The sequence below is a fragment of the Candidatus Gracilibacteria bacterium genome (assembly GCA_028687475.1).
Lineage (GTDB): Bacteria > Patescibacteriota > Gracilibacteria > BD1-5 > UBA2023 > STC-74.
The window spans coordinates 57,672-115,342 of the sequence record JAQUAB010000004.1 but is presented as its reverse complement, the minus strand read 5'-3'; the positions used below and the strand labels follow the sequence as shown (position 1 = coordinate 115,342).

55 protein-coding genes, 6 tRNA genes and 1 pseudogene (2 of these 62 cut by a window edge) are annotated in these 57,671 nt (G+C 39.6%); 31 read left to right on the top strand and 31 right to left on the bottom strand.

Features of this window, described 5'->3' with window-relative positions; all coding sequences use genetic code 25:
- On the top strand, positions 1–2,707 hold the 3' portion of the coding sequence (locus PHY14_04735) for a hypothetical protein (GenBank protein ID MDD2694202.1). Its footprint begins 1,232 nt before the window's first position; only the last 2,707 of its 3,939 coding nucleotides appear in the window; its start codon lies beyond the left edge, outside the window; the stop codon is at positions 2,705–2,707.
- A 2-nt stretch (positions 2,708–2,709) separates the two neighbouring features.
- On the opposite strand, the gene PHY14_04730 is transcribed toward PHY14_04735, so the two are convergent.
- The 4 genes from PHY14_04730 to PHY14_04715 all read right to left on the bottom strand — a co-directional run bounded on the left by PHY14_04730 (position 2,710) and on the right by PHY14_04715 (position 5,951).
- On the bottom strand, positions 2,710–3,090 hold the full coding sequence (locus PHY14_04730) for a YraN family protein (GenBank protein MDD2694201.1): 381 nt from the start codon (positions 3,088–3,090) through the stop codon (positions 2,710–2,712).
- A 53-nt stretch (positions 3,091–3,143) separates the two neighbouring features.
- Positions 3,144–4,028 carry a UTP--glucose-1-phosphate uridylyltransferase GalU gene (gene galU / locus PHY14_04725; GenBank protein MDD2694200.1) on the bottom strand — a complete coding sequence of 295 codons (885 nt, stop codon included), beginning with the start codon at positions 4,026–4,028 and terminating at the stop codon, positions 3,144–3,146.
- A gap of 35 nt (positions 4,029–4,063) precedes the next feature.
- Complete coding sequence (locus PHY14_04720; GenBank protein ID MDD2694199.1) at positions 4,064–4,705, bottom strand: hypothetical protein; 642 nt, start codon at positions 4,703–4,705, stop codon at positions 4,064–4,066.
- A gap of 82 nt (positions 4,706–4,787) precedes the next feature.
- A complete protein-coding gene (locus PHY14_04715) occupies positions 4,788–5,951 on the bottom strand; it encodes an S-adenosylmethionine:tRNA ribosyltransferase-isomerase (GenBank protein MDD2694198.1) in 1,164 nt (387 codons plus the stop codon).
- 103 nt (positions 5,952–6,054) lie between these two features.
- Between PHY14_04715 and PHY14_04710 the strand changes: the two genes are divergently transcribed.
- Both PHY14_04710 and PHY14_04705 read left to right on the top strand, forming a co-directional pair.
- Positions 6,055–7,473 (top strand): tetratricopeptide repeat protein, encoded by a 1,419-nt coding sequence (locus tag PHY14_04710; GenBank protein MDD2694197.1) that lies wholly within the window; start codon positions 6,055–6,057, stop codon positions 7,471–7,473.
- Positions 7,474–7,490: 17 nt separating this feature from the next.
- Entirely contained in the window at positions 7,491–8,705 is a 1,215-nt protein-coding gene (locus PHY14_04705; protein MDD2694196.1) for an aminotransferase class V-fold PLP-dependent enzyme, read from the top strand.
- Between the two features lie 368 nt (positions 8,706–9,073).
- Here PHY14_04705 and PHY14_04700 read toward each other — a convergent pair whose 3' ends face one another.
- The 4 genes from PHY14_04700 to secG form a co-directional block, all read right to left on the bottom strand.
- Positions 9,074–9,475, bottom strand: a complete 402-nt coding sequence (locus PHY14_04700; GenBank protein MDD2694195.1) for an iron-sulfur cluster assembly scaffold protein — start codon at positions 9,473–9,475, stop codon at positions 9,074–9,076.
- Between the two features lie 93 nt (positions 9,476–9,568).
- Complete coding sequence (locus tag PHY14_04695) at positions 9,569–10,555, bottom strand: hypothetical protein (protein MDD2694194.1); 987 nt, start codon at positions 10,553–10,555, stop codon at positions 9,569–9,571.
- Positions 10,556–10,585: 30 nt separating this feature from the next.
- Positions 10,586–12,766 carry an ABC transporter substrate-binding protein gene (locus PHY14_04690; protein ID MDD2694193.1) on the bottom strand — a complete coding sequence of 727 codons (2,181 nt, stop codon included), beginning with the start codon at positions 12,764–12,766 and terminating at the stop codon, positions 10,586–10,588.
- A gap of 20 nt (positions 12,767–12,786) precedes the next feature.
- The gene (gene secG / locus PHY14_04685) at positions 12,787–12,993 is read right to left on the bottom strand and encodes a preprotein translocase subunit SecG (GenBank protein MDD2694192.1); all 207 of its coding nucleotides are present in this window, start codon (positions 12,991–12,993) and stop codon (positions 12,787–12,789) included.
- Between the two features lie 109 nt (positions 12,994–13,102).
- On the opposite strand from secG, the gene PHY14_04680 reads away from it, so the two are divergent.
- The 8 genes from PHY14_04680 to PHY14_04645 all read left to right on the top strand — a co-directional run bounded on the left by PHY14_04680 (position 13,103) and on the right by PHY14_04645 (position 19,669).
- The gene (locus tag PHY14_04680) at positions 13,103–13,495 is read left to right on the top strand and encodes a hypothetical protein (GenBank protein ID MDD2694191.1); all 393 of its coding nucleotides are present in this window, start codon (positions 13,103–13,105) and stop codon (positions 13,493–13,495) included.
- Positions 13,496–13,511: 16 nt separating this feature from the next.
- On the top strand, positions 13,512–13,850 hold the full coding sequence (locus PHY14_04675; GenBank protein ID MDD2694190.1) for a hypothetical protein: 339 nt from the start codon (positions 13,512–13,514) through the stop codon (positions 13,848–13,850).
- 10 nt (positions 13,851–13,860) lie between these two features.
- Positions 13,861–14,205, top strand: a complete 345-nt coding sequence (locus PHY14_04670; GenBank protein ID MDD2694189.1) for a hypothetical protein — start codon at positions 13,861–13,863, stop codon at positions 14,203–14,205.
- A 5-nt stretch (positions 14,206–14,210) separates the two neighbouring features.
- Positions 14,211–14,630 (top strand): pilin, encoded by a 420-nt coding sequence (locus tag PHY14_04665; protein MDD2694188.1) that lies wholly within the window; start codon positions 14,211–14,213, stop codon positions 14,628–14,630.
- 46 nt (positions 14,631–14,676) lie between these two features.
- Positions 14,677–15,318, top strand: coding sequence for a hypothetical protein (locus tag PHY14_04660; protein ID MDD2694187.1), 642 nt, complete (start codon positions 14,677–14,679; stop codon positions 15,316–15,318).
- A gap of 204 nt (positions 15,319–15,522) precedes the next feature.
- Complete coding sequence (locus PHY14_04655) at positions 15,523–16,752, top strand: hypothetical protein (protein ID MDD2694186.1); 1,230 nt, start codon at positions 15,523–15,525, stop codon at positions 16,750–16,752.
- A 146-nt stretch (positions 16,753–16,898) separates the two neighbouring features.
- On the top strand, positions 16,899–18,764 hold the full coding sequence (locus tag PHY14_04650) for a ribonuclease J (protein ID MDD2694185.1): 1,866 nt from the start codon (positions 16,899–16,901) through the stop codon (positions 18,762–18,764).
- 290 nt (positions 18,765–19,054) lie between these two features.
- A complete protein-coding gene (locus tag PHY14_04645) occupies positions 19,055–19,669 on the top strand; it encodes a hypothetical protein (GenBank protein ID MDD2694184.1) in 615 nt (204 codons plus the stop codon).
- A gap of 98 nt (positions 19,670–19,767) precedes the next feature.
- Here PHY14_04645 and PHY14_04640 read toward each other — a convergent pair whose 3' ends face one another.
- From PHY14_04640 to PHY14_04625, 4 genes are all read right to left on the bottom strand, one after another.
- On the bottom strand, positions 19,768–19,956 hold the full coding sequence (locus PHY14_04640) for a hypothetical protein (protein MDD2694183.1): 189 nt from the start codon (positions 19,954–19,956) through the stop codon (positions 19,768–19,770).
- A 103-nt stretch (positions 19,957–20,059) separates the two neighbouring features.
- Entirely contained in the window at positions 20,060–20,650 is a 591-nt protein-coding gene (locus PHY14_04635; protein MDD2694182.1) for a prepilin-type N-terminal cleavage/methylation domain-containing protein, read from the bottom strand.
- 215 nt (positions 20,651–20,865) lie between these two features.
- Positions 20,866–21,372 (bottom strand): prepilin-type N-terminal cleavage/methylation domain-containing protein, encoded by a 507-nt coding sequence (locus PHY14_04630; GenBank protein ID MDD2694181.1) that lies wholly within the window; start codon positions 21,370–21,372, stop codon positions 20,866–20,868.
- Between the two features lie 319 nt (positions 21,373–21,691).
- A complete protein-coding gene (locus PHY14_04625) occupies positions 21,692–23,383 on the bottom strand; it encodes a tRNA uridine(34) 5-carboxymethylaminomethyl modification radical SAM/GNAT enzyme Elp3 (protein MDD2694180.1) in 1,692 nt (563 codons plus the stop codon).
- 120 nt (positions 23,384–23,503) lie between these two features.
- Between PHY14_04625 and PHY14_04620 the strand changes: the two genes are divergently transcribed.
- The 3 genes from PHY14_04620 (at position 23,504) to PHY14_04610 (ending at position 24,110) form a co-directional block, all read left to right on the top strand.
- Positions 23,504–23,582: transfer RNA gene (locus PHY14_04620), tRNA-Gly, on the top strand.
- Positions 23,583–23,630: 48 nt separating this feature from the next.
- Complete coding sequence (locus PHY14_04615; GenBank protein MDD2694179.1) at positions 23,631–23,969, top strand: hypothetical protein; 339 nt, start codon at positions 23,631–23,633, stop codon at positions 23,967–23,969.
- 63 nt (positions 23,970–24,032) lie between these two features.
- Positions 24,033–24,110, top strand: a tRNA-Arg gene (locus tag PHY14_04610).
- 2,069 nt (positions 24,111–26,179) lie between these two features.
- On the opposite strand, the gene PHY14_04605 is transcribed toward PHY14_04610, so the two are convergent.
- The 7 genes from PHY14_04605 to PHY14_04575 form a co-directional block, all read right to left on the bottom strand.
- A complete protein-coding gene (locus tag PHY14_04605; GenBank protein MDD2694178.1) occupies positions 26,180–26,932 on the bottom strand; it encodes a zinc ribbon domain-containing protein in 753 nt (250 codons plus the stop codon).
- A gap of 229 nt (positions 26,933–27,161) precedes the next feature.
- Complete coding sequence (locus tag PHY14_04600; GenBank protein ID MDD2694177.1) at positions 27,162–28,979, bottom strand: hypothetical protein; 1,818 nt, start codon at positions 28,977–28,979, stop codon at positions 27,162–27,164.
- Between the two features lie 3 nt (positions 28,980–28,982).
- A complete protein-coding gene (locus PHY14_04595; GenBank protein MDD2694176.1) occupies positions 28,983–29,495 on the bottom strand; it encodes a hypothetical protein in 513 nt (170 codons plus the stop codon).
- 610 nt (positions 29,496–30,105) lie between these two features.
- Positions 30,106–31,077 (bottom strand): reverse transcriptase domain-containing protein, encoded by a 972-nt coding sequence (locus tag PHY14_04590; GenBank protein ID MDD2694175.1) that lies wholly within the window; start codon positions 31,075–31,077, stop codon positions 30,106–30,108.
- On the bottom strand, positions 31,061–31,390 hold the full coding sequence (locus PHY14_04585) for a helix-turn-helix transcriptional regulator (GenBank protein MDD2694174.1): 330 nt from the start codon (positions 31,388–31,390) through the stop codon (positions 31,061–31,063). The genes PHY14_04590 and PHY14_04585 overlap by 17 nt, the downstream gene beginning before the upstream one ends.
- A gap of 1,019 nt (positions 31,391–32,409) precedes the next feature.
- Positions 32,410–32,502: transfer RNA gene (locus PHY14_04580), tRNA-Ser, on the bottom strand.
- A 107-nt stretch (positions 32,503–32,609) separates the two neighbouring features.
- The gene (locus PHY14_04575; protein ID MDD2694173.1) at positions 32,610–33,005 is read right to left on the bottom strand and encodes a hypothetical protein; all 396 of its coding nucleotides are present in this window, start codon (positions 33,003–33,005) and stop codon (positions 32,610–32,612) included.
- An 89-nt stretch (positions 33,006–33,094) separates the two neighbouring features.
- Here PHY14_04575 and PHY14_04570 point away from each other — a divergent pair, with 89 nt between their 5' ends.
- From PHY14_04570 to PHY14_04555, 4 genes are all read left to right on the top strand, one after another.
- Entirely contained in the window at positions 33,095–33,694 is a 600-nt protein-coding gene (locus PHY14_04570; protein ID MDD2694172.1) for a phosphatase PAP2 family protein, read from the top strand.
- A 28-nt stretch (positions 33,695–33,722) separates the two neighbouring features.
- Entirely contained in the window at positions 33,723–34,151 is a 429-nt protein-coding gene (locus PHY14_04565) for an NUDIX domain-containing protein (GenBank protein ID MDD2694171.1), read from the top strand.
- Positions 34,141–36,264 (top strand): RNB domain-containing ribonuclease, encoded by a 2,124-nt coding sequence (locus PHY14_04560; GenBank protein MDD2694170.1) that lies wholly within the window; start codon positions 34,141–34,143, stop codon positions 36,262–36,264. The genes PHY14_04565 and PHY14_04560 overlap by 11 nt, the downstream gene beginning before the upstream one ends.
- Positions 36,265–36,339: 75 nt before the next feature.
- Complete coding sequence (locus PHY14_04555) at positions 36,340–36,831, top strand: hypothetical protein (GenBank protein MDD2694169.1); 492 nt, start codon at positions 36,340–36,342, stop codon at positions 36,829–36,831.
- 90 nt (positions 36,832–36,921) lie between these two features.
- Here PHY14_04555 and PHY14_04550 read toward each other — a convergent pair whose 3' ends face one another.
- Positions 36,922–37,161, bottom strand: a complete 240-nt coding sequence (locus PHY14_04550; protein MDD2694168.1) for a DUF167 domain-containing protein — start codon at positions 37,159–37,161, stop codon at positions 36,922–36,924.
- Positions 37,139–38,299 (bottom strand): hypothetical protein, encoded by a 1,161-nt coding sequence (locus tag PHY14_04545; protein MDD2694167.1) that lies wholly within the window; start codon positions 38,297–38,299, stop codon positions 37,139–37,141. Before PHY14_04545 ends, PHY14_04550 begins: the two co-directional genes overlap by 23 nt.
- An 81-nt stretch (positions 38,300–38,380) precedes the next feature.
- Between PHY14_04545 and PHY14_04540 the strand changes: the two genes are divergently transcribed.
- Positions 38,381–39,682 (top strand): radical SAM protein, encoded by a 1,302-nt coding sequence (locus PHY14_04540; GenBank protein MDD2694166.1) that lies wholly within the window; start codon positions 38,381–38,383, stop codon positions 39,680–39,682.
- A gap of 28 nt (positions 39,683–39,710) precedes the next feature.
- Here PHY14_04540 and PHY14_04535 read toward each other — a convergent pair whose 3' ends face one another.
- Genes PHY14_04535 through PHY14_04525 form a run of 3 tightly spaced genes read right to left on the bottom strand, consistent with a single transcriptional unit; the run spans position 39,711 to position 41,585 of the window.
- Entirely contained in the window at positions 39,711–39,923 is a 213-nt protein-coding gene (locus tag PHY14_04535) for a hypothetical protein (protein ID MDD2694165.1), read from the bottom strand.
- A 17-nt stretch (positions 39,924–39,940) separates the two neighbouring features.
- Positions 39,941–40,471 (bottom strand): hypothetical protein, encoded by a 531-nt coding sequence (locus PHY14_04530; GenBank protein ID MDD2694164.1) that lies wholly within the window; start codon positions 40,469–40,471, stop codon positions 39,941–39,943.
- A 10-nt stretch (positions 40,472–40,481) separates the two neighbouring features.
- On the bottom strand, positions 40,482–41,585 hold the full coding sequence (locus PHY14_04525; protein MDD2694163.1) for a polysaccharide pyruvyl transferase family protein: 1,104 nt from the start codon (positions 41,583–41,585) through the stop codon (positions 40,482–40,484).
- Between the two features lie 198 nt (positions 41,586–41,783).
- On the opposite strand from PHY14_04525, the gene PHY14_04520 reads away from it, so the two are divergent.
- Positions 41,784–42,242 (top strand): single-stranded DNA-binding protein, encoded by a 459-nt coding sequence (locus PHY14_04520; protein ID MDD2694162.1) that lies wholly within the window; start codon positions 41,784–41,786, stop codon positions 42,240–42,242.
- A 43-nt stretch (positions 42,243–42,285) separates the two neighbouring features.
- Here the strand turns inward: PHY14_04520 and PHY14_04515 are convergent, their stop codons facing one another.
- A complete protein-coding gene (locus PHY14_04515) occupies positions 42,286–43,011 on the bottom strand; it encodes a hypothetical protein (GenBank protein ID MDD2694161.1) in 726 nt (241 codons plus the stop codon).
- 16 nt (positions 43,012–43,027) lie between these two features.
- Positions 43,028–43,450 (bottom strand): PrgI family protein, encoded by a 423-nt coding sequence (locus tag PHY14_04510; GenBank protein MDD2694160.1) that lies wholly within the window; start codon positions 43,448–43,450, stop codon positions 43,028–43,030.
- Positions 43,451–43,676: 226 nt separating this feature from the next.
- On the opposite strand from PHY14_04510, the gene secF reads away from it, so the two are divergent.
- From secF to PHY14_04485, 5 genes and pseudogenes are all read left to right on the top strand, one after another.
- On the top strand, positions 43,677–44,651 hold the full coding sequence (gene secF / locus PHY14_04505; protein MDD2694159.1) for a protein translocase subunit SecF: 975 nt from the start codon (positions 43,677–43,679) through the stop codon (positions 44,649–44,651).
- Between the two features lie 62 nt (positions 44,652–44,713).
- The gene (locus tag PHY14_04500; protein ID MDD2694158.1) at positions 44,714–45,814 is read left to right on the top strand and encodes an AAA family ATPase; all 1,101 of its coding nucleotides are present in this window, start codon (positions 44,714–44,716) and stop codon (positions 45,812–45,814) included.
- 48 nt (positions 45,815–45,862) lie between these two features.
- Positions 45,863–47,512 (top strand): hypothetical protein, encoded by a 1,650-nt coding sequence (locus PHY14_04495; GenBank protein MDD2694157.1) that lies wholly within the window; start codon positions 45,863–45,865, stop codon positions 47,510–47,512.
- A gap of 85 nt (positions 47,513–47,597) precedes the next feature.
- Positions 47,598–47,738: pseudogene (gene rpmH, locus PHY14_04490) on the top strand (50S ribosomal protein L34).
- Positions 47,739–47,843: 105 nt separating this feature from the next.
- Complete coding sequence (locus tag PHY14_04485; GenBank protein MDD2694156.1) at positions 47,844–48,197, top strand: ribonuclease P protein component; 354 nt, start codon at positions 47,844–47,846, stop codon at positions 48,195–48,197.
- Positions 48,198–48,209: 12 nt separating this feature from the next.
- On the opposite strand, the gene PHY14_04480 is transcribed toward PHY14_04485, so the two are convergent.
- Entirely contained in the window at positions 48,210–49,388 is a 1,179-nt protein-coding gene (locus PHY14_04480; protein ID MDD2694155.1) for a peptidoglycan-binding protein, read from the bottom strand.
- A 368-nt stretch (positions 49,389–49,756) separates the two neighbouring features.
- Between PHY14_04480 and PHY14_04475 the strand changes: the two genes are divergently transcribed.
- The 3 genes from PHY14_04475 (at position 49,757) to PHY14_04465 (ending at position 51,259) form a co-directional block, all read left to right on the top strand.
- Positions 49,757–49,833 (top strand) — tRNA-His (locus PHY14_04475).
- Positions 49,834–49,945: 112 nt separating this feature from the next.
- Positions 49,946–51,070 (top strand): S1 RNA-binding domain-containing protein, encoded by a 1,125-nt coding sequence (locus tag PHY14_04470; protein ID MDD2694154.1) that lies wholly within the window; start codon positions 49,946–49,948, stop codon positions 51,068–51,070.
- A 113-nt stretch (positions 51,071–51,183) separates the two neighbouring features.
- A tRNA-Arg gene (locus tag PHY14_04465) sits at positions 51,184–51,259 on the top strand.
- 73 nt (positions 51,260–51,332) lie between these two features.
- On the opposite strand, the gene PHY14_04460 is transcribed toward PHY14_04465, so the two are convergent.
- Complete coding sequence (locus tag PHY14_04460; protein ID MDD2694153.1) at positions 51,333–51,455, bottom strand: hypothetical protein; 123 nt, start codon at positions 51,453–51,455, stop codon at positions 51,333–51,335.
- 24 nt (positions 51,456–51,479) lie between these two features.
- Here PHY14_04460 and PHY14_04455 point away from each other — a divergent pair.
- A tRNA-Leu gene (locus PHY14_04455) sits at positions 51,480–51,563 on the top strand.
- 53 nt (positions 51,564–51,616) lie between these two features.
- Here the strand turns inward: PHY14_04455 and PHY14_04450 are convergent.
- Positions 51,617–52,681, bottom strand: a complete 1,065-nt coding sequence (locus PHY14_04450) for a GGDEF domain-containing protein (GenBank protein MDD2694152.1) — start codon at positions 52,679–52,681, stop codon at positions 51,617–51,619.
- 287 nt (positions 52,682–52,968) lie between these two features.
- On the opposite strand from PHY14_04450, the gene era reads away from it, so the two are divergent.
- Entirely contained in the window at positions 52,969–53,853 is an 885-nt protein-coding gene (gene era / locus PHY14_04445) for a GTPase Era (GenBank protein ID MDD2694151.1), read from the top strand.
- Positions 53,854–54,458: 605 nt separating this feature from the next.
- Positions 54,459–55,079, top strand: a complete 621-nt coding sequence (locus PHY14_04440; protein MDD2694150.1) for a class I SAM-dependent methyltransferase — start codon at positions 54,459–54,461, stop codon at positions 55,077–55,079.
- Between the two features lie 30 nt (positions 55,080–55,109).
- On the opposite strand, the gene PHY14_04435 is transcribed toward PHY14_04440, so the two are convergent.
- Both PHY14_04435 and PHY14_04430 read right to left on the bottom strand, forming a co-directional pair.
- Entirely contained in the window at positions 55,110–55,673 is a 564-nt protein-coding gene (locus PHY14_04435; GenBank protein ID MDD2694149.1) for an elongation factor P, read from the bottom strand.
- An 87-nt stretch (positions 55,674–55,760) separates the two neighbouring features.
- A protein-coding gene (locus PHY14_04430; GenBank protein ID MDD2694148.1) for a DUF87 domain-containing protein crosses the window boundary here: on the bottom strand, positions 55,761–57,671 show its 3' portion. The gene runs 24 nt beyond the window's last position; only the last 1,911 of its 1,935 coding nucleotides appear in the window; the start codon falls outside the window, past its right edge — the gene reads right to left on this strand; the stop codon is at positions 55,761–55,763.

Below are 57,671 nucleotides of genomic sequence, written 5' to 3'. Positions count from 1 at the left end.
ACCAAAAGGAGAAAGCACACTTTCATATGATCTTTTTGAGAAAAAGCTTGAAACTATGGATGAAATCCAGGTGATGTCTGAGGATGACCTTTTTACTCAAGTTAAAAATGGTTTTTTTATAGATGATCTCTGAAGACAAATTACAGATGTGAGTGACAAAGAGAAAAAAGAAAATGAGATCGGCACACTCGAGAATCTTAAATACGAACTTGATAAAATTGATCCTGAAGGGGTAAATATTCCGATTGCACCAGGAATGACATTTATTGCAAAAGGTGATTCAATAGATGGAAAGAAAAAATGAGCACAGTTTACCTTTAAGATTAATACAATCGATGAAATCAATAAGGAAATTATTCTCAGTAATGGTGAAAAATCTACATTCAGGGATTTTCTAGAAACTATCAAATCAGGAATCGATTTTCATCGTATTTATATACTGAATTCAAATGATGATTTTATTAAGGCTCTTTCCGCTTTTGGTGTAAAATCAAGTGCTAAAATCGATGATCATGAACTCAAAGTAGAGGATGAGATTGAGGAAGATGATGGACATGGACATAAACATAAGAAAAAAAAGGAAGTATCTTACGAATATTTCACTACGGATGATGAGAAGACACATATCCGCCTAAAATGAATTGGTGATGAGTTTGTCACTATCTGGGAATACAATCCGTGATCAGACGTAACTCTTGAGAAAATTCTTGAAGCCAAGAGAAATCGCAAACTCTCAAAATCTCAGGAAAAGTGACAATATGTGTTACGAACAATGACAAGAGAGGATTTTCTTGTTTATCTCAAAGAAAATAAACTCAAGGCAACTACAAAAGATCTCCTTGATCCACATGCTGGATATCATCCACATGATCAGCATATGCATACAGAAATGTTCGGTCTTTTCAAAGGATTATCTATAAATGATATTTCAAAAGGTTTCTCAAATATCATTCATTGATTTGAGCACTATTTTGAGAAAAATTCCAAACTCAATGCTTCTCGTTTTGCCCTGAGGATGGGTCGGAAATTCGGATTTCCAGCTGATATCATGGCTCAACTTCAGGCAGATGAAGTAGCTTCGATGAAGGAAGTAATCGAGAAGATTCAAGATAAACTCTACAATCTGAATGGTCCAGTTGCGCGAAACAAAGCTCTCCATATTGCACAACTCAGTTCATCGAGCCCAGAAGAAGTAGGGGCTGCTATGATATACATGGTAAAAAGCTACGGACATCTCTATGCTGAAGACATCGCGCATGCTCAATGAAGTGAATCATTTCTCAATGGTTTTCTCTACTCTCTTGGTTGGAGATGAGAAGATGCTACAATAATGAAACGGGACGCACGCGCAAAATTTCTTGCAGATCTTGGTTCTGGATCTGATGGTGGAGAACCAACGGAAGAGGAGATTCTCTGGGGGCTCTTTAAGATCATTGATGGGAAAGCAGGACGAAAGCCAGGAGAAAAGGGGTATGATCCGAGGTTTGCTAATGCTGGAGCGGTAGTGAAAGCAATGGGTGGTCCAAGTGGCTGGGAAAAGGCATGGCGTACAGAAGGAATCAAGAATGCGTATGATAAGGGTATACGACAAGGATGAGCTGTGGTGAATGCGGAAGGACGTGTAAATAAGTGACTCTCAGCGTTCAAAACATTTGAACTTAATACGGCTATGGGATTCATGGAAAAGGCGGCTGGGAAAACTCCAGATCCTTCAGTTCAAACAGTGGCAGTGATATGGGCACTTGGAGGATACAGTTGATATTGTTCTACTGAAATGAAACAGAAAGTGAAGGGATATGGTGATTCCCAATGACACACGTTTCATGCATATGCATTTCTCCGCAATCAGGAAGATAATGATATCTATACAAAGGTATTCGTTCAAGCGCTTCGTGATATCAATCCTACTGATGCTGATAAAGCTCAAAATGCTATCAATATCATTCGACAGTGACCAAAAAATGATAAGTCAGAAACAAAGGAAGCTTATGAAAAAGCAATTGATGAGCTTGGAAGAATATGGAAAGATAATTATAACTCTGGGCTTCATTCTCATCTACAAGGAAAATCCCCATGGATAGTAAAGGAAATGAATAAAGGAAATGAACATGTTGAAAGATATGCAAAACGATTTGCTGCTATTCATTTAATGAATTCCAGTGAGACACATCCAAGTGATGATAATGCTTGGTGGCTCCAATATGGATATAATAGTAGTGGTATATTTGGTGATAATAAAGGTAATGCTACCAAGGAGCAGGATGGAAAGAAAGTACTTTCTCTAGATGGTACCCTCAATAAACTTCGGATTGATGGATATGAATTTCAGAAAGATGCTCATGATAGGCTTTGGCCAGTAGTGGTTGGTCAATTCAGCACCCTCAAAGAGGAACCAGATGAAGAACTCAGAAAGGCTCAGTACAAACAATATCGAGCTGATCTTATCAATCACTTTCGTCGTATGAGAATCAGTGCTGGCGGTATAGAAGCAGCAGTAAGTGAAGTAAAACGACGAGAATACTACAAAGATATTGTAAATATGGGACTCGATCCGTACGATTTTTTTGTACATACTCCGATCGAACTCAAAGCGGAAGAGAATTATCAATCATGGTTGCGACACACAAGTTCATGAGGAACTCAGACTGAGTCTGTAATGGATTGGGCAAAACAAACGACTCAGAAAAATCTCTGAAAGCGAAAATAGGATTATACCTCCACCCCTCTCACATGCCACAGACGGTGCCCTTCGGTACCGTCTTTTTTCGGCATGATGCCGATGAAGTCGATACGAATCTGGTCTTCGGGAATTCGATGTTTCGAGATATAGAACATCACACTTCTCAGAAGTGTGTGGCGCTTCATTGGTGTGAATGTATCGAGTGGATGTGCATGGGATTCGTCGAAACGATAGCGCACCTCGACAAATACGGTGATTTCTCCATCCTTCGCGATAATATCAATCTCTCCTCCACGAATCGTGTAGTTCATCTCGACAATCGTATATCATTTCTCTTCGAGATATCGCCTGGCAATCTCTTCACCATTATACCCCGTAGCACGTCGAGATGGTTTTTCTATATTTTCCATAGTCTTGAGATAGAAAAATCCTGTCACAAATGAGGACAGGATTTAGAATTCTTTTATTCTTCAGAAGTCTTTATTCTTTTCTTGAGGAATTCCATAATCTGAGGACCGAGATCTTCGCGAGCAAGAGCATAGTCGATCGTTGCCTTCAGGAATCCGAACTTGTCTCCAGTATCATAGCGATCTCATTCCATCTCGAGTCCATAAATGTCTCGATCCTTTACCATGCGGGCGAAAGCATCGGCGAGACGGATTTCTCCGTCTTTGCTTGCTCCTTCGCTGTTATTTTGCAGGTAGTCGAAAACTTCAGGTGTGATGACATACTTTCCGATAACTCCGAGTCGTGATGTTGTTTCTTCGGGTTTTGGTTTTTCGAGAAATTTCGACACTTGATGAATGAGTCCATCACTGTACTTTGCTTCGACAATTCCATAGGAACTGACACGTTTATCTGCGACTTTTTCGAGTGCTATGATGGGTGCATTTTTGCGTTCGAATGCTTCGATGAGCTGTTCGGCTCCTGATTTTTCTCCACGGATAAGGTCATCACCAAAAAGCACAAGACACGGTTCGTTGCCAACAAGCGCACGAGCACGGAGAAGTGCATCACCATCGCCACGAGGAACAGGTTGTCGGACATAGGCAATTCTGGCAAGATTTGAGATTTTTTCTACTTCCGCGAGTTCCTTTACTTTTCCTTTCTCGACCAGTGTCTTTTCGAGTTCGAATGACATGTCGAAATGATCCTCGATCGAACGTTTTCCACGTCCTGTCACGATGATAATGTCAGTGATACCAGCAGAAACTGCTTCTTCGACGAGATATTGAATCACTGGTTTATCAACGATTGGGAGCATTTCTTTTGGTTGAGCTTTGGTCGCAGGAAGAAAGCGGGTTCAGAAACCCGCTGCTGGAATAATACATTTACGAATTTTTTGCATATTTACAAGAAGTAGACCAAAGATAAAACAAATATTTACTGTGGAAGATTCATCATCATTTCGCGACTCTGAAGATTGGATTTACACATATCTTGAAGAGGAGCATCTTGGATTTTCTGACAATCCGCTATAGTTGTTGCTTGATCTGACATCAATACACTGAGCACGCATTCATCTTTTTTATTCGACATCATGCCTGGCATCATCATATCTCCAGAATTCACTTCACCGCTTGCTGTTACACCGATTTTCTCACAGAGAGAAATATCCTTGGTATTGATTGCCTGAGATCGGTAGACAGATTCGACACACTGTTCCTTATAATTTCCTGAAAGTGTATCACATACTGCTGGATCATTTTTCTCATTGGCAAGAGACATAACTATCGCAAAGCGACATCCCTCTTGCTGATCCGCCGTACTGAGTTCCGAACAGAACTCTACTGATTTTGCTGTTTGTGCCAGTTGCATACCAACACTATTGACACACATATTGACAGACGGTGCCATACAATCAGCGAATTCTTGTGTATCTTTGATTTTGTGTGAAGCAGTATCGAGATCAGTTTTATACTGAGCATTCACGGGCGTTCATGAAGATGTCCCGAGAGTTGTTGAACCAATAGTACACGAAGCGAGTACAAAAAGACAAGAAAGTCCAATAAGGAGAGTTTTCATAAACATGAAAGTAAATAAAATATTATGATCGGAATTATATCGAAACCTCTATACTGAGCAAGAAAAGTGTCTTGCTCTTTTTTTATTTTCATCGTATATATATGCCATCCCCGAAACTAAAAAATCGGTATTTTTCGTGGATTGCATGCCGATAGAGTTTTTCTCTGTTTTCTTTTCCTGCAAAAGCACTGACAAGAACGAGAAGTGATGATTCTGGAAGATGGAAATTCGTGATGAGTTCATCAACCACCTGGAATTGATAACCAGGAGTAATATAGATAGAAGTTGAGAAATTCAAGATTCAAGATTCAAGATTCAAGATAATCGAATCAATCCAATGGTTTGATGGAATAGATGAAGAAAGAGTATCCCAGTATTGAGTAGTCTCAGTATCGAAAATTTCTTTTGCTTCGAGATCCAGAGATTGCCAGAGAGAAGGAAGCGATTCCAGTGTCCGACAGACCGTTGTTCCGACGGCAATGAGTTTTCTACCTTGTTTCTTATAGGATGCGATTTTCTCGAAAAGTACGAGTTCAATCTCGATTGTTTCCTGATGAATCTGATATTCACGAATATCTTCGACATCAATTCCCTTGAATGTCCCAAGACCGACATGGAGCGTCACATACTCTTTGGGAATATGAATTTTCTCGAGCAATTCCTGAGTGAAATGCAACGATGCGGTTGGTGCCGCGACAGAACCATTCTTGTCAGCGAAACTCGTTTGGTAGTCTTTCTCTTTTTCTTTTGTATATTCGATATACGGAGGCAATGGCAGTTCACCATATTTCTCCATCAGATACTCGATAGAGACTCCATGAGCTCGCAATATTCTCCCCGATTCAGAGACAGCGACAACTTCGATTTCTCACTCTGGAAAAAGGATACGGGTTCAAATGCGAAATTTCGCTCCAGGTCGAACGAGCGCTTCGAACGTGTCTCCAGGAAGTTTCTGACAGAAAAGAATTTCTCCATCCGTGATAGTTCCTGAAGTTCCATCTGGTCGCAATATTTCCCTATTATTGAGAGGAATTCGAGCAGGAAGGACGCGTGAATTATTGAAAAAAAGAACGCGATCATTTTCGAGAATCTTCGCCAAATCCAAAAATATTCATTCATGTTCGATATTTCCTGATTTTTTATCGACTACAATAAGTCGAGCGTCATGATGTGGATGCGTTGCTTCCTGAGCGATGAGTTCAGATGGTAGCTCGTAGTGATAGGATTTGAGATCGAAAAGAGACATGATAAAAATTTATTTTGGCGAAGTATACGACAATTGCCTCTATTGACAATCTTTTCTCCGAAATTCTCTTGGGCTTTTAGAGCTTTTTGATATCATCAGACACATGATTCGTGCCTTCATTTTTTGCATATCTGTCTTGTTTCTTTCATGATGTATTTTTTCAGAAAATGGAAATACAGATATTTCGACCACTTCATGAGAAAAAGTTATCCAATCCTACCAGGAATCCCTCGATCCTGATACACGAGTTGAGCTCGCCAAGAAACGAAAAAGCTATATATCCGGTATCCGGAAATGAGACTACTATTCACTGAGAAATAATCCTGATGAAGCCCTCGCATATTATCTTCAGGTTGCAGAAAAACTCCCAAAAGATCAAGTAGTGAGAAAAAAGATTGCACATGTGTATTTCCTCGAGAAAAACTGGAAAGCAGCGTATGAAAACTATGTTCAAGTTCCGATTGCTGAACTCTCATCCGATGAACAAAAAGAAATGTTCCAATCGCTTTTCTTCGATGAGTCTCAGATGGACCGAGTCGGAGAAGTTGTGAGATTTTCGATGGGAACAGGAACACAAGAATATTATCGAGTCATAGATGTGTGTTATACAGGAATTCATAACTGTGTTGTGACGATCAATGAATATAGTGGTAGTTCTTCAGCATTGCACGATCTCCAGACTACGATTTCTGGAGCAACAATAATCAGTCCGGATTTCCAATATCGCAATCTCACCCTCGCCGCGAAACTCTATGAACAAGGAATGTATGGCGCGAGTTCTCGCATTGCTGATGAGATTCTCAGTGTGCGTCCTGATTATATGGAGGCGATGAAGATTCTTGGATTTTCTCAGTATGAGCTCGGGAAGTATCAGGATGCGAAAAAAACACTGCTGGCTTATCTCGAAAAGAATCCGCAAGATCTCGAATCTGTCGTACGAATAGGCGAAGTATATGGTCAACTGGGAGATATAGTTGCATCGAATCTTTCTCTCAATAATGCGATCCTCGGTGGATATACACCAAAAACAGATCTCGAGCGTCGACTGGCATATAACTATTCTCTTCTCGGTGATACGACTGCTCTGATGCGTGTCATGAACTATCTCCTTCAGGAAGAAGATGTGAAAGAAGATGATTATGCAGTGAGTGTGTCGCTCGCTCTGTCCGAATGAGATCTGACACGTGCACGAACATGGTCGGAGGATGGACTGAAGAAATTCAAAAATTCATCCATGCTCACACCACTCTATATCGAGTCACTCCGACTCGTAGGAGATCATGATGCAGCCCAGATGGTTCTAGAGAATTCTGATCCAGAAAAAGCCTCAGAAAACCCGAATTTTCTCCTCCAAAAAGGAATTCTCCTATTCGATGCAAAAAAATACGATGATGCAAAAAAAATATTCGAATCCCTCTTAGAATTCGAAGAATGGCCTACGATCATAGAAGAAGCAAGAGCATATCTCATATCCATCGATTCACTTTCGACCAGTTCTGGAAGTGTTTTCTGGGGATTCTAAACTTTATATTTTCTTCTATGTTTCGTTCTGATTTTCCGATTTTCCAGACACATCCTGATCTCGTTTTTCTCGATTCTGCTTCGAGTGCTCAGAAACCCGCAAAGGTGATTGATGTTCTTTCGACATATTTTTCGACGAATTATGCGAACATCCATCGTGGAGCCTATGATCTCTCTATGGAGAGCTCGCTTCTCTATGAGCGTGCGAAAAAAGCGGTTGCAAAGAAACTTCATGCCGACTCTGATGCTGAGATTGTTTTCACGTACAATGCGACGTATGCTTTCAATCTTCTCTCTCGAGGGCTCGTGAAATCAGGAATGCTCCAGAAAGGTGATGTTGTACTTCTTTCGAAAGTAGAACATCATGCGAATGTGGTGCCTTGGCAGATTCTCGCAGAAGAATATGGAATCATTATCGAATGGGTGAATCTCCATGCTGATGGAACGATTGATTATGGAGATCTTGCATCGAAAATCCCTCATGCGAAAGTTGTTTCTCTCACGGGCGCTTCGAATGTGACAGGAGAGGTGTTGGATTTGGATAAGGTACAGGAGATAATTCAAAATTCAAAATTCAAAATTCAAAATCAATGATTCTTTATCCTCGATGGTTCACAACGATTTCCTCATATGGAGACCGATGTGAAGAAATATGGAATCGATTTCTTCGTAGGAACAGGACACAAAGTGATGTCTGATACGGGTATCGGATTTTTCTACGGACGAAAAGAACTTCTGAAAGTGATGAATCCCGCATTCTGTGGCGGTGGCGCCATCAATAGTGTCACACTCGAATGATATGAGCCAGCAGGACTCCCATTCCGTCATGAACCAGGAACTCCCCATATTGCTGGCGCGGTTTCTCTTCTTGCAGCGATTGAATATATCGACAGTATTGGTGGATTCGAAGTGGTTGAGAAATACGAGCAAGAACTCACAGAATATATGCTCGAGCAAGTGAAAAAACTTCCATCTTCTGTGAAGCTTCTTGGCTCGCATGAGTCAATCAATCGTCTCGGAGTATTCTCTTTCACTTTCGCGAACCATCATCCGAATGATGTCGCAGAGATGCTTGCAGACGCGAATATCTGTGTCCGTTCTGGACATCACTGTACCGAGCCATTCCATCAGACTATGGGGATTCCTGCAAGTTTGCGTGCGAGTTTCTATATCTACAATACGAGAGAGGATGTGGATAAGTTTATCGGAACTCTATCTGATATCGTCAGCTAAATTCGAAAATGTTCGGGTATACCATATGTAATAAAAAATCTTCACTATATGTATGAATGGATATTTATATATAGAATATTATAATTCAATATATGTTTGACTTATCAAGTGATATGTATATATTCCATTCGTCATTCTGTCAGCGTGTACGATAGGAGACATTCCCCGTAGCTCAGTGGTAGAGCACTAGTATTCTCTTGCATCATCCTGAAACTCGGGTGGTGACAAGTCGGATGAGAAAGTCTTGTTCCGTAACGGAAAACGTCCAGCCAATAGAGTGGATAACGGAAATGGCTTTGCTAGGGTCGGTGGTTCGAATCCATCCGGGGAAGCCCAATTCAAAAGCCTACATTCGTGCAGGCTTTTTTCTATACAACTATATCACTAAAATCCTCCACTTTCCCATCTTGCAAGAATTCATGAATAGCATTTTTTATGGCGAGGATTCCTATAAGAGAAGCATATCGACGGCGTGGCGATATATCAGTTCCGATGTTCTCATGGACGAAGGATTCACCCAGTGTGAGGATATCGTCGAGTTTCCATCATTCGAGTATTTCGCCCGTGATGGCGACGCAGGCAGTGGCGACGATCGACATATATCCATCGAACATGAACTGTCGAAGTTCGCCATCCTCGATGACGAGAAATACCTCGACAACATCAGCACAGACGCGGTTATGTTCCCTATAGCGAATTGTCGCATTTTCGAGAATTCATTTATTGGGAGGGTTTTGAGAGTATTCGATGATGAGATCCTGAGAAGACATTATGAGAGATGAGAGATGAGAGATGAGAGATGAGAGATGAGAGATGAGAGATGAGAGAAATCTTATAGTTTATAACTTATATCTTATCGTTCTTTAGTGGTGCCCATGGTTATCGTGGGGGGTATCGTGTGAATAATGCGAAGCGTGTTCATCATGTCCTCCATGTGAATCATGATGACCATGGCCATTTTCTTCATCTTCCTTTTTGCAGAGCATATACGCTTCGTACCAAGTTGCTTCGATGAAGATTTCGAGCGTCGAATTCAGATGGACAATGACGATGAAAAATATGAGACTGATGATGCCAAATATCGAGAGAAAAATAAGCTTCAGACTCATAATCGTGAAGAACGCAATAATCGCTGAAGCGATAAATGGAAATACGAGAAAGAAAATTCACACAAAAATTGTTCTCAAATACAGAAGAATCATCGTATAGTAGAGCTGGAGCGTGATACCAATATTTCGAACTGCCATTCCGGTAGATGCAGAAAGCGCCGCAATCGTTCCTTTTCCTTCGAAAATAATAAAATATTTCGTATACGAAAAACACATATTCAAGAAAAACGAAAATATGAGATATATGAGCATTACCCAAGAAATGGGGGTAAAATACTCTTTCCCGAAGATACGAAGAAGAAAAATATAAAACGTGATAATCGCAAGCGGACGAAATATAGTGACAACATTGTGTGCCTCAAAGAGTGGGAGAAAGTGTTGAAATCCATCAAAAATTCCCTGAAATGTACGATGAAACTTCTTCCCGTCACTTTTTCTATAGGAATGAATCATCTCGACGATTCCTCATTCTGTGAGCGGTGCGAGGAACATATAGAGGACAAAAACGACTGCAATGGTCACGACTACTTCGGTAAAATAATCATTATGAACAAATTGGATGAGTGCTTCAAAGAACTGATCTTTCTTGTGAAAAACAATAACGTAGGTAAAAACAGCTTGATATACAAGAATAAGAAAAAGCCAGAGCATTCCGATCAAAGACGGAAGGAAATTGAGTTTCTTGAGAGAATGGAATTTGGTGATGAGTTCCCATGCAGAGAGCACTATAGATTCTTTCATAAGAGATGATAATGTGAGAAAGAAGCTAACTTAGTTCGAAAATGCTTTATGAAAAACCCATACTATGAAGTTGGAGATTGACTTCCCTTCTGTCTGGATCAGATACGTATCCTTGATGCTCGCAGTGGCGAGTACCGTATGCAGTGTTGAAATATCTTGAAATGTATCAATATATTTTACTCCTTTGAGATTCTTATCGATATAAAGTGTATGAAGTGGGCTCGATAAAGAAAGAAAAAATCCTTCTGATTGCATGTAATCAAGAATCTTTTGTTCGATTTTTTCTGTTTCTTCTCTGATAGATGCGACTCGTAATTCAGCAAATAATGAATCAAGAGTTTTACTTTCAATCTTGGCAAAGTTGATTCCATTTTTTGCCTCACTCGAGAGAAATACTTGACCAATACGAGAAAGTCGTCCACTCGCTTCGAAGGGAATAATGATAAAATCATAATCCTTCTTGCCCGAAGAAAGCATGGACTGAATATCTTTCGTAGAGAGAGGAACAAGCGTACTCTTGATACTCAGATCCTGAAGTGCAGTACTGACATATCATGCATATGTCTGGAGAGAAAGAGGATCATCTTTATAGGCAATTTTTACCTCGAATGGTTCTCCCTTTTTGTTATAGTAATAACGTGGATCGAGACTCTTGAGTCGTGTCCTTTCTGTTTCTATTGCTTGTTGTCTTGCTGCAACTTTATCGGAACTATTGAGTACCGCGAGATATTCATTATCGACTTTTTCCTTCATGGAGTTGAGAACCTGACTATCCCGAGAAAAATAAATCGTCAAAGAATCTTGTGCTGTCCTGTTTCCATCTCCATCTCCGAGCTCGAGAATATACTCATTTTTCCCTTCTATGAGATTTTTTCTCTCGAGACTCACCCGATAATTGAAACTCGTACTTCCTTCTGAATATTCTCGAAGTTGATAATTATTAATATAGACATTTTTGGTTGTGCTTGGTATTTTCCCAGAGAGGAGAAATTCACCCGTCGCAACTTCAGAAAAATATATTTTTTTATTCGTTGGCGCTGTGAAATATTTGGTATTTCCATAATCGATACTTGCTCCTGTGAGAAATCCTGTTTGCTGATTGAGTGCTGCTATCTGTGTATCCGGTTTCGTGTATCCTAGTGCTCGCATCACATCACTGAGATTTTTCTCGAGCTTTATAGGACTCGTTGTGCCTGTCTGGAGAGAAAAAATATTTTGCACAGGGCGCTCACTGGAATCAATCTTTCCCGAGAAACTCTCAGCAATTTTACCATAGAGTTGTCGTCGCATCTCTGTCGAGAGTGTATCAGTATTCGCAAAAAGTCCGATATATTCATACATAGCATACACATATGGATCAAACCTCGGTCCCAAGAGAATTTTCTCACTCTTGACTGGAGGAATGATGATACTAAGATTATCCGTACTGCGTTCGAGAGATGCAAGATCAGGGAAAAAGAGAAAATGGTATTTATCAAGCCATCATTCTCCTCCATTTTTCTCATCACGTTCGATAGTGACACGATCATATCCATGCTCCGTATCCTTTTTTTTCTCACTGAATTTATAAGAACCAGAAGTGATATATCCCTCTTGTCCGATTCTGCCTGTTTTTATACGCTCGAGCATATCGCTTCGCACAATCGGATACATCAAAAAATCGAGAATAAGTGAATTTTTTTCTTTTGCTGTGATGGTTATTTTTCCTGAATCGGAAGAGACAAAACTCACACTCTTCAGAAATACTCACATCTTGCTCGTATCTGCATTGGCTCGAAACGCCTGATATGTGGCAATGACATCTTCTACCTGAATGGGCGTTCCATCAGACCAATATTGATTTTTTTTGAGTTCGCAGACAATTTTCGAGAGATCACGAATGTCACATGTTCCAATATCTCCTTGATATTCACCTTTTTTGGCATCGTAGGTGATGAGTGATCGAAACAGAAATTTCAGTATGAGATCATGGTATTTATTTTTCGTATAATCGATAGGATTCGGAATTGCTGGAGCTTCCCCAACTAGTCCAATATTGATACTTCATCCGCTTACTCACATAGATACCCCACCTTCATACACATACACTCCAATAAGGTGTACTAGAAAAATAAGTCCAATGATGGGTGCAAAAAGGAATCCTTTTTTGCGGATTTCATTATAGTTCAGAGTCATAGAAAAAGAAATGAGCGCATGATCCGAAACTATCATACACTCAATCTAGGAAATGATTATCCAATAAAGTATGCAATAAGCGCTGTCACGATAAATGCAATAATAATGCCCATAGTGATATTGTGTAATATCTTTTCTGGACCACGGCGTTCGAACTTCCCGAAATCGTTGGAATTCGGAATAATAGAAAGTCCAGAACCTTTCGCTTGCATCATCACGAGAAGAATCACAATCACAGAAAGAAGAGAGAGAATGTATGTCATAAAAATGAGAGTAAAAATCGGGCGTATAATATGAAATTCTCAGCTTTTTGCAAATTTTTGGCTTTTTTCGTATTATCTGATATGATTACTTTGTATCAAATTTTTTATTATGTTTCGAATCTACTTTTTCCTTGTTGCCGTATTTGCCCCAGTACTACACAGCTTTGCAGATAATGATCTCACGAGTTCCGATTTTACTATTTCTGCTCAGGACATGGATCCTATGCGGATCGGTGGTGGTGGATATGCCGGCGGTGGACTCCAAGGGACGGGTGCAATATTATTTATTCTCGGTCAGATTTCCAATATCCTACTCATCGCAGTTCCGCTAATTGCTGGTGTATCGCTTGTAATTGCGGGATATTATTATATATTCTCTAGTGGTGATTCTGAGAAGGCGAGCAAGGCAAAAACTATTATCAAATGGAATATTATTGCCATGATTGTCGCATTTCTCTCTTATGGTCTCGTCAGCATGGTTCTTTATATCATGAACATCTAATTCATAATTTTCGCCCATGTACAAGATTTTTTCATTCATTCTTGCCCTTTTGCTTACATCGAGCGCTTTCGCATATGAACTTGTCTCTCCGAGTGATATGATACAACCATCTACAACCGATGAGAGTTACGCTATCACACTTCTTTCGAATGTTATTGCTTATGCGATAGGTATAGCATCGGTTCTCGGGGTAATCGGGATAACATGGTGAGGCATTCAGATGATGCTCTCAGCGGGAGATGACGAGAAAATGAAAAAGGCTCGACATATACTTATTTATTCTTTGATTTGAGTTCTTGTCGCAGGAATGGCATTTGGTGTTGTTCAGATCCTCAGTAATGTTCGCATTGGTTAATATTTTTTCTATGAAATATCTTTTTTTTCTTCTTTTTATTCTTCCCATTCGCATCTTCGCGGAAGTATCTACTACAGGAGTCAATCCATCGAGTGATATTTGGGCTGGTGAGAGTGGAAATGGCTGGACTCTAGAAATGGTTCTCTCCTATATAGAAAAGGTTCTTGTCCGCTGAGCTGTTCCCTTGATCATCACGGGTGTTACACTCTATATTGGGTACCAACTCATGACAGCCGAATGAGATGAGGAAAAAATGAAAAAAGCCTTTAAATCACTCACATATGGTGCAATCGGATTGATTGCTATAGCATGTGCTTATACTTTTGTTGTTATTATTTCTGGATTATCTCTCTAGTTATTATGAAAAAAATTCTTCTCATTATCACATTTCTTTTTACTGGTTTTTGCAATTTTGTATTTTTCCCTGCTTTTACTCATGCAGCATACTGTAGTGTAGATTCATCGAATGCTGTAGAATTTCTACAGAGCTGTGGGAGTGATACTATCGGTGTAGATCCATCCCAATGAGATGATGTGGAATGAATCCGTGATCGTGTAACTGTTATCGTGGAACGAGCAATTGCTCTTGGCGCGGTATTTGCGATTGCATTTCTCGTATGGGCTGGTATCCAGTATACGACAGCTTATGGTGATGATGAGAAGTTGAAACACGCAAAATCTACGGCAATTTATGCAATAGCTGGACTGATACTGATTCTAGCTGCATTTGGTTTGATCGACATATTCATTGGCTTTATCAATCAATTTCTTTCTCTATAAATTCATGGTTCTACGAGGAATCTTCCTCATCTGTGCGAGCTTTTCCTTGATTTTCCCACTATATGCGGGTGAAGGATATGTAGTGAATACTCTTTGAACCCAGTACAATCTCGATGCACGAAAAAAAATCATAGAAGAAGTCCTGAATTCCAATGAACTCTGATTCGAGTACAATTCCCTCTCAGTAGTCATAGATACGAATCAGAAGGAACCGCGAGGAAAAATACAATGACGATCAATCACTCTTTCTTCTTCTATACTTCGGGATGGTGAGTTCCTGAAGCTGTTGGTTCATGAACTCTGACACTATGTAGATATCTACACCCTTGCTGGTTATTCAGATCCTTCGAATATATTCTATCGAATCAGTTGGCAAAATAAAACAACCAAGAAATCAGGCGAAACGCTGTCGAATTTTGTTTCTGGATATGCATCAACCAATAAGTATGAGGACTTTGCGGAATCATTTGTTTTTTATATTTTTCATAATCGTGACTTTGCGGATCGTGCTATGAAGAATGATTCCCTCAGACGAAAATATCTCTTCTTTTCGCAATATGTATTCACAAAGGGAGAATTCGTGGACACCGATTATCGCATCGGGAAGATTCCGAACTATCTGTGGGATACAACAAAAGTTCCAATCTCAGTACAAAAATATTTGTATTCCCTACAAGAATCTATATAATCCTTCCAATTCTTCTGGTCGATATATCTCTGCGAAATGATTTTCTTAGAGATTTGTCGATCAAATCCAGAGTTTTATATAACAACTATACTTACTGAACGATTCTTTCTTTGCATTGTTTTCGTTTGTGTTCTGGGTTTGTGACATTTCTGGCATTGCCAGTCGTAGTTTCTACGAATTTTTATCTATTTTTCCGTCCATTCTATGTGACATATTTTTGGTGATACTGATGATATCACTTTCTGAGGTGGTTCGTCTGCGCCGCAATCTTCTGAGGCAAAAAAGCCATTTTTTCCGCGCAATCATGAAAATGCAAGAAATGATACTTCTCGTGTGCAGAAGCCATTTCCTCAAAAAAAACCGAGTCCTTCAAGGGCAAGTCAATCAGTAACGCCGCCTCGCGAGATAGAAGGAGGACTCAAAAAACTGATCGAATCAATGAAGCCATCATTTTTCCCACAAGGATGAGATCAGTCGCTTCGCCTCACAGTTCTCTCGAATGTGAAACATACTGATCCATTCATGATTGTTCGTGGAGGAGAGGGAACACTTCTTTTTGGAACTGGATTTTCGGAGATTTTCTCGAGCGGCAAAACGTACAAATCTTTTCCGGATATGCGACTTCCATATAGTGAGAAAGATCGTCTTATCGGATGGGTACTTCTCACTCCAGAATTTGATATTGAAGTTTTCCAAATAGTTCTCGATGCACTTGGTTTTCCTCATGTATATGCTACGAGAGATGTTATTGCATATATTCGCAGCAATGTGAAAGATATAGATTTTCTCGATAAATGTCGATTCTTTGAGATTTTTTCTCCAGGAATGAATGACAGAAAAGTAGGAGAATTTCTGTTCGAAAATCGTGATGGTGGGATGATAGTTTCTCTCGATGGAGATGGAATATTTCTTCCTGCATCTTCGAAAAATAGTACTCATCCACAATTTTTCTCACTTTTTCCAGAAGGTGAATCATTCGTTCTTCATGGTGCGAAGAATTTCACATTCACTCCTGGTGAAATTGTCGATATTTCTCGAAAGAATATCTCGAAAAATACGCTCAAATTCACGTTCGATACATTCTATATCGATAAAAATTCTGTTGGAGTCGAGGCGGGATATACGCTCAAGGATCGCGAACTGCTCGCGGAAAATGGAGTTTTGACTTTTGTGATCGAAGAAGATATTCATGCGAGAGCTATTGTTGGGCATATTTTCATCGATTCTCGCGGATTCGTCCATGCTCAGGAGATGATGATGGTACACAAAGAAGTGCTCAAGTGAATCCGACATACCTATGAACAGACGATTCTCGCAAATCAGAAAATCGAACGTGCTGAACTCGTTCAGATTCTTCGTCGTGAACTCACGAAATACTGTTACCTTCTCACGGGACGTACTCCTGTCGTGATGCCGATTATTATCGAACGATAGAAAAAGAAAAGGGAATGTTTTTGTCATGCCGTAGACATCCCTTTCACAATAATTTTATGAGAATAGTATCCTTTTTCTCATAAGCAAATAAAAAAGCGATTCCTTCGCTTTGCTACGGAATGACAATTTCTTAACCAATATTTATTATGCGAAACAAACGCTTTCAAAGCAATACGGGAGCTTCTCCAAAAGAGAAATGAGCTCCACGAAGCTTTTTCGATTCTGGAAAGAAAATCCAGAGCAATATCCGTCCTGGAGATTCTTTCATCTTCGAGGATTCCTATAAGGCAAAACGCTCTTATCCATTTCTCACTCCGGTTCAAGCACTCAAGAAGTTCCTCGGACAACACGAAGAGAAAGTAAAACCACTTCAGAAAGAAACACTTCGTGTCATACCATTCGGTGGTACGGAACAAGTGGGTCTCAACTGTATGGGATTCGAGTATGAAGATGAGATGATTATCATAGATATGGGACTCCAGTTTCCTGATCAGTATCAATACGGTATAAACTCTTCTATTCCTGATCTCACGTATTGTCGTGGGAAAAAAGTTGTCGGTGCATGTATCACACACGGACATATCGATCATATCGGATGAGTGTACTTTCTCATGGAACAACTCGGCCGTTCAACTCCACTCTACGCGACAGCTATGGCCTACGAGCTTATCAAACTCAAGCAAGGAGATATGGGTGCGACACTTCCGAATCTTCGTGAATATGTTCGCTATCAACCGATTCAGCTCGGGAAACATTTTCAGATCACTCCATTCGTTGTAGATCATTCGATTCCTGATTCTGTTGGGCTTCTCATCGAGACTCCTGTTGGACGATTCGTTCATACAGGGGACTGGAAGTTCGATCGTACACCACTTCCGAATCGCCCATCGACGAACTTCGAATATCTCGAAACGATTGGGAATCGCGGAGTTCGTGCTCTTTTTTCTGATTCGACAAATGCTCATCTTCTCGGTTCTTCTATCTCTGAATCTGAGGTGGTTCATTCTATCGAGGATATTTTCGAGAAAGCGCCAGGTCGTGTCATTACGGCGACATTTTCTTCGATTATCGATCGCGTGATGCTCATCATCTCAACTGCAGAGAAATACAATCGCAAGGTCGTGCTTCTCGGTCGTTCGATGAATAACTATATCGACATCGCCATCAAGCTCGGATACGTGCGACCAAAGCCAGGAACTATCATTTCTATGGAAGATGCGGCGAAACTTCCAGACAAGGATATCACTATCTGTTGTACGGGTGCTCAGGGCGAGCGTTATGCGGCTCTCATGCGCATCGTCACAGGAGAATCTCGTGATACAACACTCAAGTCAGATGATACGATTATCTTCTCTTCTTCAGTCATTCCAGGGAATGAACGTGCGGTACAAGGACTTTTCGATCTTATTACCCAACAAGGTCCGAAGATTCACCACTACAAGGAATCAGAAGTCCATGCTGGTGGACATGCTCGCGAAGAGGATACAAAAAAGATGATCAATCTCATTCGTCCGGAATACTATGTGCCAATCTACGGATTCCCACATATGCTTCGTGGAAATGCTCGCAATGCGTATGAACTCGGATATGCGAAAGATAAAGTCGTCATTCTCAAGAATGGGAAAATCCTCGAATTCACGAAAGATTCCATCCGTGAGACGGATGAATACGCGTCACACAAGCTCATCACGGTCGATGGTCGCATGGTAGGATATAGTGCAGAGAAAGAACTTCATGATCGTTTCCAGATTTCTTCTCAGGGAGTGCTGGTAATCGGTATTGTGAAGAAAAATTCTGGTTTCGCTATCAAGTATCAGACCGTCGGACTTCCTCCTGTCGACAAGGTTCCGAATCTCGAGAAATCCCTCGATACCGCGATCAAGGATATTCTCAAGGATCTCTCTCGATTCAAGGATGCAGATTCATTCGTTTCTCATGTCGAACGCAAGGTCTGTGACCTCTGTCTCTATGAGATAGGGAAAGAGCCGAAGGTGGTGGTGATAGTACAGTAATAAATTCACAAGTTGACAAATAATAATATTCAATAATATATGAGTATTATTATTTTTTTGTATGAATCACAATCAATTCAAAATATTGAATGTTGTTAGTCAAAATACCGTAGTGGATATTTTGTGATACAGTCTACTATCATGGCTGGCTGATAGTTCGACACTAAAGAAAATTAGAACTTTGCACGCAAAAATAAAATGAAGGTAACTATCAAAAAAATCTCTACTATTTTCTTTTGCGAAAGATTAAAACTCATGCTATACTTCCATAATATTCAGATTCCTTTCGTATGATAAAGAAAGATACCCTCGTTGCTTATACAAAAGGTGAAATCCAACCAACCGATATTGCCCACAGACAGGAAAAACTTCTTGGTTCCAATTGTCGTGCTGTTGTACTTATGAACTTTATAGAAGATGGTCGGGCAATCAGGGTTTTAGTAAAGAAGTCCAGACTTGGTTCTGAGAAATTAGAGGAAGTTAGAGAAGAGTATAGAAAACTCCGTCATTATCTGGGTGACATTGTTCCCATGCAAGCCTTTGTGAGTGAGAAACCTTGAGAGATAGAATGAACTCATGAATTGATAACAGCATTTTGTTCACCCGTCACAATAGCATATGATGTTTTCTGATCAGAACAAAATTTTGAATTCTTAGTTAGAGAATTGGAATATAATCATGATTTACAAAATGATATTGACTTATTTATATGTGGGTATAGATCCTTAAAAAAAGAATGATTTACCATAGATTTATACGGTGATGAGAATCTTATTGTAACGAGAGACTGAAGACTGAAATATATTGACTCTTTTGACATTAATATGACTGGAAGAAAGGCTTTTCAATGAAACTCAGAATCAAGATTTCAGAAACTCAAAACATTAGGAACATTGAATAAATAAATTGTAAAAGAACAAAAAGTCCTCTGTACATCGCACTTTGCTATAGATATTCAGCTTTTCACAGAAAATCCCTTCCGAAAATAGAAGGGATTTTGTTTTTAGTGATGTCCGCCATGCCCATGTCCGCCGCCTCCGCCTCAGTGGAGAGCATCTTTCATTGGTGCAGCTCCGCTGGCGATTCCGAAGAAACTGCCAATCATTCCTGAGATTCCGAGGTCAATAGTAGACTTGCTTCCGCCTCCATGATCTCCTTTTCCATGGTCATCATGACCGTGTCCTCCTGACATATGTATATATGGTTATGAAATAACTGGTATAATTTATCACAAAAAATAATATTGTCAATTCAGATTTATCGTGTAAATAACTCTCTTATGGAATCGTCTTTCTCTAATGTAGTCTCGTTACAACATACAGTTGATCGGAAGCCGTTGGTGGAACAGTTCCTTTTTTTGTATCATCCTGGAACTTCAATGGATTCAGAAGATCTGAGCCTGTACCATAATTGGCACTGGTACGAATCTCCAGACGTGCAGCTATAAGGGCTGCCTGTTTCCCACCTCCATAATCGAGTCGACTATACACATAAGATCATGGAAGACTGCACGGAGGAACAACAACAGTCTGATCTGGATCACGTGGAGGAGGTGTGGTATCAATAGTGAGAGCACTGAATTTTCCAGCATTTCCGAGAGCTGCGATATCTCATCGTGTAGGCAGTTCTGAGAGACAATAGCCAGAAGCAGTAGGGCTTCCTCATGCTCCATACACAGAAGGAAATGTATCAAAATTCTTATCAAATGTCTCAAGAACATTCGAATACTGAAGCATATTCGCTACGCGTTTCGTGTCACGAGAACGCTTCATATAGGGCTGGAATCACATATAGAGTCAGACGAATAATACTCCGAGGATCATCACCACAACCATAACCTCTACGAGAGTAAATCATCACTTATTTCGATTCGAGGAGAAAAACATAGAGGAAAGAAAAAATATAAAACAAAGTTCATGCAAAAAGATACATGTCTTCTGAAAAAACTCGAGTGAATTATAGTAAAATTTTCATATCTAAAAATAAAATACTAGTGACAAATTCTATATATAGTTTATAAATAAAAAATGCAAATATGCTCTTTCTTGGAAAATAAAAAAAGTACCCTCCTTCTGGAAAGTACTTTTGTCGATATAGCTCACTAGTTCGACATGATGAAACCAGAACCAGTACCCTTCTCGAATGAGAACTGAGTTGCAACAGCAAAGTTTCCAATATATGCGGTTGCAACACCTCCAGTGTTTCCTCCATTCTGGTTCTCGAGAACCGCGGTGAGAGTAAATGCTGGGGCTCCAGCCATAGTACCAGAACCATATCCATATCCAGCTTTTGGAGCAAGTCCACATCCATTATTACGAGATGTATTAACAGGATCTACAGGAACTCCCTTTGGCATATAGACAGTATCAAGTCCTGTAGAACCAGAATTGACACAGTTGTTAGCTCCAGCTCTTGGATATTCTTCTTTGTCAGAAAAATATGCACCAAGTGCAGTAGAGATATCCTTCAAATTCGAAGTACGAGCAGCGTCACGAGAACGCTTGAGGTAATTCGTCATTGACGGGAAGAGAGCAGCAGCAAGGATACCGATAATCGCGATTACGATCATGAGTTCAACGAGAGTAAAACCACGAGTAGAAAGTCTCATAGAGGAAAAGTGAAAGAAATAAAAGACGAGCGTATTATACAGGTTTTGTGACAAAAAAAAGGGGAAATATGAAGACATTTTTCTTTGTATATGTATAATACGTGAAGAAGATAGCAGATATTTTTCTTTATGTCAAATGATTAATTACAAAACATTATTTTGTCAATGTATCAGTAATTACGAGTAAATAGAGAAGTTCTGGAAGTGGGAAGTTAATTTGTAAGTACAATATCTGAGTATACTGGATATTCTCTGCAAAAAGACGAAATATTTTTCGGCACTTGTATTCAATACATTCCCCTCTATACAACCTATAGTATTATAAATATTTCATCATATATTCCCCTTCGAGTGAATATCCATGTTTCTCATAATACTGACGTACTCCTACTCATGAGATCACTGCCAATTTCTGGATCTCCGGATACTTTTCTCGAACAATTCTCTCCATCTCTTGCATCATACGACGACCGAATCCCATATGTTGACCGGTTCCATCTGCACGTGCACCAAGAGCAAGCTGATCTCCAAAAACATGCACTTCGCGTACAATAGCAGTGTTTTCTAACACTGTGAGAAAGTGTTTTTCTCCTGTGAAATACTGTGATGAAATACGAAGTCGTGCCAATCCAAATATCGTTCTATCTTCCGGATCAATGAACTGAAGAAAATATTCATGTCCTCCGCTTGCTTCGTAGAATTGAATGTCCAATATTGCATTTATTGGATTATTCTCTTTTGCCCGGATTTCTCGCGCAGAAATATCATGACGATAAAGTCAGCGCGCAATCATGCTAGCTTCGGTAATCTGACGGAGATTCGCAACCTTCGATCCTGCGAGAATCTGACCCGCTGGAATATCCCGATACATGCGATTGAGTCGGACATACTCAGGAATCATTGTCTGGAGTTCCGCCATCAGTGGAATCAGAGTCGCATCATCATATGGCTCAAATTCTCATCTTTTCCAGATTTCTTCCAGTTCAGAATGTGGAGTGACAACAAGAGGATACATCTTGAGTTCATCCGGACGAAAATCAGGATTCGAAAATACGGCTTGCATAGATTCCCTATCAAGCTCTGGTGTTGCACCAAGAAGTCCAGGCATCATATGAGCCACGACCTTGAATCCTGCGTCTTTGAGAAGTCTCGTGGCACGAATGGACTCCTTATTTCCATGTCCGCGTCTATTCATCTCGTTGATACTGTCGATCGTTGTCTGGTATCCTATCTCCACGCGAGTCACTCCATAGCGACGCAATCGAATGATCTCTTCCTCGTCAATCCAGTCCGGACGCGTCTCGATGGCAATCCCGATCACACGACTCTCTGCTGTTTGATTTCGCGTTTTTGCCTCTTCAAGCGTTTTCGATGGAACCCATTCGGAATCACTATTATCTATCGAAGCGGCGAATGGTGAATCTTTATTTTCTCGAACTAATTTTTTGTTTTTCTGATATTGGAATGCGGTATGAGCATCATAAATATTCCGGATAAAATCCTCCTGATACTCTCGTGGATACACACTCCAAGTTCCTCCAATAATGCGCACATCGCATTTCGTGATCGCATTCCCTGTCATAGTGAGTGACTGGAGACGATTCTGCACCTGACGAAATGGGTCAAATTGATTCAGTTCCGCACGCTGAACGGCAGGCTCATCTGTGATATAACTCTTTGGGAGATTGTCATAGGTCGGACAATAGATGCACTTACCTGGACATCACCAGAACTTCGTCAGAAGCGAAATCACTGAAACGCCAGAAAGTGAGCGGATCGCACGTTTGCGAAGCACTTTTCGAACGCGCAAAATATCTTCATGAGTTCCATCATCGATAAGTTCTTGGTATCGTGAAATAAGCTCAATCGCAGTGGGAGCTGTTTCTTTCTTGTATTTCGCGAGAATCGTATTCTTCAGTCGGTGGAAGTCATCCTTTGTCACTATCGTTTCATCAGAAATAAGAGCCAAGAGAATCTCGTCGAGAAGTTGTATATCAGAATGTGAAGTCATGGCACCACTATAAAAAAGATTTTTGAAAACGAAAGAGATTTTTGACTTTTGTACTGTATTTTATATACTGCCCGTGCTCTGCATTGTACATTTTTTCTATGTAATTATGCATTATCTCATGCGGGGGTAACATAAAAGAGTGAGTGTACTAAGGCTTCAACCCTTGGGTGTGACGGTTCGAACCCGTTTCCCCGCTCCATACTTCGCTATCGCGAAATTCAAAATTCATAATTCAAAATTCATAATTATGGCGAATAGCCATTGACTCTCTGCACGTCTCGTAAAAAAACAGGCTGCCGCTCGTAAACTCTCGAAAGGGAAGAAAAAGGCGGCCCTTGTCTATACGGGAAATGAGAACAAACAATCACGATTCAATCTCTCCTACAAAAAAAGAACTCGATACTACCAAAATAAAGAAGCATTCCCAAAGAAGAAACTCCCAACCAAAAATATTGATCAACTTATCGAAATGGGAATCATCGATGAACGCGGATTTTTCAAGAAAGGAAAGAAGAAAAACTACATCACAAAATCCATGACGGATATGAAAGGATTCGACTTCTATGGTATGCCGAGGAGTGAATAATAGAGCCTGGCAAGAAAATAAATTTGATTTTTCAGAAAAAAATATAGAATGCGCCCGTCATATGCAGCCATAGCTCAGTTGGATTAGAGCGCCTCCCTGCGAAGGAGGAGGTCGCAGGTTCGAGCCCTGCTGGTTGCACCATTTCACATTTTTACAATTTCTAGATTTTCTAGACCCTCAAAGAGCTTTACTTTAAGCTCTTTTTTGGTAGTTAGTGTAAGTTCGTGTGATACGAGTTGGATGAGTTGACGGATCTCATCACGAGAATCCTGATAATCCGCTTCGGATAGCACCTTACTTGCAAGTTCGTGTAAATCTTTGAGTATTTCGGGAAGTCTAACAAGGTATTGCTCAAAATCACTACTTTCAGAAAGGTCTTGAATTTGTATTTCCAACGCCTTGATTTGCTCTTGTGTAGATTCTTTCATAGCATTTGCCACACTTGCATCATATCAAAGACGGAAAGCTTTAAGGTCAATCTCATTTTTTTCTTTCTCCAGTAATGTTTTTTGTTCTGTTAATTTTTCTATTTCTGCTTCTTGTTTTTTCTTTTCCTGAACCATCTCTTCTTTTGTAACAGCTTTACGCAATGTTGCATAAGCACCTTTCTTTTTTGCTAAAGATTCTCGCACTCAAGCTATCATATCTTCATAAAACTCTTGTCCCTCAGGATCGAGTCAGGAGTCCTTCATTACATTTTGCTCAAGGTAATTGATAGCTTTGTTCTGTTTTTCTATAGAGTCAGAAAAGAATACCTCCTTACTATATGTTTGTTCTTGTTTTACCTTCTCAATATATTCTTCTATGCTCTTCGCTTGAAAATCATATATGCTTTTCCCTGTGGTGGCATACATATCACGATACCATTCGTTGATTTCATTTAGGAATTCGGTTACCTCTTTCTTTTTCAGTGAATGCACATATTGTTCGTGATCTCTGAGATCTACTCATCAGTAGAGTTGGTAACAAATATCAAGAACCTTTGGAATAGCTTGATCTAGGAATTCCTTTACTAATTTGGTCTCCATAAGGCTTATCGACTTTCTCTTTCCATTCTCTCAAGGTATTTCAGTTTGATAAGCATTATATTTCTTTTTGGCTTTATAGAGAGATAATAGTTTACCTGTCTCCAATCTGAGAATTCAAGGAGCTATATGCTCTTTTTGTAATTCTCAGAAACCAAACCCTCTTTTTTTGATATTATTATTTGCCATCTCCCAAAGATCACGATCGATAGGGGGTTTTCTTTCCCAGAAATTGATCTTATTAAAAATTGTTCCTGTTTTCTTTTCAGTATATTCGCCAATATAGACAGTATTACTAATTATTGTTTCCACAATATTTTTTGTTGATACATTAATATTTGCATATTTCTTCAGATATTTGCATATTTCCTTAGCTGTTCTTCATTTTGCTTTCATCTCAAAAGCTTGCTTAATAAAAGGCATTTTCTCATTCTGCCTGAGCAAGGTTGGCTCGTTTCTTTTTACTCATCATTCTCAATTCAGACCCACTTTTGATAGACCGTGTGGTGGTTTTCTCGGAAATTCTCCTTTATCCAGTTTCCTAAGTGTACCCTGAAAGCAAATCTTTCCATTTCTAATTGAGAAAAGGTAGTTATTGAACAATTCCGTTTTTATCTTCTCTTTATCACTCTTATCATTCCATTCTTCTATTTCATAGTCTCGAAAGAAGAAAATACTTTTTATCTTTTTAGGAGTTTTATTGTCTCAAAATATTCTATTTGTAATGCTTAAACTATCAGTTTCATTCCTAGATAATCGAGCACTATCTCGACATAAGATAATGCATCAGCCATTGCTTTTGTCTATATCGCTCATCATTCTCTCAAACTCTTTCCTTGTCTTATTTTCAAAGCCACTTTTCGATTCAATATATGTGTTTACGTCGGCAATATTGATTCACAACTCTTTTGTGATACGATCGATCATCTCCTCTTGTTGGATAAGAGAATTTCCTTGTTCTTCTTTTGTTGTACTCCTTCGCATATAGGCGAAGATTGGTTTCTGGAACTGTTGTGGAATTTTATTACTCATTTTGACGGCTTTATGAGATAAAAAATCTTTGTAATCTCTTTTCCCACTACCACCTGCCGTCAAGAAGGCAATAGGGGAAAAAGAAGCTACAAAGAAATAAGTTGACGGCTTTGGATTGTAGGAATTGGCTTTATTTTCTAGACATAATGATAGTTAGTTGCTGATAATTTGCAAGATAACAACCCCGACAGATAAGATTACTCATCCTATCATTAGTATCTTGTTTTTTCCTTCATAAAATCTCTCTCCAGTAACACTTCCACTTCTTCCAAAGAGGTATACGGGAGTTATAGCAATATTGATAAGTGGAAATATATTATAAATTACAGAAGTTCCTGCACTTACATTTCCGAGATCTTTTCACCGTTTTATTGCAAGGAATAATATCTCTACAGCAAATAGGATAAAAATAGGCGTATAGGATGTTCCAGAAATGTATGTTTCTTTTAGAAAGGATATTGTAACTCCTATTGCGATGAGAAATAAGATAAACTCCCATCTTTTTATTGGCGACCCTAGACGAAAGAAATCTCAGAAAGATCTACCTTTATCGTGCCCTTCTTTTTTAAGAAGCATTTCTACCGAATAGAAAAAGAAGGCAATCTCGGGAAGTACAAGAAGCGAAAGAAATAAGGCACTTCCGAAACTTCATCCGAACTTATCAATTCCTTCTAGAGTATAGAAAAAAGGAAGGGATGTTATAATGATGAAAAGAGTATTTCTTCCTCGTTTGAGGATATTATGATTCAGAATCTGAGATCCCTTTTCTGCGATTGGTTTTATAAGTTCTTTCGTTTCATCTACTTTTCTTTTTCTCATCTCTACTTTATCCAACCATTCGCCACAGTGTTTACACTTTATGGCTTTATCTTGAATTTCTTCTCCGCAATATGGACAGGTTTTCATAGGAATAAATGGTAATGAAGTAAATCACTACCAGAATGTCGTCCTGGCAAACAAAAAGGGCAACCGAAGGCTCTTATGTTCGCCAGAACAAGTACTTTCTCTGCATTAGCACAAAAAGGGGAGCAACATTCAGTTGCCCTACATTGTTCTAATACAGAAAAACAAAGGTTAAAAAAATACTTATTCTGGCACGAATAGTATATGAAAAGTAAGCCTTGAGACAAGAAATTTACTTACTATAGCTCTCTATTGCATTTTGAATACCCATTGGAAGATCCTTTTTCTCCTTTAGATCTTTAAATAGTTCCTCTTTAAAGTGATCAATATACTTGTCATTATATAATGGATAATCATCTCCCGCTAGTAAATAGATGATTGTACTGATAAGCAATATACCCGTTAATATTAAAATACTTTTATTTATCTGCGCTCTCCTTAACACCAGAACAAAGGATAATATGCTCATTCCAAAACCAATCATAAAGACTATTGCTGATTTTATTCATCAGACATACTGATATATTTGTATGTTTCAAGATACGAACAGAACAAATGCTGCAAAAATTCAAAGCGTCTCAGTATGACCTTTTGAGACTCGACTTTCACTCATCTCAACTTGCTTTTTAATCATCTCTACATTTTCTTCCTTTTGTTTAGCTAACAAAAAATCCATACTAGCTTCGTTGCTATCAAATTGAAGCTTAAGAATTCTGGTATCAAAATTTGACCCATAGAATTGTATAAATCCTGATAAGGAGTATATCTTAGATGCTTTTATGATTTCAATGTCTGGATAAAACCTCAACAATGCCCCGTCGGGCGTACCATACTTAGTCATAGATACTCAAATATTGTTTTTAGCATCATCTAGAAGCTCTTTAATCTCTGCAAAAGTAGATATAGGTTCTCCGTCTTTATTCTTTCTATAAAATCATCTTTTGATATATAATTTGGCAGTATGAAGGTATAGTCTTGCTAATTTATGATGCGTAAAGTAAGATGATCTTGATTCTAGGATTAGATCTTCGCATTGATGAACTACTTCATCAATTTGATCACGATTCATATTTAATAGTCTTCCATCATTAAGAATAGCACATCATAAAGTGGAAACTAAATAGTTTGAGAAGTACGTTTTATTGGTTTCATATATTTCCTGCTCAATGGAAGATTTCTGTGGCTTTTTATGTACTTTGTAATATTCTTCATAAATATTGACCATATCCCTATAAGCCAAGAAATGATTTTTCTCGTCATATTGAAAATTCTTTAAGTATCAAAAATAGATATACAAATCAACAGCATTAACATTGAGAAAATCAATTTCTACATCCTTTTTCCTGCATTCTGTTATAAGGTTTGTATGTGGATAGAGACCAATACAAGAATCGTAATATTTCTTTATAAGACCTTCAATATCTTTAGTATTAGAGCTAGACGCTCTTTGATATTTTCGTTTCTGAGGATCTAGCATTCATTCTAATTTTATCAAATGCTCATAAGGCTCAAAAAAAGACCTCTCAGAAACCCATTCTCTATTTGACTTATTCCTTATAAAGCTAATATATTTCTTAAATCTATCCCAAGTTTCATTGATTTCATTCAAGTCATTATCTCAAATTTCAATATTTCTCTTCAAAGCCTCCAAAAGATCATCTAGGTAGGTCCAATGCTGATATAGTCTTGCCTGAAGTGCCTGTCGCTCATAATGAGTCTTTTTTTCGTCAAAGAGACTTACTTCAATCTCAAATAACCTACATAACCCCTCTACTAGATAGATAGTTATTTCTTCAGGATCTGTTTGTTCTTCCCCAGAAAGAAAATCCCGATTTACATCAAAAACTATATTTTTCTTCTCACTTACATTTTTCTTAAATTCCTCAATAACGGTTTCTATACTGCGAGCAAATTCTGAATACATAGCATTCGGCAATGGAGCACCCTCAATTACTTCTTGCCCATTTTGCTCCTCGTCAACTTCCCAATTATCATCAAATATAGATCAATTTATGCATTGAGTAACTATGTATAGATATTTATTTTCCATTTACTAAATTACGGCTAGAAATATATCCTCTCATTTTATAAGATCATTATCCATCTTTGATGCTTTTCTATTATTTTTAACAGCTTCTTTATAGGCATTTATCCAACTTCCAAAACGATGTGATATTTGAACCAATTCGAAGGTTGTCTTTGTAAAAAGTATGGTAGGAATACTCTTTACCATTAACTCAATAACCGAACCAGATTTTGGGGAAATATTTCTAAATTCCCTATTTCTCAGTTTATTTTCAAATACTGGATTATATTCAGTATATATTTCATTATAACAATCACTTTCTGCTGGTCCATTAGGTAATGCCCAGAAGTTATTGAATATTTCTTCATCTATTATCTGGTTCTGTCAACCATTATTCATTGCAACCACTGAAAAGAAGAGCATCTTCATAACTCATAGACGTCAGAAATCCTCTAGTTCTTCTTTAGTAACTCATAATTCACTATATCTCTCTATTAATTTATCACAAAAATGAAGAAAATCCCTTGTTTTATCATCCATAACATCTCTAAAGGTTATAACAGGTCCATTATATTAAATAATAAAAAATGTAAAGAGAGCACTCTGGAACCAATGGAACTTTAAATGAGTCTTCAGTACCTTTCCTCATACCGTGCAGTATTTCTCCCAATCACAGGAAGATAATTTCTCAAAGACTCTGAGAGTCTTCTTTTTCTGAGGCGAAGAATCTTAGCATATTTCTTTGTTGGTACACCCTTTATATATGTTTTATGTACTTCCTGAAGCGCAGATTCTATTTCTCGATCTCGTGATGCCCACTTAAATATTCTAAATCCACGAGAGGCATATTTTGAGTCATAGGAGAGACTTAATGCTTCCCGACTATAATACATACCATCCGAAGGAGAAAAGTACAAATACAGGCATTTTTTGAAGGTTTTTGGACAGACGAACCACCATCGATATCAACCATAATTACACGGAGTGGCTACTAGTTGAACAGGAAAAAGGCTTGTTGATAAAAAGAGCGAGAGAGGATTCTCTTTTGTACAGAGTCCAGGATCTATCCCCCCTAGACTTCATTGTATATCTTGGACTTGTATTCTTCGATATTGTTCAATCGTTTGCTTACCCATTTTTGTCGAAATGATTAGGGTTGTTTACTGGAGACTGCTTTTATTCTTTTTCGGTATATTGCTTTGGAATGTATCTGTTTTCAGAGATTAACCTTTTTCTTTAGATCTTTTTCTTGAAGAAATTGGCTGTAGAGATCTTTGCTTTTTTGTAAGCCTTCTTCGCTTATATCAGTTCTATTTATGTATATCTTACCTCCAAGATACTCCACATACTCATCGAGAGATAAGAGTATGCTATATTGTGTCTTCTCTGGATGAATAGTGAGAAAATTGATATTTTTATCTGCTGTTTGAGTAAAGCCTAGAATCCATTCTTTTACTTCTTTTGCGATACTAAGATCTGTCGTAAGGAGAGATATGCCTATATCATCCACATAAAATGTAATTCTTGGTTTTAGACGTTTATACTTCTTCTCCAGTTCATTTTCAAGTTTCTTGAAAAATTGTATAGATGCCCATATAGCAACTCGTGAGGATACGTGCAGTCATCGGGCTAAAGTATGAGGCTTATCTTCTGGGGATTTTAGGGAACCAGGAGGAAAGGTTATAGTATTTGTAATAATTTCAGCTACCTCTGGACTACATTGAAGGATATTACAGAATAAGGAGTATACACGTTCTCGGGGAATACTTTCGAAGAATCGGCTAATATCAGATTTCATAAAACAGTTTTCCTTTTTTCGGATATGCCTACTCATCGCATTTATGATCGACTTTTTCGATACCCCTCAAGTAATATTTTCTGGCAAGGAAGAATCCAATTCTTTAAGCTCTTCTCCTATCCAGATATGAAACTTCTTCATCAATGATTTATTTTTCACGACCCTAATGTATTTTCATTTCTCAGGCTCTGAATCACTGTGATCAAAAAATAATCTTCTTCTATCTTTAGACGTTAAGTTCTTCCATTTGAGTAAATGCTTTTCTGGAATACCACTTCGTTTGGATAAGACCCCCGTTGAGAATATCTTAAGCGTTCTGTGCATAGGATCTAAGGTTTTTAGCTTTCTTCCTGATAAGCATAATTTGAAGCGCATCTACGGTTTGGATGAGTTTTTTCTCGATCCCTGAGAGAGCATTCGGATCTATATCTTCATCAGATATAAGCGGAAGAATGGAATTGGATTTCACTCAGAGCTTATCAGCAAGGCTATTTACAAATTTCTTCGAAGGTTCTTTTTTATCAGTTTCAAGTAATGTAATGAGGAGTGGGGAAACTTCCATAATATCTGCAAACTGACTTTGGTTCAGTTCTGCCGAGTTTCGAAGTTCCTTAAGAAATGAGGAAAATTTTTTCATAGTTTCTAAAAGGAAAATGAGGATTAGAGGAAGAAGTCAGTGAAGACATCGTATGCTTTCTTTAATACTTTAAGGATCACATAGATACGAATCAAGCTTTTTGTGTCCCATAATCCTCATTTTGATTGAGGGGGATATCGAAGCCTGGTACGTTTTATACTTCGGTTTGAGGGATTATTGCCCATAAATTGAGAAGTTCTTAGAAATAAGCTCTTTCGAGCGCTAAGGAATTCATCGTTCATTGGACTGAACTCTTAAACCCATCTGGGTTGGTAGGAATCCCCCTCAAGAGTCAATCCAATTTGCGATTGAACCCCTCGTGCATTTTCATTTTAGTAAACTGTTATGAAAACACTTTCGGCAAGCCAAGTAAGTAACCATAATATCTTTTAGCATTATCTAGTATCTAGTCAGTCCTAGTCTAGTCCATCCAATTCTGATACTTATAGCGATTACTCGTGCTGGCGGAAAAGCCTTACCTTTCCATTGCAAAAAGTAATACTTCCATTACCCCAAAAAGGGATATAGGCATTATTACCAATTCCAGATGCAAGCTTCGATATTTTAATGTGCAATGACATAAGGATTCTATATTTTTTGTAAGGAAAGTCAAATAAAAAATCCATACTTTTTGTATAGAAATATTTTGTAGTTTCTATCTTTTGGAAGTATTTTTATATGGAAAATAAGTAGCAGTTCGATTTCCTACCTGGAATATAAGAAGTTCCATATCCCGAAATTACCTCATTGTAAAAGGCTTTTTTATATGCCAAGCAAAATAGGAGTCAACTAATGAATGGAAAATTGTTCTACCCATTAGTAGCAAGTTCCTTTACTCTATCGTAATTCTCCACAAATTGCTTTATGGCAGTTCGTGTACGTGCCGTCATTTGTGCACCATAGTCATTAATATTAGCTCTTCATCGTCACTTTGTGGCTCTGGAGAGCTTTTTTTAGGTTCGCCCACTCAAAAAAGAAAGGAAGTCTTTATAACTTCCTTTCTCGCTGTATATTAATGATGGCGGTGGGTCGGGGATTCGAACCCCGGCGGCACCTTGCGGCACCCTACAGGTTTAGCAAACCCGCCTCTTCAGCCACTTGAGTAACCCACCGTGGGGCGGATTATAGAAAAAACGAAAAGAAAAGCAAATTTTAGTACTATGTTTTCATAACCATAGAACAAATATTGTTATAGAAAAGATAGATTTCGATAATATAGTTATTTCCATTTTGTAATCTTTATACTATTCATAAAACGTAGATTCATTTCGACACATACTGTTTTCGTTTTTCATGAATAATCCAACACACAAAATCACTCATCCGTTTCGAGAATATTTTTGGCTGTCAGGCTTTTTATTTCCTGGGAAAGAATTTCTTTTGTATTATTTCAGAATTTACAAACATTTTCTGGAGAAAGAGTTTCTCATAGCTGATTGAGTCATGGATATTTCATGTCGGGAAGACATTCCACTTCACGATATGATATTTGTGTCAAAGTGATAACAGCCCCAGTAACAACACTAAGAAGCTGTTTTATTCGCTTGCGATTCTGGACTTTCTTTGGATAGAGAATTCGTTCTGCATGTTCTGAGAATTTTGGGAGAGATTTCATAGAGTGATGATTTTAATAAAAAATATTATTTGTCAAATATTTCTCGTAAAGCGTGTTTACAAAGCTTGGTAGAAAGCTACAATGCGGACATGCTACAATCTCTTCTTCAAGCTGATACATCAGCACTTCTCTGGACCCGAGGACTCGTCGACCCTTCATATGCACATATCATCCAGATAATCGGCGAAAGTATTGTTCTCTGGTGAGCTTTTGTACTCCTTTTCATCTGGCTCACAGGAGTCGCAAAGAAAAACAACCAATATCGCACATGGGCACTGGAAATATTCTTCATCATCATTCTCACGTTCATCGTACATGCGATTATCAATCTCTGAGTCCCACAATGGCGAATGTCACCACAAGAAGTAGCATGAGGATTCAAGCCACTCATACCCCATCCGATTGATAATTCCTTTCCTTCTGGACATGCGCTTTTCACAGCATCACTTCTCGTCGGACTCTGGAATTTCTACCGAAAATGGTGGATAATCGGAATCACCATTGCAATTGGACTTCTCACCGCATCAGCTCGTGTCATTGGTGGAGTTCATTATCCTGGTGATATTCTCGGTGGTTGGTTTTTTGGGATTATTGGTGGATGTATTGCCCTCTATGCAATACGCACCTCCATCTTTCAGGTTCATATTTTTCCACGAATTATTCGCATGATGAAGTGGATTCGGCTTTAGATTTCTTCCCAATAAATATATTTCTATTATGGTTCTTCCCTCGTTTGCTGGTATCATTCTTCGACATGGATCGTATTATCTTTTCTTGAAACGATCGAGAAAGTCACGAAATTGGCCACTACACTGGACAGTTCCAGGTGGGAAGATCGAAGAGTGAGAAAATCCTCTCGATTGTGCAATTCGAGAGACAGCGGAAGAAGTTGGAGTAACTATTAGGCAATCTGATGTTCGCGCGGAAACTATTGTTCATGCAACATATATTGATGGAGAAAAGACCGCATATCTCTATCTCGTAGATACTTGGGGAGGTATGCCCGATAATCTGGAACCTGAACTCCATGATGACTTCGCCTGGAAGTCACTCGATGAGCTTCCGTATCCGATGATTCCTCATATCCAAGCTGGATTTGATGGGATATTGAATCATAAAACAAACATTGAATACCATGCCATCTAAACGAGAAACATTCGTACGATGAAAACTTCATTTTTCCCGAACGAAAGTCGTCGTCAAAAATGGAGAGAAAGAATATTTTATACGACCATTCTCGCTCGATCGAGGGTATCTCGAAGGAGATATTGTTGAGATCAAGATTGTACGCGGGGAAAGCGAATGATATCTTGCGGAAGGTATTATCAAGAAGATCATCGCTCGTACCAATCTTCCTATTATCGGAACCATCAGAAATATAAAAGGTAATAAAATCCAAGTAGAAGTATTTCGAGAATTTGGAAATATTGGAAATATTTCCGTTGTATCGAATGATGCTTATGTGGTCGATGATATCGTCGAAATACGTTATGAACAAGAGAAAAAATGGCGAATCCAGAATATTCTCGGAAAATCAGGAGATCCAAAAACTGAAGAAATGCTCCTATTCCGCAAGGAAGGTATTCGAACGGATTTTCCTGAGAAAGTCCTCGAAGAAGCTGAGAAAATGACAAAAGGAAAGATCGAAAGATCGAAAGAGAAAACCCTCATCCCAAAATATATTACCGACAATCTTGAAAAGGCATTTTTCAGTGAAACAGCAGAAGAATTTTTTCCTACTGTTCTCTGTAATAAAAATCTGCGAACTGACTTCCGAAACTGGTTCACGATGACGATCGACGGCGCGGATGCGAAAGATCTCGACGATGCTATCAGTATCGCACGATATACGGATGGGAATTTCCTTCTCGCGGTACACATCGCAGATGTGGCGGAATATGTCCGAGAATGAAGCGAGCTGGATCGAGAAGCGATCCTCAGAACTACGAGTATCTATACGCCTGGTTGCGTAATTCCAATGCTTCCAGAAAAACTCTCGAATGATCTCTGTAGTCTCCATCCTGGAGAACCGAAACTCGTCCTCTCGATCCTCATGAAAGTCGATCAGAAATGAGAAGTCCTCGCTACCTTCATGACGGAAGGAATTATTGAGAGCCAAAAACGGGGAATCTATGAAGAAATTATTGAGGAAAAACTCGTAAATATAGTTCCTGAAGGATGGGGGTTCGGGGGTGGCAATCGTCCCCAGAGAGAAAATTGAGAAGAGGCTTCACAAAATCGAGTTGACACCCCCGAGACCTTTGTTACTTTCGGTCACGAAAGTAAGGAACTGGATTCCTGAACATCTCAGGAATGACAAACAAAGATTCCCCATCTTTCCGATTTTTTCTCACTCTTCCATATCCTCGAGAAGCGTCGAAAAAAAGAAGGGAAAATCATTTTTGAATCATCGGAACCAACTTTTACTTTCGATGCGAATGACAATATCACCAATATCGAAAAACGTGAACGCGGGCCATCACATATGATGATCGAGGAATTCATGGTGCTCGCGAATGAGGAAGTGGCGAAATGGTGTACGAAGCATTCTCTTCCATTTCTCTCCCGTATCCATCATCTTCCACCCGAAGACAATGCGAAAATCATCCGAGAAATAGTCGGACTCGGAAAAAGTCATGAACAGATTCATCCGAAACATATTCGAGAATACCTCGACACACTCTCGACCGATGAATGAATGTATCGAGCCTCTCGCCTTCTTCTTCCGAAAATGGCGAAAGCATTTTATAGTGACAAGTCACTCATGCATTTCGGTCTCGCACTCGAGTATTATGCGCACTTCACTTCACCGATCAGGCGCTATCCTGATCTCCAGGTTCACCGCATCATCAAGGAAAAACTCCAGAAAACCCTCGACAAAAAACAGAAGGAACACTATCGCCATATTCTAAAAAAAATCGCCAAGAAATGCAGTGATGGCGAAGCTCGCGCAACCGATATAGAACGCGCTGTTGATGCCATTATGGTCTGTCGATACATGTCAGACAAAGTCGGACAAACTTTCGATGGAAGAGTGAATGGATTCACGGATTGGGCAATATTCATCGAGCTCGAGAACGGTGTCGAAGTGACGGTCTACCTCGGAAAGTGAAGAGAAAAATGACGATACATTGTCGACTCTATTCGCGGGACACTCTCCCTCGGACAAAAAATCCTCCACACTATCGGAGAACCTATTCGTGTGAAAGTCACAGGTGTGAATACAGAGGATAGACGAGTGGAAGGAGAAATTCTATAAAAAATGTTCAATATTTGCATTTATCAGAAAATTGAGGTAATCTAAGTGAGTATTTTATTTTCTTCTATTTTTCTTATGAGAACTTCTACTCTTCTCTCTTCGATTCTCGGATATACCAAGAAACTCTTTCGGAATGCTATCTTCCAGATTCTCTCCCTCATCGTGGCTCTCGGAAGTATCGGCATCACTTATGCTGCATGGCAGACCATCAACTCAAGTGAATGAGCAGCAGGACAACCAGTGACACAGACACTGATACAAAAGATTATCAATAATCTGAATGACCTCAATACAAAACTTCAAGCCATCAATCCAAGTGGAACTACACTTTCTGGAAGTAGTATATGTATTGGTGCTGATTGTAAGACGGTATGGCCAAGTAGTACTCCTGCCGGAACTATAATAGCTTGATGTTCAGATACGCCATTGATGTGAGCAGCATGTTGGTGATGAGCTTCAAAACAATATGGCCCAACATCTACCTGTCCTATCTGAAGTACTTTCAGAAAGCTATCCGGAGCGGGGGATTCATCTTATGATTATAGCTTTATATGTGTGAAGAATTAATACGAGGTAAATTTCTAGTCTTGAGAATTTAATTATTACAAAAGCTTGCTACCGTGACGGATACTAAAAACTATTATGTGTATATATTTTCTACATTACTAACTTCACCCCCTTTCTCGAATTCGTAAACCCGCTCACGATTTCCCATTTTTTCCCCGTTTCTCGTTCGAGAAAAGAGAGAAGTTCCTCATTCGCCTTTCCGTCTTCTGGCACTGCCCGGAGACGGATTTTTAGTGCGCCATCATCCATGATGCTGACGAATTCTGTTCGCTTCGCACGAGGGATGACCTTCACGGTGAGAGATGTGTTATCGGGACTGATGGGAAGCATAACCGAGGATGATGATAAGGGGAATAATTGGTGCAATGACGATGACATTCAACGAGAAAAAAAGGATTCCCAAGATGAGCGATGCTCGACTCATGGTATCAATATTTCTCCAGATTTTCTTCACATGCCAGAGGAGAAAAACAAAAAATGGCAGTCCGAAAAAATACAATATATCGAGAAAAATATTGTGTGAAGAATCAATCGCAGAAGTCGCAGGGAAATAGGAATTGATAAGCTTAGATCGTGATCCAGAATAGAGTGTGATGATACTATCAGAACCATTTCCGAATAGGATTCAGAGTGGATGAGAGAAAAATAATCGCATGGTCTCATACATCAACACGAATCGACTCGTAAATGAGAGTAGTTTCTCGGAAGGCAAGAAGAAATACATACAGACAATTCCTATCATGAATATACTGCAGAGAATCAGGATTCTATAGGATTTCTTCGGGAGGAGGAGAAAAAAACCATATCCCATCATAAGTGCCATTCCGATAAGACTTCCCGTCGTGAGAATTGCAGACGCAAGGAGTATTCAGAATGCAATGCGATAACGTGATGAAAAAAGTACAAGAAATGGAAGATGAAGGAGTAAATATCCCGCAACATAATTCGGATTCCCGAGTGTACTGATAGTCCGCCCGAGTTCCCAACTGATTTTTCCCACACCTTGTGGAAAAAATGAATATATATGCAAGTATTCGAGAAGTGCAAAAATCGCGACTCCAAGAGAAGTAAAAAATGAAATTTTAAGAATCCTCTCGTATTCCTTTTTCTCGAGCAATGTCGAGATTCCAAAAAGGAGAACCAAAGCGGAAAAAAAGAAATATCCATGATGCTTCTCATACGATCACCAAAAGAAACTCGCATCGAAACTTCATCCGAGAATACCATGAGCCAAGAGAGGAAATAAGAGTATCGAGAAGAATATGAGATATTTTCGCCGGGAAATCTGCTCCAATTTCTCATAAGAAAAGAGAATCACATCAATCAGAGCTAGAAGAACGAGAAAACAAAAGAGAATCACCTTCACTCGCTCGAATGAACTTCCCTGCCCAATCACCAGACCAAACACCGAGAAAAAATGCGAGAAAAATAAGGGAATAATCCCAACGATGAGAGAAATCGTATACATGAATCCGAGTGTACAGAATCGTTCGCCAATTTCAAGGGAACATTATTTTGTAATTTTGGAAGAATTGGATACATTTCTGCCATGGAATACAAGGTCTTCGGTTGCAAAACGAACAAATACTTCGCGGAAAAATGGCTCGTCCATCCTCACTTGTCTGACAAGAAAGGATATTTTATCGCATCGTGCGTCGTGACCGACAAGGCCAAAGCAAAATGGATCAAACAAGCACTCCGAGTCCTCCCGAAACTCGCATGAACAGAGAAACTCTATCTCTCAGGATGTGGCAATATCCGCGATGGCGTTGTCGATCCACAGTTTTTCGATGTCTATTCAGAACTCAGAGGATTCGCAGAAAAGATAGAAATCCTTCCGGAAGATCCGGATGATTTCGCTGTGACCGTCGAAGAAAAAAAGGAAATCATGAAGACAAAGATTCGCTCTCTTCGCAAAATTGCTGGCAAAGAGCTCTTCACGCGCAAGTATATGGTCATCCAGACCGGATGCGATAATTTCTGTACTTTCTGTCTGACAGTACAAGCACGTGGCCGACACAAGTGGCGTCCGATGGAAGAAGTCATCGAAGAAGTGAATACATTTGTCGACTGAGGAGGCAAAGAAATCATCCTCACCGGAATCAATCTTGGAGCCTGGTGAGCCACGACGTCGAACAATTTCCGAGAATCTCGATTTGTCGAACTTGTCGAAACGATACTCGAGAAAACATCAATTGAGCGCATACGTATCTCATCACTCGGTGTCGAATTCTGCTCTGATGAACTTATCCAGCTTTTTGCAAACCCGAGAATCAATGCCTATGCACACCTCTCGATCCAATCCGGTTCTTCGAATATTCTGAAAGCGATGAATCGCCACTACGATGGTGAAAAAGTCCGAGAAGTTCTCTGAAAAATCAGGAACATACAAAGAATTGATGGTGTCGAGATAAATATCGGCGCCGACCTCATTGTCGGATTTCCTGGAGAAACCGACAAAGACTTTCTCGATACCGAGAATATTGTTCGCGAATATGGAATTACTCAACTGCATGCTTTCCCGTTTTCAGCGCATGTCGACCACTACCATGTTCCCGCAGGAATATTTCCCGATCAAGTTCCGAATCATATCGCCCAGAAACGCCTGAAGCATCTCATGAAAGTGGGCGAAGAGGTATTCCAAGAATTCGCCAAAAATATGGAAGGAAAAACGGTTCGAGTGCTCATCGAAAAAAACCCATCCGAAAACCATTTTTCTGGATGGAGTGAGAACTATCTTTTCTGCAACGAGACAAATATCGAACTTTTACCGAATCAAGAAATCGCACGAGGAAAAGTAGTGAAAGGAATCTACATGAAGGCTCTAAATGAAAAAACAGGCGACGAATAATCACCTGTTTTATTTTTATGAATCAGAATTATTTCCCGAGGAATTTCTCGAGAATCATCATCGGAATCTTCTCCCAGTGTTGCAGCATATTCATCATTCTGACACTGAAATCAAGCACTTTCTCCGCACGTTCCAGCATACAATAAATACGCCAGAGAATCATCGTGAGAAGAGTACCGATCGGAATGGCCATGATAGCCATGACGAGAAAGAGAAGATCGAGAGAATTGATAGTAAGCATATTGAGAAAATTAAGATTTATTTTTGATTGAGCGGATCTTCGATTGGGTTTTTATCTTCTGGAATTGGAGTTTCTGTGGTACTTGATGGTTTTTCTTCAGGAATATTTCCATCATAATATCGATTCTTCCACCAAGTCTTGATTGTTCCCATATCTGTCAGATGTAATGTCTCTTCTCCGACATAGAATACTCGCATATCAACACCTGATGTGAATCCGAACTGTCTCGCAATTTCTGGAGAAGTCTGGAGTGAGAAAAAACGAAGTGAAGCATTATCAGACCAGGCTTGTGTCGACCAGACAGGTGTCCAGAGAAGTAATTCTTGGGAAAGAGGATTCGTCTCATCATATCAGATAAGTATCAGACGTTTCGCATCGACAACGAGTGTCTCATATTCTGCAACAGTCTTGAGAACGATAGGAGTATTTTGGATTTGTTTTTGTGTGAAATCCAATGCCTTGCCTCCATACTGTTTCGCTTTTTCTACATAAGGAGTTGCTTTTTGTAGGTAAGATGATGTTTTTTGTTTGAGTGCGTTCCAGTCCATAGGAGAAAAATTAGAGAGTAAGGAGTTTGTTGGTGAGATCTTCTCGAATCTGTTGATGTCGGATTCTGAGATGCTCTTTTCGTGCGTCATAATTCGCTTCGAGTTCATTCCACAATTTCGTAAAAATGTCTATACTTAGTGTTTCTGGACGAACCATAAAATTATCACATTCGAGAAGTTTGATGAGTTCGTCCGTTTTTGGACCATAAGAAATCATGAGAAATGGAAGTTCATATATACACGCGAGAATACTCGAATGAAATCGCATACCAATAACAGCATGCAGTGAAGGATAGAGATTGAGCGTATGTTCGATACTACCGGTGACATTATAGGTTTTTCCCGTCATGATACGCTTGATAAACAGTGCATCGTTCTGAGAATCTTCACCCGTAGCAGTATGAATGAGAAAAACAGGATCATATCCGCTTTTTTCGAGAAATTCGTAAATCTCAGGAATCACTCGCTCTGTATCTCAGAGGAATCCGCCACGAACCGAGATTCCAACACGTTTTTTTGGAGGAAGTTTTTCGAGTTTTTTTGGCTCATGGAGAAAAACAATATCTGGAATATACGAAGACGCGATGCCGAGCGCATCGAGAATACCGACACTTTTTTCGTCTCGTAGTATGATAAAATCTCCTTGTTTAAATATCTTTCCGAGTTTCATTTTGTTTTTCGTGTTTTTGACTTCTATGGAGAGTCCGAGAAATACAATCGCAGCACCACTGATACGCGCTAATTTAACACGAAAATACCATTGTGCTAGAAGTATATCGAAGTTCACACCCGGTTCGTTATCGAAAATGAGTCCGCCTCACCCAATGATGATAATATCCGCCCGAAGGATCAGCCAAATATTCTTGAAAAAATACCCAATATTTCCAAGAAAGTTTTTTGAAATATTATTCGGAAAATACGACACAAAATGTACACTCGAATCATGAACAAAAGAACTTTTTTGATCATGCGTAAAAATCGTAAAATCTGCCATTTCCCCGTAATGATTCTGAAGAAACTTCAATTCCTCCGAGAGAATCAATTCATCTCAGAGATTGTAGGAACCCGTAGCGGTCATGATGAGTACTTTTTTCTTTTTCGGTGTATTAGACATAGAGAGTACAAGATACTGGCATTCTACGGGAAAAACGAAATATAAGCAAATTTTTGGGTATGAAAGCGGAAAGAATTCTCTTCACTCTTTTCTATTTTATTTTTTGAAATAGAAAAACGAAAGAATCAAGCAAAAAATATTTTGTGATTTCTCGAAAAATATATACGATGAAATCACTTATCCGTAAATATTTTTTCTATGAGCAATTCCCTGAACAAAGTCCAGGTTATCGGAAACCTTACAGCAGAACCAGAAGTTCGCGAGACACCAAATGGACAAAAAGTTGCTACTTTTTCTGTCGCAACCAATCGAAAATGGAAGGATGCAAGCGGTGTTCTTCAGGAAGATACTGAATTTCATAATTGTGTCGCATGGAGAGGACTCGCCGACATCGCAGAACAATACATGCACAAAGGGAAAAAAGTCTACGTCGAAGGATATCTCAAAACTCGAAGCTGGGATGACACTGCAGGAGTTAAGCGTTACAAGACGGAGATTGTCGCAGAAAACGTTATTCTTCTCTCTTCGGCTGGTGGACGAGATGAAGGTTCTTCTTACGGAGGAGCTACAGAAAGCACACCAATGGAAGAAGAGAAACCACGCAAGGCAAAGCCAAAAGTCGAAGAAGATATTTCTATCGAAGATATTCCGTTCTAGACCAAAAAAATCCCCATTCGGGGATTTTTTCTTGATAAGAAATCTATCCAAAATTCAAATTCTCTGTATCCGCTTTCAGATTGTTCTCTGTACGAAGACGAGGATTGTAATAATTATAGATGAGTTTGATGAGCTCCTCTTTATTCAGTGGTTCTGCCTTGAGTCCGATCGCTTCGAGACTCATTTTCGCAGTAGAAAGTCGTTCGAAATTTCATTTCTTGAGTTTCTCGAGACGAATGCGGTTACTACGAATATCTGCGATCGATTCCTCCTGAGAAAGTGCAGACCAGAAAGAACGGAAAATCCCAAACATATCGGTTTTTCGTACACTCTCATTGCTCTCGAAATCGAATGGAATAATAATATAAAATTCTTTCTTCATAATCTGAGCCAGATCGACCAGATTCATGAGAAAATCAATGTACTTATACGTCTGTTCTTGAAGCAGTGTATTTTGCTGCTTCAGAGCCAGATTTTTGAGGCGGTTGATATACGCTTCGATGTCTACCTTCAGTGAACGGACAACAATCTGAATCGGGAAATTCAGAGAATTCAGGAAACGCTGATACGAAATCAGAATTGCATCCTGTTCTTCGGTACTCTTCAGATTAAAATTCATCGCATGCACACGAAGTGCCATACGCGAAGAACCATCCTTCATCATGATGAGATTGTCTCGAATCTCGGAAAAAGGAAGATACCGTTGTGTACTCGAATCTTTTTGTGGTTTTTTTCCAGTTTGTACAGATTTTGTGGTTTTATCAGCCATAAGAGAAAACAGGGAATTAGAGTTTGAGGATTTTTTCTGTTGCTTCTTCATTCTCACTCATACGAGTCTCGAGAGATTTATTGCTTTCTGCATCAGCTTTTTGTGTTGGAAGTGTTACATATCCCACCTCGAGATCTCCATAACTATCTGTTCCTACCGACCACATGCGCGACTTGGAATTCAGAGAAAGACGCATAATCGAAAGAACGACAGGAAGAAATGTCATCTCAGAAACCTTTACCAATGCAATAATGATACCAGCAATAGCAATCGGAACAGCAATGATAAGCGCGCCTGTCTGTCCCATATTGGGAACGAGTTTCTGAAATACACCATATGCAACTCCTCACCAGAGCATCATGATAGCCAGTTGCCTCAGTGAAAGTCCAGCCACAATGGTGTCTTCATTTTCGATCTGGATGGGAATCTTGTACTGCATAACGGCAAGGATAACAGGAAATGTGGCGAATGCTATAAAAGTGAGTATACCCTAAGAGGAGAGAATCTGCAAGGTATTTCATGTGGTTTCTTTTGACTTTTATATACTTCATCGTATAAATGGGTGGAAATTGGTGAATGGTAATTGATAGCGAGTAAAACTTGTTTTGCTCGTGATATCCGTACTCATCACTAATCACTAATCACTAATCACTAATCACTATCTCATGTTCTCTTTCACGAAAAATCGCTTCAAATTCTATGGAATTGCCATTGGACTTTCGCTCATTTCCCTTGTTGCTCCTTTTGTTCTCGGAGTGAATCTGGGAATCGATATGACGGGAGGAATTCAGATAGAATATAGTACTACTGGAGGTGATGCCAACAACGCTGAACAATCAGCAAAGGAATATGCCCAAAGTATCAAGAAAGAAACGCTTTTCGATGGAAAAGAAGTCATCAATGATGTGACTGTATATGGAATCGCTGGGACGAGTTCATTTGTAGTAGAAGCAGGATTTGCCACTCCTGAAGGTGCAAAAGACAGTGATATTGAGACATTGAAGTCGAATTTTGTAAAAAGCCTCACAGAAAAACTTTCTACATACCAAGCTGCGAAAATCTCTCAATCACGCTATGTAAATATCGGAGAATCATTCGGTGCATATATCAAAAAGTCTGCATACATCACTCTGACTCTTGCAATTATCGCCATTTCTCTCTATATCCAGTATGCATTCCGTGGATCTATCCAAGGAATTGCGAGCTGGCCATTCGCAGCAGTAACTGGAATATCACTCGTTCATGATGTGTTGATTGCCTTTGGATTGTACGTGATAACATCGTTTTTCTTCCCACAATTCAAGATCGATACATTCCTCCTGACAGCAATGCTCACAATTCTCGGTTATTCTATCAATGATACTATTGTGGTAATGGATCGTATTCGTTCTACGCTTCATGAAGGAGCGAACAAAAAACTCTCATTCGCGGAAATGATCGATAAGGCAATTCATGATACTATGCGTCGTTCCCTCTTTACTTCCCTCACGGTGTTTATCGTTGTTCTCGCGATGTTTCTCTTTGGGCCTGAGAGTCTGAAGGGATTCACCCTCGCACTTCTCTTCGGTACACTCGTTGGTACCTATTCGTCTATCTGTATCGCATCTCCTCTTCTGATCGACATTACCAAGAAGAAATAGGAAAACATATCTTCTCTCATTCCGGGCTTGTCCCGGAATGTTCATTTTAGAAACGTATTTTCATGATTACATCGTTCCACATTCATAATTTTCGATGATACCATGATGCTCGTATTGCCCTCGAGAAATACAACTGCATCGTCGGCGGAAATGGATCTGGGAAAACACATATTCTCGAAGCGATTCACCTCGCGAGTGGTGGGTCATTGCACTATATCCAAGCGCCACGCTATGAAGATTCTGCATTCGAAATCGGATACCAAGAAGAAGCAGGAATCAAGACCTATTCGCGCGAACGAAAAGAAAAGAAAGATATTTATAAAATTCAAGGGAAAGCTATTTCAGGAGCGAAATACAATGCCAATATTCCATATCGAACGGTTTTTGTATCACCATTCGATATGAATCTTTTTTATTTTGCTCCGAGTATAAGGCGTGATATGCTCGATAGCATTCTCGAGCGTGCTTTCGGACAATTCCGCAGTGTACGTCGTGAATATGAGAATATCGTTCGACAGAGAAATGCACTACTGAAGAAAATTCGAGAAGGTGAAGCGGAACGAAGTAACCTCTCTTATTGGAACGCGCTTTTTGTGGAGAAAGCTCATATTTATCATCTTTATCGGATGAAGTGGCGCGATTTTGTCGATGAATATATAGAGTATATTCAATCCTATCTCCCCAAATATTCCATCACACATACATATACTTGCAAAATAGAAGAAAAATGTCGAGAGTATGGACTTTCTGTAGAAGAATCATTAACACGCTATCTCGATGAAAATAGAGAACGAGATATTATCACTGGACATACACACATTGGTCCACACTTGGATGATTTTTCTTTCTTAATAGGAACAAATGCTGATGAAATTGCAACAGAAAATGCACTCTTTCTTTCTCGCGGAGAAAACAAAATGCTCCTGCTTGCGCTGAAGCAAATAGAGATTCTCTTTCTCAAAAAACAAGTCCATCTTCCTATTATACTTCTCTTTGATGACGTATTTGCTGAGCTCGACTTACAGTACGCCGAAAAACTCATACAATCATTCGAAGCCGATCAAGTCATCATGACCTCTCAGCGATCGCTTCCAGAAGGACGAAATTGGGAAAATTTTTCTTGCATTCATCTCGATTCTGCATATCATGCAGAAAACTCCTAGACTGAATGAATTGCACTTCTGGGGTGTATTCTCTTATTTTTCATTGTTATGAAATCTTTTTTTCTCAAATTCCTCCTTCTCTTAAGTTGTATCGGGGGATCAATAGCTGTGTGGGCAGCTGATACTGTTACTCAGAAAATTGATCATTTTGCACTTATTGGTGCAGATTCGACAAAAGTTGGTGAAGCAATCGATATCACGGTGGAGGCTCGAGACAAAGATGATAAAATTATTCCAACCTATCGAGGTTCGATATTTTTCCAAGCATCTGACTACAATGCTACTCTCCCCAGTCAGGGAAAAGCAATTCAGTTCACAGAGAGCGATAGTGGTGTCAAAACTCTCAGTAAAGCTGTAATATTCAAGAAAGCCGGAGAACAAACTCTGGAAGTATCCGATGCAATAGAAGATGCTTCTGGGAAAAAGACTATTCGAGTCGAGGCAACAACAACTGTAACTCCTACAAATTCAGGAGAAAGTATCACTATTATTACTCCTGAGAACAACGCTATTCTGAATGCAAAAGATCTCATAACTATAAGTGGATATGGGAAAAAGAATAGCAAAGTCAATATCAAACTCAATGGTTCAGATATCGCAACGGTCGTAACGGGCGATGATGGACTCTATAGCAAAACTCTCCCGACTCTTACGCAACAATCAAATATCATCACAGTAGAACTGCTGGATGGAACAAATACCGTCATAGGAACCGCGCAAGTTCGTTTTAGTATGAATAGTACTGATCCTGCATTTATCAATCTCACTATCACTCCGGGTTCAACCGTCGAAGCAAGTACAGGGGTGACATTCATGGTAGAAGCTGATCCAGGACTCACGGAAGTGAATGTGAATCTCGATGGAAGCGTGATAGAACTCAAGGAATCAACTGCTGGGAAATATATCGGAACCACTCTCGCGCCGACAAAATCAGGAGCCTATCCTCTCAGTGTGACACTCAAGAATAATCTCTCACAATGAATCTCAAAGGCAAATGTGGCTACCCTCACTGTTACCGAGAAAACAACAGTTACAACACCGAAATTCGTGAATGTAAAAACAGAAACTATTGGAACAAAAGTCATATTTACTTTCGAGGTAGAAAATCCTCCTGCAGATCTCGCAAAATTCAAGATTGCTTATGGAATGAACGCTGATAGTCTCTCAGAACAAGTCCTCACAAAAGATGCAAAAAATATTCTCACAGCATCTGGAACATATACTTGGTATATTGATAAACTTGATCCAAGACAATATACATTCCGTATATTTGGAGTAAAGGCAGACCAATCACTGATAACAAACTTCGCCTCAGAGCCACTCACAGCAACGATAGGAACACCAGGATGTACTATCGAAAATGTCGGAGAAGTGCTCGTAAAAACTTCTGCGGATAAAAGTGTTCTCTCATGGCTCAGTGTCACTGGTGCGGTCTCATACAATATCTACAAATTCACAGCATCGGGAGATCCTGAATTCATTCAGAATACAAAAGATACAAGCTACACGCTTTTTCTCTCATCAGGTTCAGTGATACAGGAAGACTTCGGTGTCAAGGCACTCTGTGATGATACAACGGAATCAGCAGATATGACAAAGGTATCAAAAGTTCAAACTGGACCTGGACAGATTGCACTTCTTGTTATCATTTCAGCACTCCTCGGAATCTTCTTGGTCAGAAGAAAATGGTCTTACTAAACAATAAATATTGATTTCGAAAAAAACTTTGACTTCATTCAGAGATTCTATATAATCCACGAGCTTTTTTAAAAAATACAGGCATATGATAGGAAAATTCAAAAAAAGAAAACGTCTCCGTGTTCACGGATTTCTCGCTCGCAAGAGTACTGTAGATGGACAAAAGGTTCTTCGCGCTCGTCGTAGAAAAGGACGTCATGTTCTCGCTGTCAGCTATCCAAACCGATTCAAAAATGTTCGTGGAAAAAGTAAACACCACAATGTTGCTGGTGGAAATGCACGTATTATTACCTTCCCTGGCCTTACAGAACGTTTTCGTGGCTAATTTATCATGATTTCGAAACTCCATCGTTTAAATGAAAGAGAAGTGAGAAAGGTTTTATCTAAGAGAAAGCCTTTCTTTTCGTATACTCTGGTGGCGAATGTCATTCCGAATACTCTCTGATACGCACGATGTGGTATTCTTCTCTCTGGAAAACAGACAAAATGAAGTGTCAATCGAAATTCTTTTCGACGAATATTCTATGATGTTTCGCGGGGATACCTGCAAAAAACATCTTCTGATATCGTCGTAGTAGTAAAAAAATGAACCGTATTCAACCGCAAAGATCTGAAACAGATTGAGGAATTCAAACGTGATCTGATATTTCTCTGGAATACTATCACCAAAAAAAAGAATCCATAACAGGATTCTTTTTTATATGAGATTCTTTTGAATCATGGTTTCGATGATAGAATTATGCGTCCAAGTATCGATTTTTCCTGTCGGCGGAATTCCATTCTTCTTCTGAAAGGATTTCAAAGCAAGAATAGTCGCAGGGTTCATAACGCCCACAGGAGCATTTTTCCTGAGATATCCAGAGTTCTGGAGAAACGCTTGAAGTTCACGAACATGCGAACCCTTTTCTCCTCGTTTTGGGCTTCAGAATTGATTCACTTGCGTCTCCGCACGAGTGATAAGTGTAGCCCAAGTAGAATTTTCACTAACCATTTGTGCCCGTTCTTTCTCGATTCGTTTCATTTCTGTATCCCTGAGTGATGCATAACGAGCATATTCCTCTTGAAGTTTTGCTGTCGTGAGTGGACCATAATTCCCTGCACCTGGATCAGAAGCGCTAGAAATCACTCCGTGATCAAGCTGAAATGCAAGAATCATTTCTTTTGTAGTACGTCATTCTGTAGTATATCAGAGATCCGCGAACATATCTTGAACCTCTGCAGGAAGCGCTGTGGTGAGAGTCGCTGTTACTTTCTCGAACTGAGAAATATCCACCTTCCCAGAATCAATACCCGCAAGATCTATCGGATTTCCTGAAGCAGAACTCTCTACGATAACTCATGTGACCTTTCTTCGTCACCAGATCAGTGCTCGTTTGAGTCATGATTCCCCATATCCCATCCAGATATCGATACGATCATACACCTGTCCTCGCTCTCCGGCACTCACAATGGCTCATCATCTATCCGAAACGGTTCCTATACCCAGTCCATCGAAATTGATTTTTGTACCAAAATCATATGTCTTCGGTGCGGCAATCATTCCAGTAAAAACAGGGGATCCGCTTGCACCATTTGTACCATTCCCATTGAGCCTTCTCTCAGCATCATAATTTCACTTGAGATAGAAGCTCTGACCCGGAAGCGGAGAATAGTAGGCAGTGACGATGAATTCTTGCGTCTCACCAACCGTTGCTGCATATCCGCTGGAAGGGAGAAACCCACAAAATCCAATGACTGCCACAAGAGCATAAATATATTTTCTGATATTTTTGAATGAATTCTGTATTCGTTCTTGGGAGACAAATACGAGCGAGACATCTTGTCGAATATGTGCAGACAAGAGACTGCTGGCTGAAAGAGAAGAAGAAAGAACCATGAAGAGAGATTAGGGATAAACGCCTCATCTACATACCTCGCATACTATCAGTTATATTCACTTATTTTTCATTTTAGAGCACAAAAAGTATACTACAAATCTTCGAAAAGAATCAAGAAAACTCCCTTGACTCACCTAAAATTTCATCCAATAACACAAAAATCAATTATTTTTCTTCTTTTATTGAACTATTTCAATATCCTCGGAATCCTGAATGGATAAAGAAAATCGAACGATTTATCAGAAGAAAATCACAAAATAGGAACGAATCATATACAAAAAATAAAAAAACTCAAAAATATTTTGCAAAAGGGTGAAGTTTTCATATACTGCCCGAGCTCGCAAAAGCGAGAAATTTTTTCTGTATGGCGGCCATAGTTTAGTTGGTTAGAACGCCGGACTGTGAATCCGGAGGTCGTGGGTTCGAGCCCCATTGGCCGCCCCATCATTACTGAGCTAATAGATAAAAAATAATAACTAAGACTTCGGAAATTTTCCCTAAATTTAGTCTCAATCTTTTATCTTTTAACTTTTATCTTTTAACTTTTTTAATTCTTATGTCAGATTTCTCTAAAGATCTCCAGACAGCCACTCCAGTACACTCATTCAATGTTGGTGAGATTGTTGCAGGTAGTGTAGTTGTTGCGAATCAAAAGATGATTCTCGTCGATCTCGACGGACAATTCACTGGTATCATTACTGGTTCTCATATGCACTCTTCTACAGAAGATACATCTGATATCCAACCTGGTACTCGTATCGAGTCTATCATCATTGGTGATGATGCTCACTCTGGTCTTATTCACCTTTCTCTCCGTAAGGCAAGCCAGGCAAAACTTATCGAAAAACTTCATACGAATTTCGATACAAAAGAAATTATTACTGTTATTCCGAACGAAGCAAACAAGGGAGGTCTTCTTATTGATCTCGATGGAATCAAGGGATTTATCCCAGTTTCTCAGCTCACTCCAAGCCACTATCCACGTGTCGAAGGAGCAAACCCAGAAAAGATTCTTGAGCACCTCAACAAGCTCGTTGGAAAGCCATTCCAGGTTCGTGTTATCAATGTTGACCAGAACGGAAAGAAGATCATCTTCTCTGAGAAGGCAGCCATCGAAGAACAGCGCGCAGCAGCAATGCAGACAATCAAGATTGGTGACATCGTCGAAGGACATGTTTCTGGTATCCTTACTTACGGTCTCTTCGTGACATTCAATGGTATCGAAGGTCTCGTACACGTATCAGAAATCGACTGGGGACATGTGAACAATCCACACAAGCACGCCCGTATCGGTGACAAGGTAACCGTTCAGGTTATTGGTATCGAAGGAGAAAAGATTTCTCTCTCTATCAAGCGCCTCAAGCCAAATCCATGGCAAGTTCTCGCTGATAAGTACCAAGTTGGTGATATCATCGAAGCTCCAATCCTTCGTCTTTCTCAGTTCGGAATCTTCCTTGAACTCGACGGTGCTATTTCTGGACTTATTCACCTCTCTGAGATTACTCCTGAGATGATGAAGGGTCTCGAAGAAAAGGTTCATGTTGGTGAGATGATGAAGGCTCGTATTATTACTTTCGATCCAATCGCAAAGCGTATCGGTCTCTCTCTCAAGGCACTTGATCCAAACTACGTACCTCCAGCAGAAGTTCCAGAAGTTCCAGCAGAAGCGCTCGAAGCGTAATCAGAATAAAAAAAGAAATCCTCCAGAAATGGAGGATTTTTATTTTCTAAAAATAAATTTGCCTTTTTTTTCATCTTCCCTATAATCCGCAGGCATTCCAAATAGGGAAACATGCACCCATAGCTCAATTGGAAGAGTAGCGGTCTTCGAAGCCGTTGGTTGTAGGTTCGAACCCTACTGGGTGCACCAGTAGTAACATTCAAAATCAAGGATTAAAAATTCAAAATTGCGCCTCACAATCTTGAATCTTACATTTTGAATCTTACATCATTTCAAGCCCAGGTGGTGGAATGGTAGATGTGCGACCTTCACGAAGTGATGGGAGCCATACTCCCGAGAACGAGTCCATGTAATGGACGACATTCGAGAGGAGTACACGTACCATAAGCCTCTAGGTCAAAAGATAAATGCCCAGGTGGTGGAATGGTAGACACGTACGTTTGAGGTGCGTATGCCTTCGGGTGTGTGGGTTCAAGTCCCATCTTGGGCACCAGAAAAAATCAATCTCTCATTATTCATTTAGTGAGAGATTTTTTGTGACCAAAATTACTTATTGTCACGTAATGCTCTATTTCCTTCAATATGCACTCCTGCTTTTTCCTTCAATAATTCATCGTGGGCAGCTACATTCCAAGAAAGAATCTGATTACGACCAGTATTTTTTGCTCCGTAAAGAGCGGCATCAGCCTTCTGAAGCAATTCTCCTTGTTTCTTATTCACAGTAATCTCTCCTTGTACAATATCACTCGTATCACTCGTTCCTCAACTTACAGTAAGTGTGGTGGGGCAATTCTTATCTTTCCTCCATGTGATATATTCTTTGGCAACATATGCCTGAAATTCACTCAGTCGCATTTCTAGTTGTGACTTATCTTCTCATGGAATTATGACGAGAAATTCTTCTCCGCCAAATCTACCAACCGTTGCCTGTGGTAATTTCTCGAAGAAACCTCTGAGAGATTTTCATAAAAATCGCAATACCTCATCTCCAACCTTATGTCCATATGTATCATTTACACTCTTAAAATGATCAATATCGATAATACCAACAGAAAAACTATCACCTGCTCGTAAGAGTCATCGGAAAGATTTATTTAAGCTTCTTCGGTTTGCTAATCCTGTCAATTGATCAATATGAGCAATATCTGAGAGATGATTTTTGTCAAGTATACCACGAAAGCGCATTAATTGCTGTTCAATAACTCCGATAGCAAGCCCCAAACTAGGATGCCATGATATTGGGGCATCAATATATCATATGATTGTCTCTATTTTTCTTTTATTCACCACTTCTGAAAGTGTGATAGGTAATAATGTCTCATTATTTTCAAATCATGATTCCATCTTGAGAGTTGCACGAATACTTTCATCTCACCGACTTGCTTCATAATATCCTCGAATCAACCGCGAGACAATGTAGGCGACAGGATTGGCCTTTCGGGAAGGAACTGTGAGACCAATATGATACACTATTTTTCTATCACATCATTTCGAAAGCTCCTCTGGTAATACTCTAAAAAGTGAAGTAAAAATCTCATATGCCAGTTCCCTGAATGATAAATAATCATTCGCTGCATCCATAATCGCAATATCTTCGTTAAATTGACCCATAATCTTAATTAACAAATTTATCACCACAGATTGAACACGACAAACCTTGTCACACCCTTGTATTACATCAACAGAACGAGACTGTATTTGAATAGTTTCCAGCATTTTCGTGTTTGTTCTTTAGATAAGAAGAGTTTATTTTATATACTAAAAATTCTTTGTCAATGTAATTTTGACATTTTATCCAGTTTCTTATTTTTTGCACTTTCCTCGATTCTCACTATACTCTCGTTCACATAAAAACTACGAAAAATAAGAGTTATAGTTCGAAAAATTAACCAAAATTCATGCCAAAAGTCTGATATGTCGCCATCATCGGCCGACCCAATGCTGGAAAATCCACCCTCATCAATGCGCTCATCGGAGAAAAAGTCAGTGCTATTTCTCATCGCCCGCAAACAACTCAACGAACCATTCCTGGGATTTTCACCGACGAAGAGAAATGAATCCAAATTATTTTTCTCGACACTCCGGGAATCCACCACCACGGAGGTGAACAATATGGCAGCCAGAAAGCTTATGAGATCAACGAGCGCATCAATTCTGAAGCTTTTTCGTCTCTCCGTGATGCGGACGTCATCGTGCGACTTCTCGACCCGACTCGCCCCTACGGTGATGAGGATATCCGCATCGACACGCTTCTCGAAAAGATTCCCCAACCCGTTCTTCGCATCGAAACCAAACAAGATATGGATACGAAGAGTTATCCACAAAAATGAGTCGACCTTCGCATTGATTCCGTCGCACGAACAGGATTCGAGGAACTGACACAGAAAATAGCGGAAATGCTTCCTGAAGGGCCATTTCTCTATGATGCCGACTATTACACTGTCCAGACAATGGATCTTCGTATTTCAGAGATTATTCGTGAACAACTCTTCCAGGAATTGGGCGACGAGATCCCTTATGCTTGCTATGTCGATATTGAGCAAATAGAAAATGAGGATCCGACGCTCATGAAAGTCCAAGCCTATATCAATGTAGAAGCCGATTCTCAGAAAGTCATCGTCATCGGAAAATGAGGGAAAAAGATACAAAATATTGGAACCAAGTCCCGACTCATCCTCGAAGATATTTTCGGAAAAAAGATATTCCTCGCACTGCGCGTGAAAGTCGATAAAAACTGGAGAAAGAATTCGAAAGTTCTGGAAAGATTATTTCCTAAGAAATAGGTATGGAAAGAGAGCTTGTATTTGCATCCATAAGCACCATATTCTATCTTGCTTGAATTTTCCCGTACTGGAAGGACGTGTTTCGTGGAAGAACCATTCCACACCCATTTTCCTCATTTATTTGGCTTATATTGGTAGGATTCAACTCGTATGTTCTCTTTATAGAAAGTGAATATCTTGCCTTTATTCCATGATTTATCACCTGCTTTTTTCTCATACTCGGAACTATCTTCGGTTTACGCCTATTTCGAAGGATACGTATTAATTGGTTTGATTATTTCTGTCTTACTCTCTCGATTGTATTTCTTGCCTACTATTTCTGATTCCGAGATGTTACCAATGCGGTGATTTTATCAGCTATCATTGATTTTCTAGCTTTCCTCCCAACTTTTAAGAAGTGATGGCTTCAGCCTTGGACGGAAACCATTCTCCTTTATCTATTTGCATCCGTGAGTAATATATTTGCTCTTTTGGCTCTTGGAAATCCTACTTTTGAAACAACCCTTTTTTGGCTGTATCTTGTCATTGCAAATTTTATCTACTTCCTTATGGTCTTCTTCCGCCGCTGGTATCTGAAGGGCTGGAAGAGCATTTTTGAATAATCTATGTCTTACGATAATTTCGCTACCACATTCTCGAACAGCCGAAGAAATCATCCCTGGCCAGAACTCGACTACATCATCGAAGACATGAGAAAACAGGGATTTTCTTCTGTGCTCGACATTGGCTGTGGAAATGGAAGATTCTTGGAAGAAATTCAAAATTCTGGATTCAAAATTCAAAATTATTTTGGAATCGATAGTTCGAAATGAATGATTGCCGAGGCACAGAAACTCCATCCAAATCATCAATTCGAGGTCTGTCCGATGGAATCTCTCACGAACTACGAACTACGAACTACGAACTACGAATGCATACTTTTTCTTGCATCATTTCATCATCTCGAAGACCGAGATATGCGCATCAAAACTCTAAAACAAGCAAAAGAACTCCTCGCACCCAATGGAAGAATCTATATGACCAACTGGAATCTCCTCAACCAAGAACGCTACGCGAAAAATCATCGATGAAACGGCGATTTCGATATCAAAATCGGAGAATTCATGCGATACTATCATGGATTCACTGTAGAGGAACTTGCAGAATTATTTGAGGAAGCACGATTGGAAGTGGTTGAGAATAGAATATTCGAGAGTAGGAGAAATACGCTCTCCATCATCAAATAAAAAAACCTCCAATTGGAGGTTTTTTAGAGACTATTTTGCGCGTTCGAGATATTCACCAGTTTCAGTATTGATAACGATTGACTCATCTTGGTTAATGAATCCTGGAACACGAAGTTCGAGTCCAGTTTCGAGCTTCACGAGCTTGTCCACTTTTCCATCAGCAGTATTACCTGCTACAGATGGATCAGCTTCAACTACCTGAAGTGTGACACGAAGTGGGAGAACGATACCGATGAACTTCCCTTCGAAAGTCTGGAGATCTACTACAAGACCTTCTTTGAGATATACTGCAGCATCACCCACATCATCCGCATGGAGATCGACTGTCTCGTATGTATCCTGATTCATGAAAGAAAAATCATCACCTGATTGGTAGAGAAATTCTGCCTTTGCACGTTCGAGAACAACATCCTCAAGCTTTTCTTCAGAGTCCATTACCTTATCCTGAGTATTTCCGATGATGAGATTCTTGAGACGCATTGCAACGTTGGTTGCTCCACGACCACCACGACGCATTTCGTGCTTTACTACGAGAAAAAGTCCACCATCAATTCGAAGTACAGTACCTGTACGAGCCTTAAGAGCTGTAATCATAAAAGAAATTTTAGAAATTAAATACGGAAAAATACCGATTTGACGGCGGTATTCTAAAGAAAAAGGTGAAAAAGGCAAACGAAAAGGTTAGACGTTTGGTTTCGTAGTAATAATTTTCTCTTCGAAGTAGGATGAGAGAATCTGAATACCCACATGTTCCCCTCCAGCAAAGAAGAGTCCAGTACCAACAGAAGCATTCAGAAGAATGTACTTCTCCTGTTCTGTCAGTTTGAATATATCCTGAAGGACATCGATAGAAGCAGGTGATTGCTTCAGGAGAAGTTGGATCGATGAGTTCGTCACAATCGCTTTTCCGTATTGATTCGTCATGAAATCCTCAACATCCTGAGTAATCGTCGTCACTCCAAGTCCATATTTTCGGGCGCGCTTCACGAGACCGAAGAGGAATTTTGCACTATCCTCATACTGCATGATATTCCATGCTTCATCCACAACGAGGAGGCGTTTTTTCTCACTCGAACGCACTACATTCCAGACATAGTTCAGGAGAATATACATGGCAATCGGGCGAAGTATCTCATCCAGATCACGTACTGAGAATACTACCAGTCCTTCCTTCAGATCCACATTCGTGAGCTGAGAAAATACGCCAGAGAAAATACCATTCACATATTTATCCAAGCGTTCGACGAGTCAGCGTGCACCATCCATCGTCTCGAGCACTGAGAGAAGATCCTTCATGAGAGGAATTTCTTTCCCTTCGATATTATCATCTTCCATCGTAATTCCCTTCAGCGAATACGTTGTGATAAGCGCTTTTTCGAGCAATGCTTCTTCCATCGGAGTAATCACTCCGAGCATGAGATGCAAAAGCCCCAGCATATTCACGACTGCACCACGAAGAAGATCTCCAGGATGAGCATCTGTATCCTTCAATGCTCGTGGAAGATCGAATGGATTGATACGTTCATCGGAATTCAGGTTGATATTCAGATATGTTCCACCAACCGTATCTACGAGAGCACGGTACTCATTCTCAGGATCAAGAACGATAACATCTGTTCCAAGCATGAGTGCACGAAGAATCTCCAGCTTTACAGCGAACGATTTTCCTCAACCGGATTTTGCGAAGACACACATATTCGCATTCTCAGTCTGGAATCGATCGAAAATAATGAGAGAATTATTGTGTGTATTGATTCCATAGAAAATCCCATCATCTTGCGAAAGCGAATTCGAACTGAATGGAAATGTCGTAGAAAGACCTTTTGTAGAAATATTTCTATATACATTCACTTCGTCACGAGCAAATGGTCCTGTCGCGATAAATCCTTGTTCAGCACGGAGATACGCTTGTTTCGTGAGGATATTGCGTCCTGAGAGCATCACATCGAGTGTATTCGACAGTTTTTTCATCTCATCTTCACTTTCCGCATACGTTGTGATATAGAGCGAAAGATGGAAATATTTCTCCTGACCACGAGTGAGTGAAACCTGAAGCTCCTCTACATCTTGAATCTGGGCATCGAGGTGTGGATCTCCGATAAGCCCCTTCTCACGATTGATGGCATATTGAGAACGTAGCTGTGTGAGACGTTTGCGCAAGAAACGCATCACACGATCACTATCGACAGGATAGACAAACATCGACACGTCGAATTTCACATCCCAGTTGATGAGAGGCGAAAGCCAATTCCCTTCGAGTACATCGGGATAAGCATACGTAAAAATCGTACGCACATACGTATCTCCGATTTGGAGCTTGGTTGCGTCGATACGCATCATAGCAGGAGCAATCATATCCTTCACATATGCAAGTGCTTCCTTGTATTCTCGTTCTGTTTCCTTGAGTTCAAGTGCTTCTTCTTTTGTGAGTTTCTTATCTGGATCAGAAAAATTGATAATTGGTTTGTTGGGAATTTTATCAACTATCGAAGCTACTTCGACATCTTCGACAACCGCTTCTTTTGGCAATACAAAAGAATCCTGAGGAGATTCGAGTCATTCGACATCTCCTGTATAATTTTTCTCGACAAG